The organism is Pseudomonas tensinigenes (assembly GCF_014268445.2).
Lineage (GTDB): Bacteria > Pseudomonadota > Gammaproteobacteria > Pseudomonadales > Pseudomonadaceae > Aquipseudomonas > Aquipseudomonas tensinigenes.
Genome location: NZ_CP077089.1, coordinates 5,443,826 through 5,500,747 on the forward strand (window position 1 = coordinate 5,443,826; position 56,922 = coordinate 5,500,747).

A 56,922-nucleotide genomic window follows, 5' to 3' on the forward strand; every position below is an offset into this window, starting at 1 on the left:
CCTGACCCGCATGAAAAATTCCTTACACACGCCGCAACGCGATTAATCGCTAATTAATGCTGGCGAAGCATTCTGCCCCTACCTGATCGATGACCTGCGCGGCGTTCGCTTCGACGACGCAAGCGATTTAAATCCGCCGCCCTTAACATCAAGTTAATCGATTGTTTTTAGCATTATTTTGCGCTTTTCAATCAACTTAATTGGCGTAGCATTAAACGCATGCAAGACACACCCGCCAACAAATCTGGAGTAAAGAACATGAAAACCAAACTGATCCTTGCCTTCGCCCTGTCCGTACTGGCTGCCAACACCTTCGCCGCCGACGGTTATGACCGCACTGGTTCCGCCGTTGCTGCTGATGGTTATGACCGCACCGGTTCTGCTGCTGTCGCTGAAGATGGCTATGACCGTACCGGCTCCGCGACCTTCGCTGAAGACGGCTACGACCGCACTGGCTCCGCGACTTTCGCTGAAGATGGCTACGACCGCACTGGCTCCGCGACTTTCGCTGAAGATGGCTATGACCGCACTGGCTCCGCGACTTTCGCTGCCGACGGTTACGACCGCACTCAATCGGCTGCCATCAGCTAACCCCTGCTGTAAAGCGCACAGCCCGGCTTCGGCCGGGCTTAGTCATTTCTGGGGGATGACAATTTCCTGAGTTCACATCAAACCCTGTGGGAGCGAGCCTGCTCGCGAAGACGTCGTGTCAGGCGATATCAATGCAACTGACCCGACGCTTTCGCGAGCAGGCTCGCTCCCACAGGGGAATTTCATAGCTTGGAATATCGGTGTCTGGCTGGAAATATGCGGGACGTCCTTGCACTATGGCTGCATCTAAAAAGCAGCCTCAGGAATTCACCCGCCATGCCCGATGACATCCATTTCTACGAACCCGCCAACGGCCACGGCCTGCCCCACGATCCGTTCAACGCCATCGTCGGCCCACGCCCGATCGGCTGGATTTCCTCACAGGATGCCAACGGCCAGTTGAACCTGGCGCCGTACAGTTTCTTCAACGCCTTCAACTACATCCCGCCGATCATTGGTTTTTCCAGCGTCGGGCGCAAAGACAGCCTGAACAACATCGAGCAGACCGGCGAATTCGTCTGGAACCTCGCCACCCGACCACTGGCCGAGCAGATGAATCAGAGCTGCGCGATGGTCGCGCCTGAGGTCAATGAATTCGAATTGGCGGGATTGACGACGGTCGCGTCAAAGGTGATTTCGGTGCCACGGGTCGCCGAAAGTCCGGTGTCCTTCGAGTGCAAGGTCACGCAGATCATTCAGTTGCAGCGCGCCGATGGCGAAACCGTGCCGAGCTGGCTGATCCTCGGCGAAGTGGTCGCCGTGCACATCGCCAAATGGCTGTTGAAGGACGGCATCTACGACACCGCCGCGGCAGAACCGATTCTGCGCGGCGGCGGGCCGGCGGATTACTTCCAGCTGGGGCCTGAGGCCCTGTTCAAGATGTGGCGTCCGGGCGCCACCAAGTAACGCGTTACCAGATCAACTCGGCGTCGTCAGTGACGCCCTTGAGGTTATCCAGCTCGTTGATGGCAGCCTCATCGGCGGCGATGGCGCCGGGGAAGACCTGATCATTCAGCAGTTTGTGAAAGCGTGGTGCACCGCCATCGACCAGGGCCTTGACCGCGATTGCCGCGTGATAGCCCTTGTTGCCACCCAACTCGACGGGGACGACTGCGGAAACTGCTTCGAAGTGTTCGAACTCTTTACGTGCCATGTCACATATCCCGGCTCAGACAAACAAGCCGGACATTAAACCCTCAACCGACGAGTTTGTGTACCGGCGCCGGGCATTGACCGAGGGCTTGCGCCGCCGACACGTCCTTGAAAGTGTGGAAGTCGAGGCTGTTGACCACCAGTTCCTGCACCAGCTCGGCGAAGATTTCCATCGACGGACTGTTGAAATAGTTAGTCATCATTTGCTGGCTGCTCCAGAACCCGGAGACCAGCCACAACTCGGGATCACACTGCGAATGCTGCAAGGCAAAGCTCAGGCAACCGGGGGCGGCGCGGGACGGCTCGATCAATGCGCTCAGGCGTACGCCGAGTTCCGCCGAACGCCCGGCGCGCGCTCGAACGAAGGCCATATGACTGACGGGAATCTGCTTGGACATGTTCAACCCTCCCAGGGAGTCGCGTGGCAGCCGGGGGACGGGCTGCGACAGGATCAAAGGTTAAGGGCAGCACGCCGGCCGCCGTTAGTCGATTCCTGCCGCCGCGTTGCACAATCCTGCGAGACTGCACGCAGAACCTGTAACAACCTGTAAAACTGCGTCACACGGTTGTCATACGCGTTTTGTGTAGGAGCTGCCGAAGGCTGCGATCTTTTGATTTTGCCTTGAAGATCAACAGATCGCAGCCTTCGGCAGCTCCTACAGGGTTGGATCGCGACAAGCGCGGGAACACCCCGGGGCAGAATCAGGCAAGCATTTCGCAGGATGTGTCTACCGCTGGCGCTTGCACAAACATATGCTCTGCTCCATTCCACCTCCCCTGCCGAGGATGCCGTGCATGACGTCATTCGATCGTTTTCAAGCCGAACCCAGCGCTGACATGGAAAAACAGCGCGCAGAACTGGCGGCGATCATCCGCCGCAACACCACCGACGATGGCAGCTACGAGACCGCCATCGGCTCGCTGTTCATGTCGCGCCACACCCAGTCCCATGACTTCGCGCCGGTGCTCGCGCAACCGGCGCTGTGCATCATGGCGCAGGGACGCAAAGAGGTGCGGCTGGCTGACGAGTACTTCAATTACGACCCGCTGAATTATCTGGTGGTGTCGGTTTCGATGCCGCTGAGCGGGCGCGTGGTCAATGTCTCGCCGGAAGAACCGATCCTCGCCGTGCGCCTGGACATCGATCCGACAGAAATCACCGCACTGATTGCCGATGCCGGCCCGATGGGCGTGCCGACCCGGCCGACCGGGCGCGGTTTGTATGTCGAGAAGATCGACAGTTCGATGCTTGATGCCGTGCTGCGTCTGGCGCGTTTGCTCGATGCGCCGAAAGACATCGCCATGCTTGCGCCACTGATTCGCCGGGAGATTCTCTATCGCCTGCTGCGCAGTCCACAGGGGCATCGCTTGTATGAAATCGCGATTGCCAACAGTCAGAGCCATCGCATCAGTCAGGCGATCAAATGGCTCAACGGCAACTTCGAGCAGCCGCTGCGCATTGATGATCTGGCCAAAGAAGTGAATTTGAGTGTGTCGACGTTGCATCACCGGTTTAAGGCGATGACGGCGATGAGTCCGTTGCAGTATCAGAAGCAGTTGCGCTTGCAAGAGGCGCGGCGGTTGATGCTGGCGGAGGGGCTGGAGGCTTCGGCGGCGGGGTATCGGGTGGGGTATGAAAGTCCGTCGCAATTCAGCCGTGAGTACAGCCGGCTGTTTGGTGCGCCGCCGTTAAGGGATTTGGCGCGGTTGCGACTTTCGGTGTGACCGTTAGAAGCCCCTCACCCTAACCCTCTCCCGGAGGGAGAGGGGACTGATTGGGGAATATTCAAGAGGCTCACCGACTTGAACGATTGGCTTTGAATCCATAATCGACCGGATTTTTCAGGTCGATGGACAGCGCCAGACACCTCGGTCGGCCCCCTCTCCCTCCGGGAGAGGGCTGGGGTGAGGGTCGGCTTTTACACCGCCCGGATCACATGCTTGATCTCCTGAAACGCCGCCAACCCCCAAGGCCCCAGCTCGCGGCCAATACTGCTCTGCTTGTACCCGCCCCACGCCGCCTGCGGGAAAATCACTTGCGGCGCATTGATCCACACCATCCCCGCCTGCAAGGCATTGGCCACGCGATCCGCCGCAGCAGCATCGCTCGTCACCACACTGGCTACCAAACCAAACGGCGTGTCATTGGCCAAGGCAATCGCCTGCGCTTCAGTGGTGAAACTGCGCACACACAGCACCGGTCCGAAAATCTCTTCACACCAGAGCGCGCTGTCCAGCGGCACGTCGGTGAACACGGTCGGCTGCAAGAAATAGCCGCGCGGCAGATCCGCCGGGCGATTGCCGCCGCAAAGCAAACGCGCCCCCGCGCTGAGCCCACGGTCGATGTGCCCAAGCACTCGCTGGTACTGCGCCTGATTGACCAGCGCACCCATTTCCACCTCCGCATCGAACGGATCGGCAACCCGAATCGCTTGCGCACGCTTGTGCAAACGGCGGAGGAATTCCTCTTCCAGCTCATCAGCCACCAGCACACGACTGGTCGCCGAACACATCTGCCCGGCGTTGAAAAATGCGCCGCCACAGGCCAGCTCAACCGCCAGATCGAGATCTGCATCCGCCAACACCAGCAGCGAAGATTTGCCGCCCAACTCCAGGCTGACGCCCTTCACCGTTTCCGCCGCACGCTGCATCACTTGCACGCCGACCGCATTGCTGCCGGTGAAGGAAATTTTGCCGATACGCGGATCCGCCGCCAATGGTGCACCGACCGCCAGCCCAGTGCCGCAGACGAGGTTGAACACGCCGTTCGGCAGACCCGATTCAGCAATGATCGCCGCCAGCTCCAGCTCCGGCAGCGGTGTCACTTCCGACGGTTTCAGCACCACGCAGCAACCCGCCGCCAACGCCGGTGCAAGCTTCCATGCCGTGGTGACCATGGGGAAATTCCACGGCACGATCAGCCCGACCACACCGCACGGTTCGCGGCGCAGGCGTGCACTGAAATCATCGCTGGGCAGCGGCACGTTGCTGTCCTGTTTCGCGTCGAGGCCTTCGGCGAGTTCGGCGTAATACTCGAAGGTTGCGATGACGTCATCGACGTCGATAGCCGCTTCGAACTGCGGTTTGCCGTTGTTGCTCGACTGCAGTTTCATCAAGTGCTCGCGACCGTTGCGCACACCATTGGCGATGTTGCGCAGGATTGCGCCGCGCTCGGCACCACTGGTTAGCGACCAGCTCTTGAAGGCTTCGCTGGCAGCAGCGACGGCTTGGTCGACGGCGTGCTCGTCTCCGCCATTGACCGTGGTCAGCAGCGCTTCGGTGGACGGGTTGATCACTCGCAGATGTTCGCGGCCGGCCGACCATTGGCCGTTGATGTAGAGACCGTCGAGTGTGGTCGGGAAACTGATCATTGCGCCACCGCCTGCATCCATTGGGTCTGATCGATCTCAATCAGGGTCGGACCCTGACGATCGCTTGCACTACGCAACGCAGTGCGCAGTTGTTCGATGCTGCTGATGGCTTCAGCCGCGCAGCCAAGGCCCTTGGCCACAGCGACAAAATCCGGGGTGTAGATGTCCACGCCGACCGGCTCGATGGCGCGGTTGACCATGTATTTCTTGATCTCTTCGTAGCCCTGGTTATTCCACAACAGGACGATCACCGTCACCCGCGCTTCAACCGCGCTGGCCAGTTCCGGCAGGGTGAATTGCAGACCGCCGTCGCCGATCAGGCACACCACCGCAGGGCGCGCACCTTGGTCGAGTTGGCCACCGAGCCAGGCACCAATCGCTGCCGGCAAGGCGTAACCGAGGGTGCCGTAACCGGTCGAGGCGTTGAACCAGCGGCGCGGATGATCCGGGTTGAACGTCAGATTTCCGGTGTACACCGGTTGCGTCGAGTCGCCGACGAATACGGCGTTGGGCAACTCATCGAGTACGGTGTCGAGGAAACGGGTTTGCGCGAGGGTCGGTGCATCCCAGCTTGCGGCCAGTTCGGCGCGCAGTTTGTCGGCGCGGGCCTGGCCCCAATCGCTGCTGCGTTCGCCGAGTTTTTCCTGCGACAGAGAGTTAAGCAACGCTTGCGCGGCGTTGCGCGCGTCGGCGACCAATGCCAGGTGCGGCGGGTAGTTGCGCACGGTCTGATCGGCGTCGATATCGATGCGCAACAGTTTGCCGGGAATCTCGAAACCGCCGGCGAACGTGACGTCGTAATCGGTCTCGGCCAGCTCGGTACCGATGGCCAACACCACATCGGCATCGGCGACCAGCGCGCGGGTGGCAACCAGCGTCTGGGTCGAGCCGATCAGCAGCGGATGGTTGCCCGGCAGCATGCCTTTGGCATTGATCGTCAGCGCCACCGGTGCGTCGAGCAGTTCGGCGAGTCTGGTCAACTCGGGCGCTGCGTCGATGGCACCGCCACCGGCCAGAATCAGCGGACGTCTGGCTTCAGCCAGCAGCTCGCTCATGCGTTTGACGGCCGCTGGCGCAGCGCCGGCGCGGTCGATATTGACCGGCACACTGGCGAGCAATTCGTCGGCGTTTTCGACCAGCACGTCCAACGGGATTTCGATGTGTACCGGACGTGGACGACCGGCCTGAAACAAGGCAAAAGCACGCGCCAGCACCACCGGCAATTCAGCGGCGGACATCAAAGTGTGCGAGAACGCCGCAACGCCTGCGACCAGTGCGCTCTGATTCGGCAATTCATGCAGCTTGCCGCGCCCACCGCCCAACTGACTGCGCGATTGCACACTGGAGATCACCAGCATCGGGATCGAATCGGCGTACGCCTGGCCCATGGCGGTGGTGATGTTGGTCATGCCCGGGCCGGTAATAATGAAGCACACGCCCGGTTTGCCAGCGGTGCGCGCGTAGCCGTCAGCCATGAAACCGGCGCCCTGCTCATGCCGAGGCGTGACGTGGCGAATGCTCGAACGCGCCAGCCCGCGATACAGCTCCACGGTGTGCACCCCGGGAATGCCGAACACCTGCTCGACCCCATAACCTTCGAGTAACTTGACCAGTACTTCGCCACACGTCGCCATGTCGATTGCCCTTCTTGTTCGCTGAAGACACCGAACCAATGTGGGAGCGAGCCTGCTCGCGAAAGCGGTGTGTCAGGCAACGGAGATGTTGAATGTCAGACCGCATTCGCGAGCAGGCTCGCTCCCACAGGGTCCGTGGAATGGCTTCATTGGAACGGTCGGCAGGTAGCGGCAACAATCGATTAAAAGTCATACTAGCCATGTCCTCACGTCATACCTTGGATCCCCATGAAACGCCTGCCTCCCCTGCCCGCTCTGCACACGTTTCTGATCACCGCGCAGTGCTGCAACTTCACCCGCGCCGCCGAGCAGTTGCACATCACCCAAGGCGCAGTGAGCCGGCAGATCGCCGGGCTGGAAGCGCATCTCGGTTATCCGCTGTTTATCCGTCTGGCCCGTGGCCTGGCGCTGACCGCCGAAGGACGTGAATGGCTACCGCGGGTGGAAAAAGTCTTCGGCCTGATCAGCGAGGCGACCGAGCAAATCGGCCTGCAGCGCGAAACCCTGCAACTCAAAGCGCCGAGCTGCGTGATGCGCTGGCTGCTGCCGCGCTTGCTGCAATGGCAGAAAGAACGCCCGGACCTGCCGGTAAAACTCACCGCCTCGCTACAACACGGCGTGGACTTCCAGCGGGAGCAATTCGATGCCGCGGTGATCTACGGCCCGCCCCCGGACAACTCGCCGGGCGCACTGCACTTGTTCGACGAGCAACTGACACCGGTCTGTTCAGCGGTTTTGCTTAAGGGCTCGCCAGCGCTGAATTCACCGGCAGATCTGCAACAGCATCTGCTGCTGCACCCCACTCACGATATTCAGGATTGGTCGGTGTGGTTGAACGCGGCTGAGCTGCGACTGAACAACCTCGGCAGCGGTCAGCATTTCGAAACGCTGGATCAGGCGATGTCGATGGCGTCGCATGGGACGGGAGTGGCGATCGGGGATTGGTCGTTGATTGGTGATGACTTGCGCGCCGGGCGGCTGGTGATGCCGTTTGAGTTGAAGGTGAAGACGGGGCTGGCGTATTACGTCGTCGTGCCTGCGGGAACCGAGCCTTCGCCGCAGTTGGAAGAACTGATGATCTGGCTGGTGGAGCAGGCGCATTTGCGGTGAGGCTTTTTTCCCTCACCCTAACCCTCTCCCAGAGGGAGAGGGGACTGACCGAGTTGTTTTGTCGAGCTACACCGACTTGAAATACCGAGTCGAACTCAGGACCTGAAAAGCTTGAAGATCGGCTCCCTTTCCCCCTCGCCCCCTTGGGGGAGAGGGCTGGGGTGAGGGGGAAAAGATCCAGAGCCAGACCAATCCCTCAGAAACGCCTCAATCAGTAACCAACAGTAAACCGCTGACGCGAATGCTTCGGCGCCTCCACTTCGTCGATCAACGCAATCGCGTAATCGGCAAAGGTAATCCAGCTACGCCCTTCAGCGCTCACCAGCAAGTGATCCTGGCCGACACGAAACTTGCCACTGCGCTCACCTTCAACAAACTCTGCCGACGGCGACAGAAAGGTCCAGTCCAGATCCTGCTCCTGACGCAACGCCTCAAGAAACGCCGCACCGGCACTGGCTTCAGCTTTGTACTCCGCCGGGAAACCCGCGCTGTCGATCACTCGCGTATCGTCCGGCAGCAACAGCGAACCGGCACCGCCCACCACCAACAGACGCTTCACCCCAGCCTGCTTCACCGGCCCGACAATCGCCGCCGCAGGCACGGTGGCGAAATGCGCAGCGGTGATCACCACATCGTGACCGGCTACCGCGTCTTGCAGCGCTGCGCCATCCAGCACATCGACATTCTTGCTGACCACACCGTTACGCGCGCCGATCTTCGAAGTGTCGCGGGCGATAGCGGTTACGCTATGGCCACGACGCAGGGCTTCTTCCAGCAGTTGGCTACCGGCACGGCCGGTGGCACCAATGATTGCGATCTTGCTCATGACATTCTCCAGTTGGCTTGAGAGTGCTGCGTTTTCAGATTCGGCTTACCACTGCATTTCGCCTTTGGCGACTTTCGCACTCAACTCCAGCGAGCTTTCCTCACCCAGTTTCGGGTAGCGTTTTTTCATCGCGGCGATCAGTGCGGCGGAGTCTTTGGCCTTGGCGGTTTCAGCGTCGAACGCCTTAATGTAGTCGGCGGTGAATTTCACGCTGGCCAGCGAACGGCTGCTGTTGCCGAGGTAATGCCCCGGCACCACGGTGTTCGGTTTGAGGGTTTCGATCGAGTGCAGGGTTTCCAGCCAGTCGGCGTGGGATTGCGCGGTCTGGGTGTCAGCCATCCACACATGGATGTTCTCGGCGACAACCACGCCACCGACCACGGCTTTGAGCGACGGAATCCACACAAAACTGCGATCCGGTTGTTTGCCGTCGAGGCCGACCACCTGCAATTTCTGCCCTTCGAGCATCAAGCTGTCGCCTTTGAGTACGCCCGGCACGATGGTTTTCGCTGGCACATCGGCGCCCATTTTCGGGCCCCAGAAAGCCAGTTTGCCGGCGACGGTTTTGTTGATGTGATCGACGGTCGGTTGCGAGGCGAGCACCTTGGCATCGGGGAACGCTTGGGTCAGGGTGTCGAGGCCGAAGTAGTAATCCGGGTCACCGTGGCTGATGTAGATGGTGGTCAGGTGCTTGCCGCTGGCGCGGATCTTTTCCACGACCTGTTCAGCCTGGGACTTGCCGAACTGCGCATCGACGAGGATCGCGTCTTTCTCACCGCTGACCAGCACCGAGGTCACCGGAAAAATCGCGTTGGTCCCCGGGTTGTAGACATCGAGGGTCAGGTTGGCAGCCGCTGCATGCGCGGCGAAACCCAGGGAAGCGGTGGCGAGCAGAACGCGTTTGAGTGTGGTGAAGCCGATCATCTGTTGCTCCGGTGTCCGAATGCCGTGCTTGGCGATGGGACAGAGCTTAGTTGCCTGACTCAGTACAAAAAATGCGATGCTTGAACATAGTTTGTTTCTGAAAGCGGGCAAATCATGGATCGTCTCCAAGCAATGCGGGTGTTTGTGACAGTGGTGGATCTGGGCAGCCAGTCGGCGGCGGCCGATCATCTGGACCTGTCGCGGCCGGTGGTTTCACGTTATCTGGCGGAGCTGGAAGACTGGGTCGGCGCACGTCTGATGCACCGCACCACACGCAAGTTGAGCCTGACCGCCGCCGGCAGTGAAATCCTGCCGCGTTGCCGGCAGATGATCGAACTGTCGACGGACATGCAGGCCGCCGTCAGCGAACCCCACGACGCCCCGCGCGGGCTACTGCGGATCAGCGTCAGTACCTCGTTTGGCCAGGCGCAATTGGCCGATGCGATGGCCGCTTACGTCAAACGCTACCCCGGAGTCAGCATCGACCTGCAAATGCTCGATCGCACGGTGAATCTGGTGGATGAGCGTATCGATCTGGCGATTCGCACCAGTAACGATCTCGACCCCAACCTGATTGCCCGACGCCTGACCGTTTGTCGTTCGGTGGTCTGCGCCGCGCCGGCTTATCTAAAGGAGCAAGCGGCGCCGTTGCGGGTCGAGGAATTGAGTCGGCATAACTGCCTGACGCACTCGTATTTCGGCAAGAGCCTGTGGCATTTCGAGGAGGATGGCGAACCGGTCTCTGTGCCGGTACAGGGCAATATCAGCGCCAACGAGGCCAGCACGTTATTGCGCGCGACATTGGCGGGCGCCGGGGTGGCGATGCTGCCGACCTATCAGGCCGGGGTGCATATTCACAGCGGTGAACTGGTGCGACTGCTGCCGCATGCGGAGCCGCGGCAGATGAGCATCTACGCGGTGTACGCCTCGCGCAAACACATGCCGGCGGCGTTGCGCAGCATGCTGGATTTTCTGGTGCTCAGATTCCCGGAAAACCCCGAATGGGATATCGGCCTGTAAACCCATTTAACTGTGGGAGCGAGCCTGCTCGCGAAAGCGGTGGGTCAGTCAACACTTGAGTCGAATGACAGGACGCTTTCGCGAGCAGGCTCGCTCCCACAGTGGCTATCGATATGCTGAATGGCCAGTTACAAGCTCAAGCGCACTCGCTGGCAACTCCCCGCCGCTGACCTATGCTGAAAGTAATACCGCAGGGTATGTCGTTCAGAGGTCAACGCCATGAACATCAAAACAAGAAGGTACGTCGCGATTTTCATCACCTGCGCCGCCACGCTGGCGCTGTACGGCACCGCTGCCTGGCGGGTCGAGCAGTTGCGACAGTTGCCGCGCGAGTATGCGAGCTGCAATTTCGAGCGCTGCATTCCGCACAATGCCACGCTGAATGCATTGCGCTGAATCATCTGGGCTGGAATGCGATTCTGTGTGGGAGCGAGCCGGCTCCGGGCGGCGATCCGACGAAAGCGGTGGGTCAGTCAACATTTGAGTCGAATGACAGGACGCCTTCGCGAGCAGGCTCGCTCCCACAAGGGTTTTGTGGTGTGAGTGGTTATTGCTCGGCCTTGAGGCTGTCGCGGAAAGCCTTTGGCGAGATTCCCACCCGGCGCCGGAACAGCCGCGTGAAGTTGGTCGGATCGGAAAACCCCAACAACTCCGACATCTCGTAAATCGTCATGCTGGTGTACGTCAGCAAGCGCTTGGCCTCCAGTAACTGACGTTCATGCATGATCTGCAACGCCGGTTGCCCGGCCAGCTCACGGCACGTGCCGTTGAGGTGCGACACCGAAATCCCCAGGCGATGTGCCAGGTCTTCGACCTTGACGTGCTGGCGGTAAGTCTCCTCGACCAACTGAATAAAGCCATTGAGATATTCGCGCTGACGTTGCGGCCGCTGACTGGCTTTATGGCGCACGATCGCCTGACGGCTGACCCAGACCATGATCACGCTGACCAGCGAATGCATGAGCATTTCTCGCGCCGGTTGATGACCGTTGTATTCGGCCTGCAACGCCGAGAACAGGCTGTTGAGGTAATCGCCGTCGTTGCCTGCCGGGTAGTTTTCTGCGCTGGCCAGCGCGTGTACTGAATCGCCCAGTTGCGCCTGCAAGTGGTTGATCAGCGGTGTGGCGAGGGTAACGATGAACCCTTCGACGTCTTCGGAAAAACGAAAGCCGTGCACCGACAACGGTGGCAGCACTTGAATGGCCGGGGTGTCGAGTTGCGTGCGCTGCCCTTCGATCTCAAGCTCTGCCTGACCTTTGAAGACGAAGAGTAACTGGCACAAATCAGCATGGCGGTGGGGTTTGATTTCCCACTCGTGTTCGCGACTGCGGGAGGAAATGGTTTCACAGTGCAGCAAGTCAGGGGTCGGCCAGTCCAGGCTTTCACCGTAGAGCTTGAACACTGGAATCGAAGGCAGCTCAGGCTTGTTCATCACTTCAATCCAGGCCTCGGGGTTGTGGGCGATAATCGCACCGATTGGCAGAATGTACAGGTATCGGCTCAGTTTTCACCTTCAATTGACAGACCCGCAAGGGAAAAATGCAAGCACTCGATCCATAAAAATCATTCACCGGTCTTGGCCGCGTGAAGCTTGCGAGTCATAAAAACAATGAAAACGCTGAAAACCCAAGTCGCCATTATCGGCGCCGGTCCGTCCGGATTGCTCCTCGGCCAGTTATTGCACAACGCTGGCATCGATACCCTCATCCTCGAACGCCAGACGCCGGATTATGTCCTCGGCCGCATCCGCGCCGGTGTGCTTGAACAAGGCATGGTAGAGCTGTTGCGTCAGGCTGGCGTGAGTCAGCGCATGGACGCCGAAGGGCTGGTGCATGGGGGTTTCGATCTGGCTCTGGACGGGCGTCAGGTGCACATCGATCTGCACGCATTGACCGGCGGCAAGAGCGTGATGATCTACGGCCAGACCGAAGTCACCCGCGACCTGATGGCCGCTCGTCGGGAGGCTGGCGCGCCGACGATTTACCAGGCACGCGATGTCGTTCCTCATGGCATGAAAAGCGACGAAGCTTTTGTCACCTTTGAAAAGGACGGCGAAACCTTTCGCGTCGATTGCGATTACATTGCCGGTTGCGACGGCTTCCACGGCGTCGCGCGGCAGTCGATTCCCACCGATTGCCTGAAAGTATTCGAGCGGGTTTATCCGTTTGGCTGGCTGGGCATTCTGGCGGACACGCCGCCGGTGCATGACGAGTTGGTCTACGCCCGCCATGAACGCGGCTTTGCCTTGTGCAGCATGCGTTCGGCCACCCGCACCCGCTATTACCTGCAAGTGCCGGCGGATGAAAACGTCGATGACTGGAGCGATCAACGCTTTTGGGATGAGTTGAAAAATCGTCTGCCAGTAGAGCTTGCCGAGAAACTGGTCACCGGCCCTTCGATCGAAAAAAGCATCGCGCCGCTGCGTAGTTTTGTCGTTGAACCGATGCAGTTCGGGCGGATGTTTCTGGTCGGAGACGCCGCGCATATCGTCCCGCCCACCGGCGCCAAGGGCTTGAATCTGGCGGCGAGTGACGTCAGCACGCTGTTCAATATTCTGCTGAAGGTTTACCGCGACGGCCGCACCGATCTGCTCGAGAAGTACTCGGAAATCTGCCTGCGCCGCGTGTGGAAAGCCGAGCGCTTTTCCTGGTGGATGACCTCGATGCTGCACCGCTTCGATGATCACGACGCTTTCAGCCAGCGCATCAGCGCCTCGGAACTGGACTACTTTGTCAGTTCAGAAGCGGGGCGAAAAACCATTGCAGAAAATTACGTTGGACTTCCGTACGAGGCTATCGAATAGCCTGCTACCGACTTACACTGGCGAGCATCCCCGCTCGCCTGACGATCTGCGGGACTCTCACTGCCCGCAGGTTTTGCCCGTGACCAATCTCAATCACCCCGAAACGCCCAAACCGGCCATTCGCAACGTGCTGGTGGCGCTGATGATGGCGATCTTTCTCGGCGCGCTGGATCAAACCATCGTCGCCGTGTCGATGCCGGCCATCTCTGCGCAGTTCAAGGACGTCAGCCTGTTGGCCTGGGTGATTTCCGGGTACATGGTCGCGATGACGGTGGCCGTGCCGATCTACGGCAAGCTCGGCGACTTGTACGGGCGGCGCAAACTGATGCTGTTCGGCATGGGCCTGTTCACCCTCGCCTCACTGTTTTGCGGCATGGCGCAAAGCATGGAGCAACTGGTGCTGGCGCGGATCCTTCAGGGCATCGGCGCTGGCGGGATGATCTCGGTAAGCCAGGCGATCATCGGCGACATCGTGCCGCCGCGTGAACGCGGGCGCTATCAGGGTTACTTCAGCAGCATGTACGCGGTGGCGAGTGTCGCCGGCCCGGTACTCGGCGGTTACATGACCGAATACCTGTCGTGGCGCTGGGTATTTCTGATCAACCTGCCGCTGGGCCTCGGTGCCTGGTGGGTGGCGCGGCGCAACTTGCGCGGGCTGCCGATTCCGCAGCGCAAACCAGTCATCGACTACCTCGGTACGTTGTTGATGATCATCGGCCTCACTGCCCTGTTGCTGGGCATTACTCAGGTTGGTCAGGGTCATTCGTGGCGCAGCGGTGAAGTGCTTGGCCTGTTCGCCTGTGCGGTGGTGGTACTGGCGGTGTTTGTCTGGCACGAGCGCCGGGCGCGGGAGCCGTTGCTGCCGATGCACCTGTTTGCCAACCGCAACGCGTTGCTGTGCTGGTGCACGATTTTCTTTACCAGTTTCCAGGCGATTTCGCTGATTGTGCTGATGCCGCTGCGCTTTCAGACCGTGACCGGTGCCGGAGCTGACAGCGCCGCTTTGCACTTGTTGCCATTGGCGATGGGGCTGCCGATTGGTGCATTTTTCGCCGGCCGGCGCACGTCGATCACCGGGCGTTACAAACCACAGATTCTGACCGGCGCTCTGCTGATGCCGATCGCGATTCTCGGTATGGCGTCCAGCCCGCCCGAGGCGACACTGGTCAGTGGTCTGTTCATGTTGCTCTGCGGTATTTCCAGCGGCATGCAGTTCCCGACTTCGCTGGTCGGCACACAGAATTCGGTGGAACAACGCGACATCGGCGTAGCGACCAGCACCACTAACCTGTTTCGCTCCCTCGGCGGTGCGGTGGGCGTGGCGTTGATGTCGGCGCTGTTGCTGGCGTTGTTGCAGGATTCGAGTTTCGCCCATCTGGCGAGCAGTTCGCTGATGAGCGAGGGCCATTCGGGCAACGTCCTGCTGGATGGTTTGAACGCCGCGCCGGGGGATGCGCAGAACGCCTTGCGGGCGGAATTGCTGGTGACATTCCGGCATTTGTTGTGGGTGAGTGCGGCGGTTTCGTTGCTCGGGTTGGCAGCGGCGATTGCGATGCCGAACAACCTGCTGCGCGGTCGCGAGCACGGCGCCAAATAACCGCAACACCACAAAACCCTGTGGGAGCGAGCCTGCTCGCGAAAGCGGTGTGTCATTCAAACAGGATGTTGGCTGAGACGACGCCTTCGCGAGCAGGCTCGCTCCCACAGGGGGACGGTATTTCATTCAAGGGCTGTAGTAACCGACGGCGACAAGGAAATGCCCGGCCTTCTTCAGGTAAGCATGTTTGTCCTCGACCTTGCCGGTCACCGGGTTTTTCCAGCGGTATTCATACTCGCCTTCATCCTGCTTGCCGATCAGCGCCAGAATCGGCTCGCCCACCGGTTTGCCATCCGGATCCTTGATCTTGCCAAAGTCGGTGTTGATCAAGCGCAGATTGGTGCCGTGGGCGACGTAGCGCTGGGTGTCCAGATCGACCACAAACACATACAAGTCGTCCTGCAAGTAGCCACCCTTGAGCGAGTTGATCGCCGTCAGCGTGCCCTTCTCGTCTTTGCCCAAATCAGTCGCCGCTTTCTCGAGCAATGCCTTGGCCTGCTCCGCCGAGGCTCGCGGCAAGTAATACCCAACCGCAAGAATTCGCTGGCCGATGCGTTGATAAAACACATGCTTACGCTCGACCTTGCCATCGGCCCAGTTCTGCCAACGGTACTCGGCCTGCTGGATGCCATTGCCTTCCGGCACTTTCAACGCGTCCTTGAAGGTTTTCTGCAAATCCGGGCCAAGCACTTCACTGACGTCACGACCGATCAACGCTGATGAAGGCCCGCCGCTGGCGAGCATCACGCCCTTGGTATCGACCACGAACACGTAACGATCCTTGTCGACGAACTCGCCCTGACGACTGAACGCGGCGAACGCCTTGTCGCCGTTGTCGTGGTAGTAGGCCAGGGCTTTTTCCAGCAAGGCGATGGCGGCCTGACTGTCATCCTTGGCGGTAGTGGCGGCGCTGGCCTGGCTGAAACCGGCCAGTAACATCACGCCGAGCCAGGCCACTTTATGCAAAAAACCCATAGCGCATCCCTCGTTCTTGTTGGTGTTTCAAGAGCGTAGACGGCTTGGGGTGATGTACGAGTATTCAGAATGATGCAGGGGATTACAGAACCCCCTGCACTGATCAACAAAGCTTATGGGCGGGAATTGATCTGCTGCTGCAAATTCTGAATCTGCGCCTGAAGGGTGTTGATGTTGCGGGTCATCTGCGCACGGAAGGCGTCGAACTCGGCGGTATTGCCGCCGCCCTGCGGTGTTGCCGGGCGGTTGTCCTGTTCGCTTTTGAGCACGACGATTTCCTGCTCAAGACGATCGATCGCCGCGCTCGGGTTGCCCTGTTTCTTCAGTGCCGCGATATCGGCGCCGAGGCTTTTGAGCTGGGCGTCAAAGGCCTTCAACTGCGTGTCGACCTTGCTGGTGTCGGCCGGTGTGCTTTTCACGGTCGCCAGCTCAGCGCTCAAGGCTTTGACCTGTGCCTGCAACTGAGTGTTGGCGTTCTGCTGTTCGGTGGTCTGCGCGGTCATCTGTGCCAAGCGTTTGTCCAGATCGCTGGCCTGCCCCGCTACGCCTTGCTGCTGTTTGCTCTGATCGAGCAGCTTGCCTTCAAGCTGTTTGATTTGCAGCTTCAGAGCCTCGCTGTCACTGGTGACGTTGGACTGGCTGGCGACAACCTTGCCGGAAATGTCCTGCAAGCGCCCGGCGGCTTCTTCGCTGATCCGCGCAAAGCTTTCCTGGGTCGCGACCAGTTGTTGTTCCATCAGCGAGATCTGCTGGAAGCTCCACCAGGCGAGGCCGATGAAGGCGAAAAACAATGCGCCGACCAAGGCCCACAACGGCCCGGTGCTGGCTGCCTTGACCTTGACTACCGGCGGCGTGCGCGAGTGTACGGAGGTGCGGGCGGTGGTCGGAATGTCATCGTCGTCGAAGGCGTCGGCACGCAGGCTCGGGACATCATCGAAATCGTCGTGGGCATCATTACGCATGGACATTGAGGCAACCTTTGTGAAACGCGGTGATGGCTAAATGCTGCGAAGTATAACCGCCGCAGCCGCAGGGATTGACCCCCAAGCGGCTACACGGTTCATTGCCGCCCGGCCGAATCGTTTCAACGGATGTCCTGAGCTTTCCACCACGCACAGAACTCATCCAGCGCCGACCACAGGCAGACTTTCGGATCGTAGTCGAGATAATGCCGGGCGCGGCTGATGTCGAGGGTGAAATTTTTGTTCATTACCTGCATGCCCAGACGCGACAGGGTTGGCTCCGGACGCCCCGGCCAGAGCTTGCACGCACCCTCATTGAGCGCCGCGACGCTGTAGGCCAGCCCATACGAACGGTACTTGGTGACTTGCGGCACTTCCATTTTGCGCATCACGTAATTGACCACATCCCACAGCGGCACCGGCGCGCCATTGCTGATGTTGTAGGCCTTGCCCAGCGCGGAGCCGGCGGCCAGCAAGCTGCTGAGCATCGCTTCGTTGAGATTCTGCACACTGGTGAAGTCGACTTTGTTCAGGCCATTGCCGATGATCGCCAGCCGGCCCTTGCGCTGCATGTTGAGCAGACGCGGGAAGATGCTCATGTCGCCGGCGCCGGTGACGAAACGCGGGCGCAGGGCGATGGTCTCCAGGCCGAATTCCTGCGCACCGAAGACCTTTTGCTCGGCCAGATACTTGGTCGCGGCATAGTGATGCTTGAAGCGCTTGGGCACTTGCTCTTCGGTCAGGTTGAAATGATCGCGACCATCGAAATAGATCGATGGCGACGACAGATGCACCAAACGCCGGACGCGCTGTTTGAGACAGGCTTCGACAACGTTTTCGGTGACCTGCACGTTGCCCTGGTGGAAGTCCTGATAGCGTCCCCACAGTCCGACGGCGCCAGCGCAATGCACCACCGCTTCGACGCCGGAACACAACTCGCGGACCAGATCGGGATCGGTCAGATCGCCGGGGACAAACTCGGCACCACGGCGCACCAGATGCTCGACGCTCTCGGCCCGGCGACCGTTGACCCGCACGTCCAGGCCCTGCTCCAGTGCGAAACGCGCAAAGCGTCCGCCAATGAAGCCGCTTGCGCCGGTGACCAGAATTTTCATGCAAAGCTCCAATGAAACCAGCTGCGAGCTTCAAGCTTCGAGCTGCAAGATTAAAACAGTGTGCAAGCGCTTTAACTTGCCGCTTGCAGCTTGACGCTCATGGCTGCTTCCAGGGCACCAGCCATTGCGCCGATGAACGCAGCAATTGCTCGGTCAGCAAGCCCAGCAGCTGACCGCCATTGCGCCAATGATGCCAGTACAACGGCACGTCGATCGGTTTATCTGGCAACAGTTCGCGCAAAAACCCGCGTTGCAGTTGGTCGCGCACTTGCAGTTCCGGCACCAGCCCCCAGCCCAATCCGGCTTCGGTCAGGCGGATAAAGCCTTCCGAGGACGGGCACAAATGGTGTTCGAATCCACCGTCGACGCCCAACGAGGCGAGATAGCGATGCTGGAGAAAGTCGTCCGGGCCGAACACCAGCGCCGGGGTGCGCGGCAATTGTTCGGCACGCACGCCGTCGGGGAAATGCCGCTCGATAAACGCCGGGCTGGCCAGCGCGCGATACCGCATCGCCCCGAGCAACACACTGCGCGCGCCGGCCACCGGCCGTTCGCTGGCGCAAAGGCACGCGGCGACTTCACCGGCGCGCATGCGTTTGAGGCCGACGGTCTGGTCTTCGACAATCAGATCGAGCAGCAAATGTTGTTCGGCACAGAAGTCGCCAACCGCTTCGGCCCACCATGTGGCGAGGCTGTCGGCATTAAGGGCGATGCGCAAACGTTCCGGCAAACCCTCCTCGTCCAGCGCGGGCACAAGGGTTTGCAGGTCACGCTCAAGCAGACGCACCTGCTGCACATGGTTGAGCAGACGCCGGCCGATTTCGGTCGGCGACGGTGGCGTGCCGCGAATCAACACCGGCTGACCGACCCGAGCTTCAAGCAATTTGATCCGTTGCGAGATCGCCGATTGCGACAAGCCCAGTACCTGCGCGGCCCGTTCGAATCCGGCCTGCTCGACCACGGCGGCCAGAGCAGAAAGCAATTTGTAGTCGAACATCAGTTTTCCTAATGAGCGATCAGCACTATTGGTTTTTCTTATACAGGTTTCGCCCGGAGAATAGCCAGCAAGCACTCTTTATCAAGGAACACTTCCATGGCTGGCGAAACTTCTCTCTCGACTTTATTGCGCAGCATGAGCCCGCAACTCAACGCCGGCGAATACGTGTTCTGCACCCTGCGCGACGGAATGCTTCCAAGCGGTCTGGAGATTGTCGGCAGCTTCCGCGAACAGGAAGGTTTGACGGTGATTCTTGAACGTTCCCACGCCGAACAGGCTGGTTTGAGCTTCGACTATGTCGCCGCGTGGATCACCCTCAACGTGCATTCGGCACTGGAAGCCGTTGGCCTCACCGCCGCCTTCGCCACGGCATTGGGCCAGGCCGGGATCAGTTGCAACGTAATCGCCGGTTATTACCACGACCATTTGTTTGTCGGCCAGACCGACGCCGAACGCGCCATGCAAGTGCTGCGCGATCTCGCAGCCAACGCGGAGTAAATCTTATGTGGCAAAGCTATGTGAACGGCCTGCTGGTGGCGTTCGGACTGATCATGGCGATTGGTACGCAGAACGCTTTTGTATTGGCGCAAAGCCTGCGGCGTGAACATCATCTGCCGGTGGCGGCATTGTGCGTGGTCTGCGATGCGCTGCTGGTCGCCGCCGGGGTATTCGGGCTGGCGACGATTCTGGCGCAGAACCCAACATTGCTGGCCATTGCCCGTTGGGGCGGCGCGACGTTTCTGATCTGGTACGGCAGCCAGGCGCTGCGCCGGGCCTGTTCGAAACAGAGCATGGGTCAAGGCGAAAACCAGACGGTGCGCTCGTTGCGGGCGGTGATGCTCAGTGCGTTGGCGGTGACGCTGCTCAACCCGCATGTTTATCTGGATACGGTGTTGTTGATCGGCTCGCTCGGTGCGCAGCAATCGGTACCGGGGGCTTATGTGGTTGGTGCTGCGAGTGCTTCGCTGTTGTGGTTTTTCACGCTTGCGCTGGGTGCGGCATGGCTGGCGCCGTGGCTGGCACGTCCGAGTACCTGGCGGATTCTCGATCTGGTGGTGGCGCTGATGATGTTTACCGTGGCTGGGCAATTAATTTTCGCCAGCTGATTTATTCCAAACGGCTCTGGAACCTCTATCCCACACAGTTGTTGCGTGGTTATGGCGCAACCCCGGTGCTATGATCGAAACCCTGCGCCGCAAAGAGTAAAAACTCGCCGGTGCATTTCTGGCCGCCCGTGATCGGCCTTGCGCTCACCGCAACAGACCTGATTAGGAGAATCATCATGGCTTTCGAATTGCCGCCGCTGCCTTACGCACACGATGCCCTGCAGCCGCACATTTCCAAGGAAACCCTGGAATACCACCACGACAAGCACCACAATACCTATGTCGTGAACCTGAACAACCTGGTGCCAGGCACCGAGTTCGAAGGCAAGACCCTGGAAGAAATCGTCAAGACTTCCTCGGGCGGTATCTTCAACAACGCCGCTCAGGTCTGGAACCACACCTTCTACTGGAACTGCCTGGCGCCAAACGCCGGCGGTCAACCAACCGGCGCGCTGGCTGAAGCCATCAACGCAGCCTTCGGTTCGTTCGACAAGTTCAAGGAAGAGTTCAGCAAAACCTCGATCGGCACCTTCGGTTCCGGCTGGGGCTGGCTGGTGAAAAAGGCTGACGGTTCCCTGGCCCTGGCCAGCACCATCGGCGCCGGCAACCCGCTGACCAGCGGCGACACCCCGCTGCTGACCTGCGACGTCTGGGAACACGCTTACTACATCGACTACCGCAACGTTCGTCCGAAGTATGTCGAAGCGTTCTGGAACCTGGTCAACTGGAAGTTCGTTGCTGAGCAGTTCGAAGGCAAAACCTTCACCGCTTAAGCTGCGCGCCAGTCAAAAAACCCGGCTTCGGCCGGGTTTTTTTTGCCCGGACAAAACCCCGGACGATGATCGTTCCCACGCTCCGCGTGGGCATGAAGCCCGTGACGCTCCGCGTCACTGGACGCAGAGCGTCCCTAGAGGCATTCCCACGCGGAGCGTGGGAACGATCAAAGACAGTAAGCTCAGGCTGCTTGCCGCAATGCCACAGCGGGCTACCATCAAAAAGACGAAAAAATGCTGCGAACCGCTCAAGTTGAGAGCCGAAACTACCGACACAGTACAAATAGGGCTAATACTCCAAAACGCAGCATTTCGGGCGAGACCACGGGCAAATCAACCCCGGTCTGATTGTCCCTTTGACTGCCAACACGGGATTGCCAATACTCATGGCAACTTGACGCTACCCGCACGGAACAAGGAATAACCCTTTGAAGCTGGAACTCAAGAACAGCTTGTCGGTGAAGTTGCTCCGGGTCGTGCTCCTGTCGGCATTGATCGTCGGCGTAGTCTTGAGCTGCGCGCAGATTGTTTTCGATGCCTACAAAACCCGTCAGGCGGTTGCTGGCGACGCCGAACGCATCCTCGACATGTTCCGCGACCCGTCGACCCAGGCCGTTTACAGCCTGGACCGGGAGATGGGCATGCAGGTGATCGAAGGCCTGTTCCAGGACGATGCCGTGCGTCAGGCCTCCATCGGCCATCCCAACGAAGCCATGCTCGCGCAGAAATCCCGCGACCTGCAGCAGTCCAACAGCCGCTGGCTGACCGACCTGATCCTCGGCCAGGAGCGCACCTTCACCACGCAACTGGTGGGGCGTGGGCCGTACAGCGAGTATTACGGCGATTTGAGTATCACCCTCGACACCGCCACTTATGGCGAAGGGTTTATCGTCAGCTCGGTGATCATCTTCATTTCCGGGGTTCTGCGCGCACTGGCCATGGGGCTGGTGCTGTATCTGGTCTATCACTGGCTGCTGACCAAGCCGCTGTCGCGGATCATCGAGCACCTCACCGAGATCAATCCGGATCGCCCCAGCGAGCACAAGATTCCGCAGCTCAAGGGCCACGAAAAAAACGAACTGGGCATCTGGATCAGCACCGCCAACCAGTTACTCGAGTCAATCGAACGCAACACTCACCTGCGCCACGAAGCGGAAAACAGCCTGCTGCGCATGGCCCAATACGACTTCCTCACCGGCCTGCCGAATCGCCAGCAATTGCAGCAGCAACTGGACAAGATTCTGGTCGACGCCGGCAAGCTGCAACGGCGGGTCGCGGTGTTGTGCGTGGGGCTGGATGATTTCAAAGGCATCAACGAGCAGTTCAGCTACCAGACCGGCGATCAATTGTTGCTGGCCCTGGCCGACCGCCTGCGTGCCCACAGCGGCCGCTTAGGCGCCCTCGCCCGCCTGGGTGGCGATCAGTTCGCCCTGGTACAGGCCGACATCGAACAGCCTTATGAAGCAGCGGAACTTGCGCAAAGCATCCTCGATGACCTGGAAGCGGCGTTTGCCCTCGACCATCAGGAAATCCGCCTGCGCGCGACCATCGGCATCACTCTGTTCCCGGAGGACGGCGACAGCACCGAGAAGCTGTTGCAGAAGGCCGAGCAGACCATGACACTGGCCAAGACCCGCTCGCGCAACCGCTATCAGTTCTACATCGCCAGCGTCGACAGCGAGATGCGTCGCCGCCGCGAACTGGAAAAAGACCTGCGCGATGCCTTGCTGCGCGATCAGTTCTATCTCGTCTATCAACCGCAGATCAGCTACCGCGATCACCGCGTGGTCGGCGTCGAGGCGTTGATTCGCTGGCAGCATCCGGAACACGGTCTGGTGCCGCCGGACCTGTTCATTCCGCTGGCCGAGCAGAACGGCACGATCATCGCCATCGGCGAATGGGTACTCGATCAGGCCTGCAAGCAATTGCGCGAATGGCACGATCAGGGTTTCGCCGACCTGCGCATGGCGGTCAATCTGTCCACCGTGCAACTGCACCACGCCGAGCTACCGCGCGTGGTCAATAACCTGCTGCAGATGTACCGCCTGCCACCGCGCAGCCTGGAACTGGAAGTCACCGAAACCGGCCTGATGGAAGACATCAGCACCGCCGCCCAGCACTTGCTGAGTCTGCGTCGTTCCGGCGCACTGATCGCCATCGACGACTTCGGCACTGGCTATTCATCGCTGAGTTATCTGAAAAGCCTGCCGCTGGACAAGATCAAGATCGACAAGAGCTTCGTGCAGGATCTGCTCGATGACGACGACGATGCGACCATCGTTCGCGCGATCATTCAACTGGGCAAGAGCCTCGGCATGCAGGTGATCGCCGAGGGCGTGGAAACCGCCGAACAGGAAAGCTACATCATTTCCGAAGGCTGCCACGAAGGTCAGGGCTATCACTACAGCAAGCCGTTGCCGGCGCGCGAGCTGGGCGCTTATCTCAAGCAGGCGCAACGCACTAATGCGGCCATTCTCTAAAAGATCAAAAGATCGCAGCCTGCGGCAGCTCCTACATTTGGAATGCGTTCCCCCTGTAGGAGCTGCCGCAGGCTGCGATCTTTTGATCTGCGTAAATAAGAAATATTTCCAGCCACAACCCTTTACACATAATGCGAAAGATTTGCATTATGTCGCAGTTTTGCGCACCCCCAGCGCGAGTCCACTCAACTATCGAAGCAGGATGTTCGCCATGATTCGTATGCCTCTGGCTACCGCCAGTCTGCTGGCCATCGCTATTTCCCTCGCCGGTTGCGGCGAAGGCAAAGACAAGGCTGCCGCTCCGGCCGCACCGACGCCAGCCGCCAGCACCACCGCTCCAGCGGCTGCGCCTGCCGCTGCCGGTAAAGTCGACGAAGCCGCCGCCAAGGCTGTGGTCGCGCACTATGCCGACATGGTCTTCGCCGTCTACAGCGATGCCGAATCCACCGCGAAAACCCTGCAGACCGCCGTCGACGCCTTCCTCGCCAAGCCGAACGCCGACACCCTGAAAGCCGCCAAGGCTGCTTGGGTCGCCGCGCGCGTTCCGTACCTGCAGAGTGAAGTGTTCCGCTTCGGCAACACCATCATCGACGATTGGGAAGGTCAGGTTAACGCCTGGCCGCTGGACGAAGGTCTGATCGACTACGTCGACAAATCCTACGAGCACGCACTGGGTAACCCGGGTGCCACCGCCAACATCATCGCCAACACCGAAGTTCAGGTCGGCGAAGACAAGGTCGACGTCAAAGACATCACCCCGGAAAAACTCGCCAGCCTCAACGAGCTGGGCGGTTCCGAAGCCAACGTCGCCACCGGCTACCACGCCATCGAATTCCTGCTCTGGGGCCAGGATCTGAACGGCACCGGCCCTGGCGCTGGCAACCGTCCTGCCTCCGACTACCTGGAAGGCGCCGGCGCTACCGGCGGTCACAATGATCGTCGTCGTGCCTACCTGAAGTCCGTGACCCAACTGCTGGTCAGCGACCTCGAAGAAATGGTCGGCAACTGGAAGCCGAACGTGGCTGACAACTATCGCGCCACCCTGGAAGCCGAGCCGGGCGAAACCGGTCTGCGCAAAATGCTCTTCGGCATGGGCAGCCTGTCCTTGGGCGAACTGGCGGGCGAGCGCATGAAGGTTTCCCTCGAAGCCAACTCCCCTGAAGACGAGCAGGATTGCTTCAGCGACAACACGCACAACTCGCACTTCTACGATGCCAAAGGCATTCGTAACGTTTACCTGGGCGAGTACACCCGTGTTGACGGCACCAAAATGACCGGCGCCAGCCTGTCGTCGCTGGTGGCCAAGGCTGATCCGGCTGCCGACACCGCACTGAAAGCCGATCTGGCCGCTACCGAAGCGAAGATCCAGGTCATGGTTGATCACGCCAACAAGGGTGAGCACTACGACCAGCTGATCGCTGCCGGCAACACCGCTGGCAACCAGATCGTTCGCGACGCCATCGCCTCGCTGGTCAAGCAGACCGGTTCGATTGAAGCCGCTGCCGGCAAACTGGGCATCAGCGACCTGAACCCGGACAACGCTGATCACGAGTTCTGATCAACCGCGTCTGCGTCAAAAAAGGCGACCTTCGGGTCGCCTTTTTCATGCCTGCCAAACACAACCCCCTGCTTCAGGGTGTATCCAATATCAAGTGCGCCACCCATCCCTGTGGGAGCGAGCCTGCTCGCGAAGGCTATATCGGCCGCCACATTTTCAGCGCGTCGGACACCGCTTTCGCGAGCAGGCTCGCTCCCACAGGGTTTCCATGGGGTTCAAGGCTTGCGCCATATCAAGCAAACGATAATTCCTCTTATTCAAACCCCCTCGCCCTGTTAGACTTTGCGCCTTTGTTTTCGCCCGTCCGCAGGATGTCTGATGCCCTCGCTGCCTCTTCGCTTGTCCGCACTGTTGCTGGCCCTGGGCCTGAGTGCCTGCGATGACGCCCCGCGCTTCACCAAGGCCGAGCCTGGTGAAGCACGTTCGGGCGGTGCGGCGACCGTGCGCAAGACCGATCAGAATGCATTCTCCCTGCCCTCGGCCAACCTGCCGCCGTCGCGGCGGGTGGATTTCAGCGTCGGCAACAGCTTCTTCCGCAGCCCTTGGGTGATTGCGCCGTCGACCACCACCGCCCGCGATGGTCTCGGCCCGTTGTTCAACACCAACGCCTGTCAGGGCTGCCACATCAAGGACGGTCGCGGTCATCCGCCGCCACCGGATGCGCCTAACGCGGTGTCAATGCTCGTGCGCCTGTCGATTCCCAACACGCCGGAATTCGCCAAAGTCATCGAGCAAGTCGGCGTGGTGCCGGAGCCGGTCTATGGCGGCCAGTTCCAGGACATGGCGGTGCCCGGTGTCGTACCGGAAGGCAAAGTCCGCGTTGACTACACGCCAGTGCCGATTCGTTTCAAGGACGGCACCGAAGTCGAATTGCGCAAACCTGTCTTGCAGATCACGCAACTGGGCTACGGCCCGATGCACCCGGACACGCGTTTTTCCGCACGCGTCGCGCCGCCGATGATTGGTCTGGGCCTGCTCGAAGCGATCCCCGAAGAGGCGATCCTCGCCAACGCCGCCGCGCAAGCCAAAGACAACAAAGGCATCAATGGCCGCCCCAATCAGGTCTGGGATGACGCGTTGCAAAAAACCGTCATGGGCAGATTTGGCTGGAAAGCCGGACAACCGAACCTCAATCAACAAAATGTTCATGCGTTTTCTGGTGATATGGGCCTCACGACCAGCCTGCGTCCCTTCGATGACTGCACCGACGCGCAAACCGCCTGCAAACAAGCGCCAATCGGTAATGGCCCGGACGGCGAGCCGGAAGTCAGCGACAACATCCTGCGTCTGGTGTTGTTCTACAGCCGCAACCTCGCTGTGCCGGCACGTCGTGGCGTTAACGATGCCGACGTCATCGCCGGCAAGAACCTGTTTTTCCAGGCCGGCTGCGATTCCTGCCACACGCCGAAATACACCACCGCCGCCAACGCCGCCGAACCTGAACTGGCCAATCAAGTGATTCGCCCGTACAGCGATCTGCTGCTGCACGATATGGGCGACGGCCTGGCCGACAACCGCACGGAATTCCAGGCCTCCGGCCGCGACTGGCGCACGCCGCCGTTGTGGGGAATCGGCCTGACGCAAGCGGTCAGTGGCCACACCCAGTTTTTGCATGATGGCCGTGCGCGCAATCTGCTCGAAGCGGTGCTCTGGCACGGCGGCGAAGCGCAAGCCGCACAGCAACAGGTTTTGTCTTTCAATGCCGAGCAGCGCGCTGCGTTGCTGGCGTTTCTGAACTCACTTTAAACACTGATAAAGAATCGGGAGCCCGACATGTTCCGTCCCAAGCTACTGTTCACCAGCCTTGCTGCGCTCGCCCTCGGCGCCTGCTCGCCGCAGGATCCGCAAGCGGTCACCTCGGCGGCCATCGCCAAATCGGTGATCCTGCCGACCTACACCCGTTGGGTCGAAGCCGACAAGCAACTGGCGGTCAGTGCCCTCGCCTACTGCCAGGGCAAAGAAACCCTGGAGACCGCCCGCGCCGACTTCCTCCACGCGCAGAAAGCCTGGGCCGAGCTGCAACCGCTGCTGATCGGCCCGCTGGCCGAGGGCAACCGCTCGTGGCAGGTGCAGTTCTGGCCGGACAAGAAGAACCTCGTCGGCCGTCAGGTCGAGCAGTTGGTAGTCGCGCAGCCGCAGATCGATGCAGCCGCGCTGGCCAAATCGAGCGTGGTCGTGCAAGGCCTGTCGGCTTACGAATACATCCTGTTCGATGCCAAGCCTGACGTCGCCAACGCCGAGCAGAAAGCCAAGTATTGCCCACTGTTGATCGCCATCGGCGAGCGTCAGAAGCAACTGGCGGAAGAGATTCTGCAGGGCTGGAACAACACCGACGGCATGCTCGCGCAGATGAGCAAGTTCCCTAACCAGCGTTACGCCGACTCCCACGAAGCGATCGCCGATCTGCTGCGTGTGCAAGTCACCGCACTGGACACCCTGAAGAAAAAACTCGGCACGCCAATGGGCCGCCAGAGCAAAGGCGTGCCACAGCCGTTCCAGGCCGACGCATGGCGCAGCCAGTCGTCCCTGACCGCGCTGGAAGCCAGCCTCGCCGCTGCCAAAACCGTGTGGGAAGGCGTCGACAACAAAGGCCTGCGCGGTCTGTTGCCCGCTGAGCAAAAGCCACTGGCCGACAAGATCGATGCCGCTTATGCCGCGTCGCTGAAACTGTTCGACAGCACCCAGCGCTCGCTCGGCGAAATGCTCGAAGACGACGCCGGTCGTCAGCAACTCAACGACATCTACGACAGCCTCAACGTCGTCCATCGCCTGCACGAAGGCGAACTGGCCAAGGCGCTGGGCATTCAACTGGGCTTCAACGCCAACGACGGTGACTGATGAGGGCAAGTGCCATGCTGCGACGTCAGGTTCTGACTTTAGGTAGTGCACTGCTGGGAGCAGTGACGCTGGGCGGCTGGACGCTGTTCAAACGCAAGGATCAGAGCCCGCTGTTGCTGTCGGCGCGCGACGACACCGACGGCAAGCACTACGCCGTCGGCTATCGTCTGGATGGCACGCGGGTGTTCGCCACCGAAGTCGGCCAGCGTTGCCACGACATCATCAATCACCCGACGCAGCCGATTGCGCTGTTTGTCGCACGTCGCCCGGGCACCGAAAGCTACCTGATCGACCTGCGCGACGGTAAGTTGCTGCAGACGGTGACGTCGCAGCCGAACCGGCACTTCTACGGCCACGCCGTGGTGCACAAGGACGGCGAGTACCTGTACGCCACCGAGAACGACACCACCGATCCCGGCCGTGGTTTGCTCGGCGTGTACAAGTTCGAAGGCGCGCGGCTGCTGCACACCGGCGAGATTTCTACCCACGGCCTCGGCCCGCATCAAGTGTCGTGGATGCCCGACGGCGAGACGCTGGTGGTGGCCAATGGCGGGATTCGTACCGAGGCGGAAAGCCGCGTCGACATGAACCTCAACGCCATGGAGCCAAGTCTGGTGCTGATGCAGCGCGACGGTACGTTGTTGAGCAAGGAAACCCTCGCCCAGCAGATGAACAGCGTGCGCCATCTGGGCATCGCCAGCGATGGCACCATCGTTGCCGGTCAGCAATTCATGGGCGCCTCGCATGAGCGTTCGGAACTGTTGGCGATCAAGCGTCCGGGTCAGCCGTTCGTGGCCTTCCCGGTGCCGGAGCATCAGTTGCAGTCGATGGGGCATTACACCGCCAGCGTTGCCGTGCACAGCGACTTGCGTCTGGTCGCCCTGACGGCGCCGCGTGGCAACCGCTTCTTTATCTGGGATCTGGACAGCGGCGAAGTGCGCCTCGATGCACCATTGCCTGATTGCGCTGGTGTCGGTGCGGTGAAGGACGGTTTTGTCGTGACCTCCGGGCAAGGACGTTGCCGGTACTACGATTGCCGTCAGGATGAACTGCTGGCCAAGCCGCTGGAATTGCCGGCGGGGCTCTGGGACAACCATCTTCAGTTGATGGCGTAAAACAGCCTTAAAAGATCGCAGCCTGCGGCAGCTCCTACATTGGAATGCACTCCCCTGTAGGAGCTGCCGCAGGCTGCGATCTTTTTGCGCCCCCCTGTAAGAACTGCCAGTTGGAATCCCCCCTCCACTCGGAGTAATGTGCCCGCCTGTCTCACCTGATTTATCCAAGGAACTGGAAATATGCTGCGTCGCCGCATGCTGATCATGTTGGGTGTTGTTTTGCTGATCGTCCTGGTGCTGGGCGGGTACAAAGCCTTTTCGATCTACACGATGATCCAGGGCTTTTCCAAGCCGAAACCGCCGATCAGCGTCGCCGTGGCCAACGCCACCGAGCAACCGTGGCAGCTGCGCCTGCCCACCGTCGGCACGCTCAAGGCGCTGCAAGGCGTCGAGCTGAGCCTGGAAGTCGCCGGCACCGTCACCGAACTCAAGTTCGAATCCGGACAGAAGGTCAAGGCCGGGCAACCGCTACTGCAACTCGACAGCGCCGTCGAAACCGCATTGCTGGAAACCGCCAAAGCCGATCTGGGTCTGGCGCAACTGGACTTCGGCCGTGGCGCGCAACTGGTCGACAGCCGCGCGATCTCCAAAGGCGAGTACGACCGCCTCTCCGCCGTTCTGCAAAAGAACAAGGCCACGGTCAATCAGCTCAACGCCTCGCTGGCAAAAAAACGCATCCTCGCGCCGTTCAGCGGCACCATCGGCATCCGTCAGGTCGACGTCGGCGACTACCTCGCCAGCGGCAGTAAAATCGCCACGCTGCAGGACCTGAGCAGTCTCTACGCCGACTTCTATCTGCCCGAGCAATCGGTGCCGAAACTGGCCATCGGTCAACCGGTGCAAATCTCGGTCTCCGCTTACCCCGGGCAAAACTTCGCCGGCAAGATCAGCGCGATCAACCCGATCGTCGAAAGCACCACGCGCAACATTCTGATTCGAGCCACCCTGGCCAACCCCGACGGCAAACTGCTGCCGGGCATGTTCACCAGCCTTGAAGTGCTGCTGCCCGACCCGCAGAAACATATCGTCGTGCCGGAAAGCGCGATCACCTACACCCTCTACGGCAACTCGATCTACGTGGTCGGGCAGAAGAAAGCCGAGGACGGCAGCGTCGAAAAGGATGACAAGGGCCAACCGGTGCTGATCGCCGAACGCCGCTTCATCGAAACCGGTGAACGCCGCGGTGGCCTGGTGATGATCAACAAGGGCGTGCAGAGCGGCGAACAAGTGGTGACGGCCGGCCAGATCAAACTGGACAACGGCGCCCACATTGCCATCAGCGACGACAAGACCCTCGGCGAGCAGAACAGTCCGCCCCGCGCCGACTGATCAAGGAATCCCCATGGCTTTTACTGATCCGTTCATCCGCCGCCCGGTGCTCGCCACCGTGGTCAGCCTGTTGATTGTGTTGCTCGGCTTTCAGGCCTGGAGCAAGTTGCCGCTGCGCCAATACCCGCAAATGGAAAACGCCCTGATCACGGTGACCACCGCCTACCCCGGGGCCAACGCCGAAACCATTCAGGGTTACATCACCCAGCCGATGCAGCAGAGTCTGGCCAGCGCCGAGGGCATCGACTACATGACCTCGGTCAGTCGGCAGAACTTCTCGGTGATCTCGATCTACGCACGCATCGGCTCCAACACCGACCGTTTGTTCACCGAGTTGCTGGCCAAGGCCAACGAGGTGAAAAACAAATTGCCGCAGGACGCCGAAGACCCGGTGCTGAGCAAGGAATCGGCCGACGCCTCGGCGCTGATGTACATCAGCTTCTTCAGCAAGGACTTGAGCAACCCGCAGATCACCGATTACCTGTCCCGGGTGATCCAGCCAAAACTGGCAACCCTGCCGGGCATGGCCGAGGCGGAGATTCTCGGCAATCAGGTGTTCGCCATGCGCCTGTGGCTCGACCCGGTGAAACTCGCCGGTTTCGGCCTCAGCGCCGCCGACGTGACCAATGCGGTGCGCCAGTACAACTTCCTCTCCGCCGCCGGCGAAGTGAAAGGCGAGTACGTGGTCACCAGCATCAACGCCAACACCGAACTGAAATCCGCTGAAGCCTTTGCGGCGATTCCGCTCAAGGTCAGTGGTGACAGCCGCGTGCTGCTCAGCGATGTCGCGCGGGTGGAAATGGGTGCGGAAAACTACGACTCGATCAGCTCGTTCGGCGGCACGCCGTCGGTGTACATCGGCATCAAAGCCACACCCGGCGCCAACCCGCTGGATGTGATCAAGGAAGTGCGCAAGCTGATGCCCGAGCTGGAAGCACAGCTACCGCCGAACCTGAAAAGCGAAATCGCCTACGACGCCACATTGTTCATTCAGGCTTCGATCGATGAAGTGGTGAAAACCCTGTTCGAAGCGGTGCTGATCGTGATTGTCGTGGTGTTTCTGTTCCTCGGCGCCCTGCGTTCGGTGGTGATCCCGGTGGTGACCATTCCGCTGTCGATGATCGGCGTGATGTTCTTCATGCAGATGATGGGCTACTCGATGAATCTGCTGACGCTGCTGGCGATGGTGCTGGCCATCGGTCTGGTGGTGGACGATGCGATTGTCGTGGTGGAGAACATCCACCGGCACATCGAGGAAGGCAAAACGCCGTTTGATGCGGCGCTGGAAGGCGCACGGGAAATCGCCATGCCGGTGGTCTCGATGACCATCACCCTGGCGGCGGTGTACGCGCCGATCGGTTTCCTCACCGGGCTGACCGGGGCGCTGTTCAAGGAGTTTGCGCTGACCCTCGCTGGCGCCGTGGTAATTTCCGGGATCGTCGCCCTGACCCTGTCGCCGATGATGTGCGCATTTTTGCTGCGCCATGAGGAAAACCCCAGCGGCCTGGCACATCGGCTCGACCGTATCTTCGAAGGTCTCAAGCGCCGCTATCAGAGCATGCTGCACGGCACGCTGAACACGCGGCCGGTGGTGCTGGTGTTCGCGGTGATCGTGTTGTGCCTGATCCCGGTGTTCCTCAAGTTCACCAAATCGGAACTGGCCCCGGATGAAGACCAAGGCATCATTTTCATGATGGCCACTGCGCCGCAGCCGACCAACCTTGATTACCTGAGCACCTACACCGACGAATTCATCAAGATCTTCAAGGAATTCCCGGAGTACTACTTCTCGTTCCAGATCAACGGCTACAACGGTGTGCAGGCGGGGATCGGCGGCTTCCTGCTCAAGCCGTGGAACGAGCGCAGCCGCACGCAAATGCAGATCCTCCCGGAGGTGCAAGGCAAACTGGAAGGCATACCGGGCCTGCAGATTTTCGGCTTCAACCTGCCCTCCCTGCCCGGCACCGGTGAAGGCTTGCCGTTCGAGTTCGTGGTCAACACCGCCAACGACTATGAACTGCTGCTGCAAGTGGCTGAGCGGATCAAGAAACGTGCGATGGAGTCGGGCAAGTTCGCCTTCGTCGATCTTGATCTGGCGTTCGACAAACCCGAGGTGGTGGTCGATATCGACCGCGCCAAAGCGGCGCAGATGGGCGTGTCGATGCTCGATCTGGGCAGCACGCTGGCAACGCTGCTGGGCGAGGCGGAAATCAACCGCTTCACCATTGATGGGCGCAGCTACAAAGTGATTGCTCAGGTCGAACGGCCGTATCGCGATAACCCGGACTGGCTGAACAACTACTACGTGAAAAACACTCAGGGCGAGTTATTGCCGCTGTCGACGCTGATCAAGGTCAGCGACCGCGCACGACCGCGCCAGCTCAATCAGTTCCAGCAACTTAACGCCGCGAAGATTTCCGGTTTCCCGTTGGTGAGCATGGGCGAAGCCATCGACACCGTATTGCAGATTGCCCGCGAAGAAGCACCGGCCGGGTTTGCTTTCGACTATGGCGGCGCCTCACGCCAGTTTGTGCAGGAAGGCAGCGCGTTGTGGGTAACCTTCGCACTGGCGCTGGCGATTATCTTTCTGGTGCTGGCGGCGCAGTTCGAGAGCTTCCGCGATCCGCTGGTGATTCTGGTGACGGTGCCGTTGTCGATCTGCGGGGCGCTGATTCCGTTGTTCCTTGGCTGGTCGAGCATGAACATCTACACCCAGGTCGGGCTGGTGACGCTGATCGGTCTGATCAGCAAGCACGGGATCCTGATCGTCGAGTTCGCTAACCAGTTGCGCAAGGACAAAGGCCTGACGGCGCGTGAAGCCGTTGAGGAAGCGGCGGCGATTCGCTTGCGGCCGGTGCTGATGACCACGGCGGCGATGGTGTTTGGCATGGTGCCGCTGATTCTCGCCACGGGTGCCGGTGCGGTCAGCCGCTTTGATATCGGCATGGTGATTGCCACGGGGATGTCGATCGGCACGTTGTTTACCCTGTTTGTGCTGCCGTGTGTTTACACCCTGCTGGCGAAACCCGATCCCAAGCCAACCGCATAACCCTGTGGGAGCGAGCCTGCTCGCGAAGGCGGTGTGTCAGACACCATAAGTATTAACTGACAGACCGCTTTCGCGAGCAGGCTCGCTCCCACAGGGGGCCAGACCCGAATTCCTGGCATAAAAAAAGGCCTCGCATCTGCGAGGCCTTTTATGTGGGCTTCAATCGTTTCAACTTTGCGGCCTCATCCCTTGAGAGAGTCCGAACATGAACAACAACAGATCATGATCGGGTTGGGTCGCCACGGAGGCTTTCGCCACCCGTGGGACTGCGCAGTGGGCGTCGTCTACGGACGCGCCAACCACCTGCATGCGGGGCTGCTCCCAGGCAGCCACCGCCAATGACGCAACTGCCAAGGCTCCAACCAAAAACAAACCTCGTGCAATTTCTAGTTTCATCGCTATAAACCTTTGATAGCGCTGCCAAACGCCGTCTCATAAAAGTAGACGAGTTTCTTCCAGTCCGCGTCGCGGAACGACGAGTGGCGGCGCAATTGCTTCATGTCATGGGAGGCAGCGCGATAGGCGGTCAGACGCTGGCGGCATTTCTCCAGATCGATCAAAGCGACCTCGACCTTGGCCGACTCGCCTTCACCGGTCACCCGCACAAACACGTGTTTGATGTAGATGCAGCTGTGCTGCCAACGGCCCTTGTGCATGCGCGCCAGGTTCTCGGCGAGGTCCTTGAGCACACGCTCATACACCCCGTCGCCACACTGATCGCGACCGCCGGCCGCCGCCAGCCAATGTTCCAGTTCCTGGAAACCGTCCAGCGATTTGGTGACCAGCAGTGCACGCCATTTGTGCTGCGGATCAGGCTGGGCGCCGCAGAAAACGATTTCCGGCACGCGCACACCGAGCTTGCTCACGCCGGTCAGTGCGTCGAGTTCGCGCAATACGGTCGGACGGCCGAACGGATGCAACCAGCTGCGGTAGATATGTCCGGTCTGACGCTTGGCGTACAGCAGTTGTCCATCGCGCCCCACGACCCTTTGCACACCGCTTTCGCCACCGCGTCGAACATTGGGTTCTTCTACCCACTCGCCGCGCTGGTTCCAGTAATAGTCAAAGCGATCTTGCGAAGCGACTTCCGTTTCTGCTGCCAATTGCACTGCCATCCTGTTACCTCTTGCGTAATACGTAAACTCGCCACATGGCATAGAGCGGAATAAAGTCCAGTTGTTCCTGAATTCGAAAACCTGCCTCCTCGAACTCCTTTTCGACCGTAGCGGCCGGTAACACAAAGCGATTCTGATACTCGCGTTTGTCACGGTTGCGCTCGGCACGCTGGCGTTTCCAGGCCTTGAAATTGCCGTCGACCCACAGCGAAACAATCACACTGTCCCGGGTGACACGCTCGAACTCGCGCAGAATCGCCCGGCGGTGCTCGGCTTCACCGATGTGATGAAGCAGACGCATGCAGAAGATGCTGTCGACGGCGTTATCCGGCAAGGCAATGTCGAACGCAGATGTGTGCAAGGGTTGTACCCGTTTCACCACATCGGCCGGTTGCGCTTGCATGGCCGTCGTGATCATCGACTCGGAATTGTCCGCGCCGATGATCACCCGGTTGGCCTTTTCGCCCAGCAATGGCCAGAACCGCCCTGCACCGCAAGGCAGATCCAGCACCAGCCCCGGTTCGCCGACCAGCGCCAGCGCCTTGCGAGCCAGTTGTTCATCACGCCAGTGAGAGAGCCGACGTCCAAGGCTTTCCTTGTGCTTGCGCAGATATTTCTGCGCGTGCTGATCGTCGTACTTCTCGGAAAAATCGAGTTTGATCGGGCCGGCCATCACCAGGACTCCTGAATTGCTGATGGCACCACCTTAGGGAGCGGCGTGTCAGCGTCAGGTCATCCATTTGTGAAAAAAATGTCAGGTAAACAGACAAATTATTACAGCGTTATACAGGATTCAGACAGGTTAGAGGGAGTAGCCTTGCGCCACCCCCTGCGTCAGATTTTGCCAAGATCCACTTCGAAGCGGCAGCCATTCGGTTCCATCGTGCTCAGACTGACGGTCCAGCCCTGGTTCTCGCAGATCCGCTGCACCAGCGACAACCCCAGCCCCAGCCCTTCGCCGCGCTTTTCGCTGCCACGCACGAAAGGCTCGAACATGGCTTCGCGCTTTTCTTCCGGGATGCCGACGCCGGAGTCTTCGACCGCGAAGCCGTTGGCAGTTAGTGTCAGGCGAATGAAGCCTTTTTCGGTGTAATGCAGCGCGTTGCGCAACAGGTTGCCCATCACGGCACTCAACAGGGTCGCGTTGTAGCGAATGTCTGATGGACTGCCCGGTTCGAAGACCAGTTTCAAGCCCTTGCTCTCGATCGGCCCGCGCCACAGACACAACAGATTTTCGGCGACTTGTGAGAGGTTTTGCTGAAGTGCCATGCCGGCATCTTCATGCTGGGCGCGCGCCAGCATCAGGAAGGTTTGCACCAACTCGCGCATTTCCTCACTGGCGCGAGCAATACGCTCGACCTGGGAGCGACCACGCTGGTCGATCCCCGGGTTTTCCAGCAGCAGCTCGCAGGAACTGGCCAGCACCATCAGCGGCGTGCGCAATTCATGGCTGACGTCGCTGGTGAACAAACGCTCGCGTGTCAGCGCCTGACGCAGGCGCCCCAATGTGGCATCGAAGGCCACCGCCAGCTCACCCACTTCGTCAGCCGCATAATCCGGTGCCAGCGGTGGTGCCAGCCCAAGTAACTGGTCGCGGTGGCGCACCTGCCGGGCCAAGCGCACCACCGGCGCCATCACCTTGCGCGCGAGCACCCAGCCAAGGAACACCGCCAGAGCCAGGCTGAGCACGAACCCCACCAGCACCACGGCAAACAGGACACGCTCACGCTCTTCGAAATCGCTTTGATCCTGCAGCAATACGTAACGTCGACCGTCGACGATTTCGACCATCGCGTGATACGACAGCTGCTCGCGAAACACTTCATGGAAACCTGAATCGAGGTGGCGCAGATCCTTGGGCAACTCGAAATCGCCCGGTCCGCCGCTGAAATAGAACAACTGATCCGGCTCCGGACGGTGGCTCCAGTCCGAGACGTTGTCCATCAGTAGCAGACGCTGCAAATCACCGCCCAGCCCCGCCGAAATCAGCTTTTCTTCGACAAGGTGCACGGTCGCGACGATGCCCATGGCAAAGGCACCGGCGACCAGGGCGCTCATCAAGGCGAAGGCGATGATGATCCGCTGGGAAAGGCTTTGCTTAAACTCCATTACACATCGGCCAGCCGGTAACCCACGCCGTGCACGGTGTGCAGCAATGGTTTGGTGAACGGTTTGTCGATCACCTGACGCAATTGGTGAACGTGACTGCGCAGGCTGTCGCTGTCCGGGCAATCATCGCCCCACAGCGCTTCTTCGAGAATTTCCCGACGCAGGACGTGCGGGCTCTTCTGCATCAACACCGCCAGCAACTTGAGGCCGACCGGGTTGAGCTTGAGCAATTTACCGTCGCGGGTCACTTCCAGCGTGTCGAGGTCGTAGCTCAGATCGGCGACCTGCAGCGCCCGACGGCCACCACCCTGCGCACGGCGCATCACCGCTTCGACCCGCGCAGCCAGCTCGGACAAGGCAAATGGCTTGATCAGATAATCATCAGCCCCGGACTTGAAACCCTGCAGACGATCGTCGAGCTGATCACGAGCAGTGAGCATGATCACCGGCGTGTCGCGGCGGGCATCTTCACGCAGGCGCTTGCACAGGGTGTAGCCGTCGATGCCCGGCAACATGATGTCGAGCACGATCAGGTCGTAATGCTCGGTGGCGGCCAGATGCAGGCCCGACAAACCGTCCTGGGCGCAATCGACGGTATAGCCTTTGAGGCCCAGATAATCGGCCAGATTGGCCAGGATGTCGCGGTTGTCTTCGACCAACAGAATTCGCATGGGCACCTCCTCCGTACGGGGTAACGGCCTACTTGGCCCGCGCAGCTTACGGCCAAGTGTGGCTCAGGGCTAGGCGTGTGTCGGGTTGTTTAGCGATAAAAATGCTCATTGCGCACGCCAACGTTTTTTTCACTTTCGGTTAACAAATCGGCGACGCCCGCACGCGCAGACTCCGCGCGGTTGCGCTCCTCAGAACATACTTACCGACCAAGGAATTGCCCATGGCGTCGACTTCTGCCCGTCCCGTTTCCAGGCCACTGAATTTCTGGTTGTGTCTGGGAATACCCGCCGTCGCGGCGGTCATTCTGGTACTGCTCGAATTGACCGAGCTGGACATGTATCTGGCCCGCCTGTTCTACGACCCGGTTGCCGGCGACTTTATCGGGCGGCACAGTTTTTTTCTTGAAGACATCCTTCACGATCGCGCCAAGCAGGTAGTGATCGCGTTCTCGGTGTTTGCCATCCTGGGCTTCATCGGCGCGTTTTTCCTCGACAGACTAAAACCGTTCAAGCGTGAGCTGGGCTGTCTGGTGCTGTCGCTGGGCCTGGCGACCTCGTTTGTCACTCCGGTCAAAGCCGTGACTGCGGTGCAATGCCCGTGGAGCCTGGAGCAATTCGGTGGCCATGAAACCTATAGCAAGTTGATGGAGCATCGCCCACAGACCGACAAGCCCGGGCGTTGCTGGCCGGGTGGTCATGCGGCGACGGGGTTTACTTTGTTTGCGTTGTTCTTTGTCCTGCGTGATCGCCGTCCGCGTCTGGCCAGACAGGCGTTTATCTTTGCCTTTGCATTGGGTTCGGTGTTCTCGATCAGCCGGATGATGCAGGGCGCACACTTCTTCTCGCACAACGTGTGGACGGCGATTTTCTGCTGGCTGATTTGTCTGGGGTCGTATTACTGGGTGCTGTATCGCCCGGCGGTGAAGGCCGAGGCCGTGGTCAAGGCACACCCCATCAGCGCCTGAATATAGATCCCATTGTGGGAGCGAGCCTGCTCGCGAATGCGCTGTGTCATTCAACATTAATGCTGGCTGATCCGCCCCCTTCGCGAGCAGGCTCGCTCCCACAGGGGTTTGGGGGTGACGCTGATATTTGGGCAATAAAAAACCCCGCTGACTTTCGCCAGCGGGGTTTTGCGTTACAGGGGTAAGGCTGGCTTACATCATGCCGCCCATGCCACCCATGCCGCCCATGTCTGGCATACCGCCGCCAGCAGCGCCGTCTTTCTTCGGCGCGTCAGCTACAGCGGCTTCGGTGGTCAGGATCAGACCGCCGATCGACGATGCAGCTTGCAGAGCGGAACGAGTCACCTTGGTTGGGTCCAGGATGCCCATTTCGATCATGTCGCCGTACTCGCCAGTCGCAGCGTTGTAACCGAAGTTACCCTTGCCGTTCTTGACTTCGTTGACTACAACGCTTGGCTCGTCGCCGCTGTTGGCAGCGATCTGACGCAGCGGAGCTTCAACAGCGCGGCGCAGAACAGCGATACCGACGTCCTGATCAGCGTTGTCGCCTTTCAGGTCAACCAGGGTTTGCAGAGCACGGATCAGCGCAACGCCACCGCCAGGTACCACGCCTTCTTCAACGGCTGCGCGGGTTGCGTGCAGGGCGTCTTCAACGCGGGCTTTCTTCTCTTTCATTTCAACTTCGGAACCAGCGCCAACCTTGATCACTGCAACGCCGCCGGACAGCTTGGCCAGACGCTCTTGCAGTTTTTCACGATCGTAGTCCGAGGAAGTTTCAGCTGCCTGGGCACGGATCTGAGTGATACGCGCCTGGATATCAGCTTCTACGCCAGCACCGTCAACGATGATGGTGTTTTCCTTGGAGATGGTCACGCGCTTGGCGCTACCGAGGTTTTCCAGGGTAGCGGCTTCCAGGCTCAGGCCGATCTCTTCGGAGATAACGGTACCGCCGGTCAGAACAGCGATGTCCTGCAGCATGGCCTTGCGACGGTCGCCGAAGCCTGGCGCCTTGACGGCTGCGACTTTAACGATGCCACGCATGTTGTTCACAACCAGAGTCGCCAGGGCTTCGCCTTCAACGTCTTCGGAAACGATCAGCAGTGGGCGGCCGGCTTTGGCAACGGCTTCCAGCACTGGCAGCATTTCGCGGATGTTCGAGATCTTTTTGTCGACCAGCAGGATCAGCGGGCTGTCCAGCTCGGCAACCATGGTCTCTGGCTTGTTGACGAAGTACGGGGACAGGTAGCCACGGTCGAACTGCATGCCTTCAACAACCGACAGTTCGTTTTCCAGGCCAGTGCCTTCTTCAACGGTGATCACGCCTTCTTTACCGACTTTTTCCATGGCTTCGGCAATGATGTCGCCGATGGAGCTGTCGGAGTTGGCCGAGATGGTGCCGACCTGAGCGATGGCCTTGGTGTCAGCGCAAGGCTTGGACAGGTTCTTCAGCTCTTTGACGATAGCGATGGTCGCTTTGTCGATACCGCGCTTCAGGTCCATCGGGTTCATGCCGGCAGCGACGGCTTTCAGGCCTTCGTTGACGATCGACTGAGCCAGAACGGTAGCGGTGGTAGTACCGTCACCAGCGTCATCGTTGGCACGGGAGGCAACGTCTTTGACCAGCTGCGCGCCCATGTTTTCGAAACGGTCTTCGAGTTCGATTTCTTTGGCGACGGAAACGCCGTCCTTGGTGATGGTCGGAGCGCCGAAGCTCTTCTCGATGATCACGTTACGGCCTTTCGGGCCCAGGGTCGCTTTTACTGCGTCAGCCAGGACGTTGACGCCCTTGAGCATTTTTTTACGGGCGGAATCGCCAAACAGAACTTCTTTAGCAGCCATGATCGATATTCCTTGAATACTTTGTAGTAGCGGGAAAATGAACGGGGGTATCAGCCTTCGATAACAGCGAGGATTTCGTTCTCGCTCATTACCAGCAGGTCTTCGCCGTCGACTTTCACAGTGTTGCTGCCGGAGTAAGGACCGAACACAACCTTGTCGCCTTCTTTAACGGACAGTGCGCGCACTTCGCCGTTTTCCAGAGCTTTGCCCGGGCCTACAGCGAGAATCACACCGTGGTTGGCTTTTTCAGCAGCCGAACCTGGCAGGACGATACCGCCAGCGGTTTTCTTTTCTTCTTCGCTGCGACGGATTACGACGCGGTCATGCAGAGGACGAAGCTTCATTGTCGATCTCTCCTAATTGTGGTTTTCATCGGCCGGTGTATTCCCGGCGGGTTTAACAAATCCGGCCTGCGCCGGTTGCGGATCGTCAAGCGAGCCGCGGAAGTCTGACTGGCTCAAATGCCAGAAACCTTTCGGTGACCGATACATAAGGGCGCATAAGCTTATTACAAGGGCGAGGCGAAAAATTTTTCACCGATATGTTGCACAAAAGCAGCCCATAAACGAACACGGCACCCGAAGGTGCCGTGTCGATGCAGATGTTACTTGGAGTCGCGGTGTTCGAACTCGCCTTCGATCACATCACCCTCACGGCCGAGCGGCTGGCGCGGTGCAGGACCGCCACGGGGTTGCAGGTCGTCGGCGAACGCACGCTGACGCATGGCCTGCTCTTCGGCGCGCTGGCGCATTTTATTCGCCAGCAGACGACGCGTGAACGGCAGCAGCATGACCAGACCGACTACATCGCTGATGAAGCCAGGCAGGATCAACAGGCCACCGGCCAATGCCAGCATCAGCCCTTCAAGCATGGTTTGCGCAGGCAGTTCGCCACGGTTCAGGCTTTCACGGGCACGCAGGGCCGTAGCCAGACCGGCGACGCGCAGCACGAACACGCCGAACATCGAGCCGAGAATGATCAGCAGCAGGGCCGGGAAAAACCCGATGGAACCTGCCACTTTGACGAATACGAACAGCTCCAGCACTGGAAACAGCAGAAAGAGCAACAGAAAAGGGCGCATCAAAGTTTCCTCAACGCAAGAAATGCCTTGCAGTAAGCCTTAGATGACGTCGCCCTTTCGTGAATTCAAGCGTCGACCACTGCATTTTTTGGCCAGACCTGTGCGTGAGCCAATGAAACCAAGGCTTCGCGCACTTGTGTCGGCGTATGACAAGGGGCTTGAAACGGCAACCAGTACAGCGCCTGACCGATGCGCAGGTGCATGCCTTCGCTGTCGATCCCGGCCAGTTGCGCCGGCACGCTTTTCGGCAGACCGGCGAGGTCGACGTAGTGCGCGATGGCTTTGCCGTGGTCGGCGTTCATGTGCTCGACCATGCTGATTTCAGCCTTGCCAGCGAACGGATTGGCCAAGGTCAGTTGATCGACCCAGTGAATCGCGCCAAAACCGCCGATGTAGCGATGACGCACCGGGCTCAGTACCCAGAAATCGAAGTCGTGGGCCTTGTGATAGTTCTGCGAGTCAGGGAAATAGCGGTAATAACGCTCGGCCGCCGCTTCAATGCGGGCCGTGTCTTCGAGCTTTTGCGCCTCGGCCAGATAGGTCAGGCGACCAACGGCTTGCACGTCATCGGCCTCACGTTCGCCCACCAACATCGAGCATTTCGGGTCTTTTTGCAGGTTGTGGGTGTGCTGGGCAATACGGCTGATCAGGATCAGCGGCCGGCCCTGCTCGTCCAGGCAGTAAGGCACCACGGAGCCAAAGGGAAAACCGGGCATCGATTTGGAGTGGGTCGACAGCACTCCACGGTATTCCTTGAGAAGCAATTCTCGGGCATTCTTCGCCACTTCAACGCTCAATTTATGACTCCTTAAATAGAATCCGTCGAAAAAACGGACAGGCGCCGGGTATCAAGTCCCGGTCAGCCGGCGGGCAATTCTCATGTGCAACCCAGCCACGGCCGGTGCAGATCGGGAGTCGCTGAAAACAAAAACCACTCAGACCTGCTATCGGGGCATGCGAATGCAACTCAACGACAAAGTAATCATTATCACTGGCGGTTGCCAGGGTTTGGGCCGCTCGATGGCCGAGTATTTCGCCGGCAAAGGCGCGAAGCTGGCGCTGGTCGACCTCAATCAGGAAAAACTCGACGACGCGGTCGCGGCTTGCAAGGCCAAGGGCGTCGAGGCGCGCAGCTATCTGTGCAACGTCGCCAATGAAGAGCAGGTCGAGCACATGGTCGCTCAGGTTGCCGCCGACTTCGGTGCCATTCATGGCCTGATCAACAACGCCGGGATCCTCCGTGATGGCTTGCTGCTCAAGGTCAAGGACGGCGAGATGACCAAGATGAGCCTGGCACAGTGGCAGGCAGTGATCGACGTCAACCTGACCGGCGTGTTCCTCTGCACCCGTGAGGTGGCGGCAAAAATGGTCGAGCTGAAGAACAGCGGCGCGATCATCAACATCTCGTCGATCTCGCGTGCGGGCAACGTTGGCCAGACCAACTATTCGGCGGCCAAGGCCGGTGTTGCTGCGGCGACCGTGACTTGGGCCAAGGAACTGGCGCGTTATGGCATTCGTGTAGCGGGGATTGCACCGGGCTTCATCGAAACCGAGATGACCCTGGGCATGAAACCGGAAGCGCTGGAGAAGATGACCTCGGGGATTCCGCTCAAGCGCATGGGCAAGCCGGAAGAGATTGCGCACTCGGCGGCGTATATCTTCGAGAACGACTATTACACCGGGCGGATTCTGGAGATGGATGGCGGGTTGCGCATCTAAGCCACACCGCAAAACCAAATGTGGGAGCGAGCCTGCTCGCGAATGCGGTGGATCAGCCAACTAATGAGTTGAATGACACTCCGCTTTCGCGAGCAGGCTCGCTCCCACAGTTTTGCCCGGCGTTTACAGATAGATTTAATCGTCGCTGATGGTGATATTCGGCATCGCCGGCGTCGCCGCTTCCTGCAACACGATCCGCGCGCCGACGTGGCGGGCCAGTTCCTGATAGACCATGGCAATCTGGCTGTCCGGCTCGGCGATCACCGTTGGCTTGCCGCCATCGGCCTGCTCGCGGATCAGCATTGACAGGGGCAGCGACGCCAGCAGCTCTACGCCGTATTGGGTCGCGAGTTTCTCACCACCGCCCTCGCCGAACAGATGCTCGGCATGCCCGCAGTTCGAGCAGATGTGCACGGCCATGTTTTCCACCACGCCCAACACCGGAATGTTGACCTTGCGGAACATTTCCACGCCTTTGCGCGCATCCAGCAATGCCAGATCCTGCGGAGTGGTGACAATCACCGCGCCGGCCACCGGGACTTTTTGCGCCAACGTCAGCTGAATGTCACCGGTGCCTGGCGGCATGTCGATGACCAGATAGTCCAGATCGCCCCATGCGGTTTGCGTGACCAGTTGCAGCAACGCGCCCGAGACCATCGGCCCGCGCCAGACCATCGGCGTGTTGTCGTCGGTCAGGAATGCCATCGACATGACTTCCACGCCGTGCGCCTTGAGCGGCACAAACCACTTCTGATCCTTGACCTCTGGGCGGGTGCGCTCGGGGATGCCGAACATGATGCCTTGGCTCGGGCCATAGATATCGGCGTCGAGAATGCCGACCTTGGCGCCTTCACGGGCCAGGGCCAGCGCGAGGTTGGCGGCGGTGGTCGACTTGCCCACACCGCCCTTGCCCGACGCCACGGCGACCACGTTCTTGACGTTGGCCAGCCCCGGGATCTGCGCCTGGGCTTTGTGCGCGGCGATGACTGTATTGATCTCTACTTTCGCGGCCGCGACACCGTCAAGGTTCTCGATGGCCAATTGCAGCATTTGCGCCCATCCGCTTTTGAACAGGCCGGCGGCATAACCGATTTCCAGCTGCACGGTGACGCGATCACCGACGATCTCGATGTGCTTCACGCAACCGGCGCTGACCGGATCCTGGTTCAGGTAAGGGTCGGTGTATTGGCTGAGGACGGCTTCCACCGCTGCGCGAGTGATGGCGCTCATGGGCAACTCCGATAACAAGACTGGGAAAAGATGGCGGGTATCCTACCTGAAAAAGATCGCAGCCTTCGGCAGCTCCTACAGGGGATTATGTGTAGGAGCTGCCGAAGGCTGCGATCTTTTGATCTTTGCTGTTTCTCATCCAATGAAACAGGTGCACAGGGTGAAAAATATGCGCCAGCGCTTTATAGTGGCCGACCTCCGTTTCATCAAGTAGCGAAGCCCCACATGTCCGAACCACGCAAGATCCTCGTCACCAGCGCCCTGCCCTACGCCAACGGTTCGATTCACCTTGGCCATATGCTGGAATATATCCAGACCGATATGTGGGTGCGCTTCCAGAAGCATCGCGGCAATCAATGCATTTACGTCTGCGCCGACGACGCCCACGGTTCGGCGATCATGCTGCGCGCGGAAAAGGAAGGCATCACCCCGGAACAACTGATCGCCAATGTGCAGGCTGAACACAGCGCCGACTTTGCCGAGTTCCTGGTTGATTTCGACAACTTCCACTCCACTCACGCCGAAGAAAACCGTGAGCTGTCGAGCCAGATCTACATCAAGCTGCGTGACGCAGGGCACATCGCCCAACGCTCGATCACCCAGTATTTCGACCCGGAAAAGAAAATGTTCCTGGCCGACCGCTTCATCAAGGGCACCTGCCCGAAATGCGGCACTGAAGACCAGTACGGCGACAACTGCGAAAAATGCGGCGCGACCTACGCCCCGACCGACCTGAAGGATCCGAAGTCGGCTATCTCTGGTGCCACCCCGGTGCTCAAGGATTCCCAGCACTTCTTCTTCAAACTGCCAGACTTCCAGCAAATGCTGCAGACCTGGACCCGCAGCGGCACCCTGCAAGACGCCGTCGCCAACAAGATCGCCGAATGGCTGGACGCCGGCCTGCAACAGTGGGACATCTCCCGCGATGCGCCGTACTTCGGTTTCGAGATTCCGGGCGAGCCGGGCAAGTATTTCTACGTGTGGCTGGACGCGCCAATCGGCTACATGGCCAGCTTCAAGAACCTCTGCGAGCGCACGCCGGAACTGGATTTCGACGCGTTCTGGGGCAAGGACTCCACGGCCGAGCTGTACCACTTCATCGGCAAGGACATCGTCAATTTCCACGCGCTGTTCTGGCCAGCGATGCTCGAAGGCGCAGGCTACCGCAAGCCGACCGGCATCAATGTGCACGGCTACCTGACCGTCAACGGCCAGAAGATGTCCAAATCGCGCGGCACCTTCATCAAGGCCCGAACGTATCTGGATCACCTGTCGCCGGAATACCTGCGCTACTACTACGCAGCCAAACTCGGTCGTGGCGTCGATGACCTCGACCTGAACCTCGAAGACTTCGTGCAGAAGGTCAACTCCGACCTGGTCGGCAAAGTGGTCAACATCGCCAGCCGTTGCGCCGGTTTCATCCAGAAAGGTAACGCTGGCCTGCTGGTCGGCACCAATGCCGCGCCAGAACTGACCGAAGCGTTCCTCGCTGCCGCGCCAAGCATTGCCGATGCTTATGAAGCCCGCGACTTCGCCCGTGCCATGCGTGAAACCATGGCCCTCGCCGACCGCGCCAATGCCTGGATCGCCGACAAGGCGCCGTGGTCGTTGAACAAGCAGGAAGGCAAGCAGGATGAAGTCCAGGCGATCTGCGCCACCGCCATCAACCTGTTCCGCCAACTGGTGATCTTCCTCAAACCGGTGCTGCCGTTGCTGGCCGCCGATGCCGAGGCGTTCCTCAACGTCGCCCCGCTGACCTGGAACGACCACACCACCCTGCTGGCCAACCACCAGTTGAACGAATTCAAACCGTTGATGACCCGCATCGACCCGGTAAAAGTGCAAGCCATGAGCGACGCCTCGAAAGAAGACCTGACCGCCAGCCAGACCGACACCGGTGCTGCTGCGCCTGCCGGCAACGGCGAACTGGCCAAGGATCCGCTGTCGCCGGAAATCGACTTCGACGCTTTCGCCGCGATCGACCTGCGCGTCGCGCTGATCGTCAAGGCCGAACACGTTGAGGGCGCAGACAAGCTGCTGCGCCTGACTCTCGATATCGGTGACGAGCAACGCAACGTGTTCTCGGGCATCAAGAGCGCTTACCCGGATCCGTCCAAACTCGACGGTCGCCTGACCATGATGATCGCCAACCTCAAGCCACGGAAAATGAAGTTCGGTATCTCCGAAGGCATGGTGATGGCGGCCGGCCCTGGCGGTGAAGAAATCTACCTGCTGAGCCCGGACAGCGGCGCCAAGCCGGGTCAGCGCATCAAGTAAGCGACTGTTGCAGATCGATCCCACCGGCGTGCCTCGCATGTCGGTGGGATTTTTCATATCTGGCCCACACACCGCGGCTGCCGGATAATGCCTAACCTTATGAGACACCCGCCCGTTTCACCGGCAGAACCATGACCGAACTCGTGCTAACGCTTGTCAGTGCCGCGCTGCTCAACAACTTCGTGTTGCACTGGCCGCTGGGCGTCGATCCGCTGTTGGCGGGCAGTCGTCGCCAGGTGCATGCGCTGGGACTGGCGACGTTGTGCCTGATGCTGGTCGTCGGTGTACTCGGTTACGCGCTCTGGCATTGGCTGTTGGTGCCATTGCAACTGGAAGCCCTGCACCTGTTCGTCTTCCTGCCGCTGAACGTGCTATTGATCGCACCGATCCTGAAACTGTTGGCGCACGGGCTGCCCGCTTGGCCATTCGACGGGTTGTGGGCGCTGTTGCTGGGCAATGCCGGCGTACTCGGGCTGGCACTGATCAATGTGCAAGACGATCAAGGCCTGTTGCACGCGACGGCTTTGAGCCTCGGTGCCGGGCTGGGCTTCTGGCTGGTACTGAGCCTGTTCCAGGATTTGCGTGAACGCACGGTCGATAACGATATTCCCCTGCCCTTCCGTGGCCTGCCGATCGATCTGATCGGCGCCGGACTGATCGCAGTGATTTTTCTCGGATTCAGTGGACTGATCAAAACATGAGTCTGATTCAACGCATCGATGCCCTTCTGCCGCAGACCCAATGCGGCAAGTGCGGCCATCCCGGATGCAAGCCGTACGCACAAGGCATCGCCGAGGGCGAGCCGATCAACAAGTGTCCGCCGGGCGGTGAAGAAACCATTGCGGCGCTGGCCGAGCTGTTGAAAGTGCCGGTGCTGGAACTCGATATCAGTCGCGGTTCGGCGCCGCCGCAGGTTGCCTATATCCGCGAAGCCGAATGCATCGGCTGCACCAAATGCATTCAGGCCTGTCCGATCGATGCCATCGTCGGCGCGGCAAAATTGATGCACACCGTGATCATCGATGAATGCACCGGCTGCGACCTGTGCGTCGCCCCATGCCCGGTGGATTGCATTGAAATGCACCCGCTGCCGCTCGGCACGCTGCCGGTGGTGGGAGGTCTGGCCTTCAATCTCGACGAGCAACGCGCTCGCGCAGTTAAACGTGATCACGCACGTCAACGCTTTGAGCGACGTAATGACCGTCTTCAACGCGAAGAACAACAGAAACAGGCTGAGCGTGAAGCCCGAGCGAAACGGGCGGCGCAACCTGAAGTGTCCGCAACCGACCCGGTGCAGGCGGCGCTGGAACGGGTGCGTGCGCAAAAAGCGGCGACCGCAGATGCGGCGTTGAAGAAAGCCAAGATCGATGTGGCCATGAGCCGTGCACAATTGCACAAGTCGTTGAAAGCTTTTGGCCATCCGCCGACGTTCGAGCAACAGTCGCAACTGATCGTGCTGCAGCAGCAGTTCGAGGTCGCGGAACACGCTTTGGCAAAACTCGAAACCAGCGCCCCGCCGGCCCCGATCGTCACGGCGCCGGCGAAAGATGCTGATTTGAAACGGGCGAAGATCCAACTGGCCATGCGCCGCGCCGAACTGAAAAAAGCGCAGACCGCCGAAGCCGCGCCGGAGCAGATCGCTACCCTGGAACAGGCTTTGCGCGATGCCGAGCAGGCTTTGCATGATGCTGAAGCGGCCAGCGAGCAGCCTTTGCCTGACCTGGTGCGAGTAGAAAAACGCCCTATCGACAGCCACCTTCGCCAGTTGAAAACCGAATTGGCCTACGCTCGCGCTAATCTGAACAAACTCGAACGCCGCGCCGACACCCCGGCCGAAACTCTCGACAAGGCCCGCGCCCGCCTGCAAGACGCCGAGCGCCAGGTGCAAGACCATGCCGCCCCTTGAGGCCCCGGACGATCGCCTGCAACAGGCGATGAAGCTGGTACTGCTGGCGACGTTGCCGGGGCTGCTGGCGCTGTTCTGGTTTTACGGTTGGGGCTTGTTGATCAATCTGATCCTGTCCGCCAGCACTGCGTTGGTGGTCGAGGCCGGTATTACCCGCCTGCGCCGGCAACCGTTGCGGCCCACCCTGAGCGACGGCAGCGCGCTGGTCAGTGCAACGCTGCTTGCCGCAGCCTTGCCGCCATATTGCCCTTGGTGGCTGACAGTGGTCGCGATCGCTTCGGGCCTGCTGTTTGGCAAACACCTGTACGGCGGCGTAGGCAAAAACCCGTTCAATCCGGCCATGCTCGGTTTTGCCCTGGCGATCGTGATGTTCTCGCAGCCGATGACGCAGTGGCCTGTCCACGGTATGAGTCTGCTCGACGCCGTCCAGCAGGTATTCAACCCACGGCAGGCGCCGGATGCCTGGGTTCAGGCCACGGCGCTGGACACCTTGCGCATCAACAAAAGCCTGACCATCGATGAACTCTTCGCCGCCAACCCGGCCTTCGGGCAATTCGGCGGACATGGCGTGGAATGGGTGAATCTGGCGTTTCTGGTTGGCGGGCTGTTTTTGCTGCAACGGCGAGTGTTCGGCTGGCACGCGCCGGTCGGTATGCTCGCCAGCCTGTTTCTGGTCAGTCTGCTGTGCTGGAATGGCTCAGGCTCCGACTCTCACGGCTCGCCAGTGTTCCACCTGCTGAGCGGCGCAACCATGCTCGGCGCATTTTTCATCATTACTGAACCGGTGTCCGGCGCCAAAAGCGCGCTCGCCCGCCTGCTTTTCGGTGTTGGCGTCGGGTTGCTGACTTATCTGATTCGTACGTGGGGTGGTTACCCGGACGGTGTTGCGTTTGCCGTATTGCTGATGAATCTCTGCGTACCGGCACTGGAACGCTTTGCCGTAAGCCGACAGGCACGGACGACGCCATGAACCGATTGACGAGTGCACTCACCCTGCTGCTGTTGACCATTGTCGGCGCCGGTACGACGTATCTGGTGCAACGCAGCAATGCCCCGCAGATTGCCGCCGAGCAACGCCTGATCGACAGCCACAAACTGCTCGATGTGCTCGCAATCAATAGTTACGACAATCAACCGCTGGAGCAGCCGCTGGCATTGGCGGATATTGTCTTGCCCCATAGCACGCTGACCGGCGGCTATCGCGCGACCCAGGCTGGGCGACCGGTAGCTGTGTTGTTGCGTAGCCAGTCCCAAGGTTATGCGGGCACTATCGAGTTACTGATCGCCATTGATGCCCAGGGAAAACTGCTGGGTGTGAAGTCCCTCAAGCAAAATGAAACTCCAGCGCTCGGCGGGCATTTGGGTGACTGGCCGAATGCCTGGCTTGGGACATTCACCGGCAAATCCAGTGATGAGCCGACGGATACCGGTTGGGCTTTGAAAAAGGATCAAGGCCAATTTGATCAGATAGCCGGGGCGACGATTACGTCCCGCGCGGCGATCAACGCGATCCATGACGCGTTGCGCTACTTCGATGCCCATCGAACGGTGCTGCTGGGGAGCGAACCATGAAGCGGATGGCAAAGCTGTCGAACTCATTGACGCTGGTAATCCTGCTGGGCACAACCAGCTCACTGGCGGGCGCGCTGGTAGCCGCTTTGATGTTCATCACTGTGGCCGGTGCATACGGCTTTTGTATGGCACCTTTGCGATGGCGTACGTCGGGGGCAAGGACATTGCTGGCGAGTTTGTTGCTCGCGGCTACGTTGACCAGTTGTGCGGAGATCTTCGCGCGACGCTGGTTCCTGCCATGGCACCATGCGTTTGGTCTTTACGCTGGCCTGATCGGGCTGCAGTGCGTGGTGCTGGAGCACCATGGATTTTTCCGCCAGACACTGACCGAGCGCCTCAGACTCAGCGCCGGATTTGGCGTTTTGATGCTGATACTTGCCGGGTTACGAGAGCTCGCGGGCCGCGGAACCCTCGGTCAGGGCCTGTTCGAACACTGGCAAGGTCTGGTCTTATTCAGTGCCGGGTTGCATTTGGCAACCGTGGTTCCCGGCGCTTTGATTTCGTTGGGGCTGCTGCTCGCAGCTCGTCAGGCGTGGACCGGCTCGAACTCTATTTTCAAGGAAACGCATCGCCCATGAATGCCGCAAAACGTCTTGAGATTTTTCGTCGACTGCATGAGGACAACCCCGAGCCGAAAACCGAACTGGCCTATACCTCGCCGTTCGAATTGCTGATTGCGGTAATTCTTTCAGCGCAATCGACCGACGTCGGTGTCAACAAAGCGACAGCGAAGCTGTTTCCGGTTGCCAACACGCCTTCAGCGATCCATGCACTGGGCGTCGAAGGGCTGTCCGAATACATCAAGACCATCGGCCTCTACAACAGCAAGGCCAAGAACGTCATCGAGACCTGCCGCTTGCTGGTCGAACGCCACGGCGGTGCAGTACCACAAACGCGTGAAGAGCTCGAAGCCTTGCCCGGCGTCGGTCGAAAAACTGCCAATGTGGTACTCAATACAGCTTTTCGCCAGTTGACCATGGCCGTCGATACGCACATCTTCCGCGTCAGCAACCGGACCGGCATCGCTCCCGGCAAGAACGTTGTCGAAGTGGAAAACAAGCTGATGAAGTTTGTACCCAGGCAATTCTTGCTCGACTCCCATCACTGGCTGATTCTCCACGGGCGCTATGTGTGTCTGGCCCGCAAGCCGCGGTGCGGTAGCTGCCGAATTGAAGACTTGTGCGAGTACAAACACAAAACATCGGACGATTGACCGGCTATTGGAATTATTGAATGGTCGATTGAAAAAATCTTTTTTACCCGACGCGGGAATGTCGATATAAGGAGCGCCAAAGGCAGTCTTAGTGTGGGAGTGATTTATGAGTACTGACAAAGAGGAACTGGAACTGGATGACGACACCACGGAGGCAGGTGACACTGAACCGGCGGTTGAAGTTGCCAAGACCAATCTGAGCAAGCGCCGCACTATCGACAACCTGCTTGAGGAGCGCCGACTGCGAAAGCAATTGGCCGAGTACGATTTTGATCTGTGAAACTTGAAAGCCTCCCGAACCGGAGGCTTTTTACTTTCTGCGACTCACTGAATTCGATCGGCCCATGACCCCGTCAGCGACTGAAAGATTCAGACGAGCCCATTGCGCTGCGCCAACTCGATCAGATCTACCAGCGAGCGCGCATTGAGTTTCAGCAACAAGCGGGTCTTGTAAGTGCTCACGGTCTTGTTGCTCAGGAACATGCCATCGGCGATTTCCTTGTTCGTCTTGCCCCGCGCCAACTGCTGCAACACCATCATTTCGCGACCGGAAAGGCGATCCACCATATCGGCTTCACTGGCATTACCCAAACTGGTCCGCACTGTGTGGAGTGCCTGATTGGGAAAGTAACTGTATCCGGACAAAACCGCCTTGATCGCACTCAACAACTCGGTGAGATCCTGCTGTTTACAGACATAACCCGCCGCCCCTGATTGCATGCAGCGCATCGAAAAGTGCCCAGGGGCTTGCGAAGTCAACACCAGCACTTTAATAGGCATGGTTGTCGAAGTCAGGCGAGCAATAACCTCAAGCCCATCAAGTTTCGGTATTCCAATATCCAGAATGACTATATCCGGCATTTGCTCGCGAGCAAGTTGTAATGCATCTACACCATTATCAGTTTCTGCAATGACTTCGTAGCCATGACGTTCCATCAGCATACGTACCGCGAGACGAATGACGGGGTGGTCATCCACGATCAGCACTTTATTCATGGGCAAGTCCAGTTTCGCTGTTCGAGTTTTTAGAACACGCACAATAGCCCAGTCACTTGCCCCTTAGTATGCCAAGCCTTTCACGGACTCGCATCGCAAGACATCCCCTACAGTGATTGAGGATTATTCCTACAAAAAATCATTGCCCTCCTAAATATCCGACGACATACCGCTCTAGATACTGCGCAACCCGTCCGTTGCTGATTTGTAACCGCGTGCGCCTGCAAAGGCCGAAAAGCCTGCCAGAGCCTACGGTCACTGCATTACAAGCGTACGAACCGGATCAATACCCGTCCCGCTAGTTAATAAACACTGAAACAAGATATTTACGGCCTTACAAAAACTTTTTGCTATAAATACAAACTCCAATCAACCACCTTACTAACAACCAAACAAAACGACGCCATCAAATGAGAAAACCAAAACAAAAGAACAAGACCATGTTAAGGATAAAAAACAAGATCAACAACCCAATGACAGTCATCGCAATATTCGCTGGACTCTCCGAGGCCTCGGCCGCTATTTCTCTACCCTTCCTCAATAATGAGGACCGGGCCGTATACGTGTGGTTCTTGATCAGTTTTCCGTTTTACTTGTTATTTCTTTTTTTTATAACGCTTAATTTCAACTACCGCTCCCTCTATTCGCCTTCCGACTTCGGCAAAGACGAGAGCTTTTTAAAAGCAATGGACAGTAATGATCATGACAACAAACGAAATACGTTAACGCAGGAACCAGGCACACTCGATACGTTTGAAATATCAAGCCACATCGTGCCCTGCGAGAGCGCGGCTGCACTGTGCAAGGATTCGTGCAAAATCCATAACGTCCCCGACCCTCCGCCACGCGTCGATACGAATCAAAACCTTACCGTTCAACACAATATTCGCTTACCCGCATCCATCAGCAACCTTCATATTGTTGATGCACGCAATATTGAGGCGTCGAGAGAGTTCGCCACGATTCTGGAAAAAATCCGAAATTCCGATAAAAATACCGACCGGGTCATCGTGTTTCTTTCCAATCATGTGTCAGATGCTTCACTGACTAAAAATGCACTCCTGCAGATCAAGCACGCAAAGAAAGGTTCGAGCACAACACTTTGCATTGTTTACAACCTGTGCTCACAAGCGGTGACGCTGCTGGGTCGCAATTGAACAGTCTGTCCTCGCCGCACATGCAGCCAGGCACTGGCATCACTCGACAACAAACTGACAACGAACTTAAAAAAAGGGCGGCCTTGTCTCGAAGACAAGGCCGCCCTTTCATTGCGCCTCAGCCTGAAAAATCTCAGAACAGCTTGCGGCCCTTGTTGGCAGCAATGCGCATGCGCAGCGCGTTGAGCTTGATGAAGCCCGCCGCGTCGGCCTGGTTGTAAGCACCGCCGTCTTCTTCGAAGGTCGCGATGTTGGAATCGAACAGCGAATCGTCGGACTTGCGGCCAGTGACGATCACGTTGCCTTTGTACAACTTCAGGCGCACAACGCCGTTCACGTTGACCTGCGAAGCGTCGATCATCTGCTGCAGCATCAGACGCTCTGGGCTCCACCAGTAACCGGTGTAGATCAGGCTGGCGTATTTCGGCATCAACTCGTCTTTGAGGTGAGCGACTTCGCGGTCCAGGGTGATCGATTCGATGGCGCGGTGAGCGCGCAGCATGATGGTGCCGCCCGGGGTTTCATAGCAACCACGGGACTTCATGCCGACGTAACGGTTCTCGACGATGTCGAGACGGCCGATACCGTGAGCACCACCGATCTTGTTCAGCGTCGCCAGCACGGTGGCCGGAGTCATCTCGACGCCGTCCAGTGCAACGATGTCGCCGTTGCGGTAGGTCAGTTCCAGGTATTGCGCTTTATCAGGAGCGTTCTCCGGGGAGACGGTCCATTTCCACATGTCTTCTTCGTGCTCGGTCCAGGTATCTTCCAGCACGCCGCCTTCATAGGAGATGTGCAGCAGGTTGGCGTCCATCGAGTACGGGGACTTCTTCTTGCCGTGACGCTCGATCGGGATCGCGTGCTTCTCGGCGTAGTCCATCAGCTTCTCGCGGGACAGCAGGTCCCACTCACGCCATGGCGCAATGACTTTCACGCCAGGCTTGAGTGCGTAGGCACCCAGTTCGAAGCGCACCTGGTCGTTGCCCTTGCCGGTGGCGCCATGGGAAATGGCGTCAGCGCCGGTTTCGTTGGCGATTTCGATCAGACGTTTGGCGATCAGCGGACGTGCGATGGAAGTACCCAGCAGGTACTCGCCTTCGTAAACGGTGTTGGCGCGGAACATCGGGAACACGAAATCACGCACGAACTCTTCGCGCAGATCGTCGATGTAGATTTCTTTGACGCCCATGGCCTGAGCCTTGGCGCGGGCCGGCTCGACCTCTTCGCCTTGACCGAGATCAGCGGTGAAGGTCACCACTTCACAGTTATAAGTATCCTGCAGCCACTTGAGGATCACCGAAGTGTCCAGGCCGCCGGAATACGCCAGAACGACCTTGTTTACGTCCGCCATGCCATCACTCCACGGGGTTCTACGGAAAGCCGAGGAGTCTACCGCTCAAACGCGATAATTTACAGAGGCGCGACAGCTTAAGACGACAAAGCGACAGAATCTGTCGACAGCGCGACGATGACCGGCAGGTCAGGAAGTCGCTGCGGTGCTGGCTGGGGTGCTCGCCTGAGGCGCTGGAGCGGTGGTTGGCGCCACGCGTGCAAGCTTCACCGCAACCCGACGGTTCTTCGCCCGGTTGGCCGCATTGGTGTTCGGAACCAATGGGTATTGTTCACCGTGGAAACGTACTGTGATCTGCGATTCGGCGATGCCATTGGCCTTGAAGAAGTCGACCACTGCCAGCGCTCGGCGGCGCGACAGTTCGCGGTTGGTCAGACGATTACCGCTGTTGTCGGAATGGCCATCGAGTTCGATGTGATTGACCGTCGGATCGGCTTTCATGAATTCGAGCATCACTTGCAGCTTGGCCTTGGCGGCGACGTCGAGATCAACACCCTCGCCGGGGAAGCCGATCTGCGATTGCTTGATCTGGTCGAAATTCTGCGGCAGCAACTTCGCTACACAGGTCTGATAGTCGTTAAACGCCTTGCTGAATTTCACCGGCAATAAACGCACTTCCGAGACACGCCCATCGCCAGACGCGCGACGTACAACCGGGCTGCGACCGTCCAGCAGACCGCTGATCAGACCACCGGCCTGGGATTGCGAACTGCTGAACAGCACGTTGCCACTGCCGAGCCGGACGTTGCCCAGATTGATGTCACCACGACCCGGCTGCCACGGTGCCGCCGCCGCCAGCAACGTCGCCGAACCACCGCCAAGCATGGCGTTGTAGGCATTCAGACGGAAGATCGCCTGTTCGCCGGCCTTGCGCACGAACTCACCCGAGCCGAAATCGGTGATCGGTTGGGTCAGACGACATTCGAACTTGTCGCCGGCGACCGTCCACTCAATGTTCTCCAGACGGGTCTGGTACGTGAGCGCCATGGCCGGAAGGCTGGCAAACACACTGAGCAAGGCTAAATAACGCTGGCGCACGGGAGGCTCCATTGGCTTCTGAAACACAAAGACCGATTCACACTATGTTTACGGCATACCTACGGGATATCGGAAGGTTCCCGCAAAACTTGATAGCGAGTGCCTGCAAGAGTCTTTTCCGGTAGCATTCGCCTCAGTTTGACCCGCCTGGAAGCCCCTCATGTCCGACCGCCTGACCCTGCTGCGTCCCGACGACTGGCACATTCATCTTCGCGATGGTGCCGTGTTGACCAATACCGTTGCCGATGTTGCGCGCACTTTTGGTCGCGCCATCATCATGCCCAACCTGGTACCCCCGGTGCGCAACGCCGCTGAAGCCGACGGCTATCGCCAGCGGATTCTCGCTGCCCGCCCGGCCGGCAGTCGCTTTGAGCCGCTGATGGTGCTGTACCTCACCGACCGCACCCAGCCCGAAGAAATTCGTGAAGCCAAGGCCAGTGGTTTTGTCTACGCCGCCAAGCTGTACCCGGCCGGCGCGACCACCAACTCCGATTCCGGCGTGACCAGCATCGACAAGATTCTGCCGGCAATCGAAGCCATGGCCGAAGTCGGCATGCCGCTGTTGATCCACGGTGAAGTCACCCGTGGCGACGTCGACGTGTTCGACCGCGAAAAGATTTTCATCGATGAGCACATGCGTCGTGTCGTCGAGCGCTTCCCGACGCTGAAAGTGGTGTTCGAACACATCACCACCGGCGACGCCGTGCAGTTCGTCAACGAAGCTTCGGCCAACGTTGCCGCGACCATCACCGCGCATCACCTGCTCTACAACCGCAATCACATGCTGGTTGGCGGGATTCGGCCGCACTTCTATTGCCTGCCGATCCTCAAGCGCAATACGCACCAGGAAGCCCTGCTCGACGCCGCTACCAGTGGCAGCGCGAAGTTCTTCCTCGGCACCGATTCGGCGCCGCACGCCCAGCACGCCAAGGAAGCCGCTTGCGGTTGCGCCGGCTGCTACACCGCGTACGCCGCCATCGAGATGTACGCCGAAGCCTTCGAACAGCGTAACGCGCTGGACAAACTCGAAGCCTTCGCCAGCCTCAACGGCCCGCGTTTCTACGGCCTGCCGGCGAACACCGATCGCATCACCCTGGTTCGTGAAGAATGGACTGCCCCGACCAGCCTGCCGTTTGGCGAGCTGACCGTTATCCCGCTGCGCGCCGGTGAAAAACTGCGCTGGCGCCTGCTGGAGGAACACGCGTGAGTGAAGACCATTTCGACGACGAACTGGACGGTCAAAGTGGTGGTGGCGGTTCCCGTCACCCGATGGCAGCACGCTTTCGCGGCTATCTGCCGGTAGTCGTCGACGTAGAAACCGGTGGTTTCAACTCGGCCACCGATGCGTTGCTGGAGAT

General features: G+C 59.5%; 55 protein-coding genes (1 of these 55 running past the window's edge). 31 read left to right on the forward strand and 24 right to left on the reverse strand.

Going from position 1 to position 56,922, the window contains the following annotated elements; all coding sequences use genetic code 11:
* Positions 1-258 precede the first annotated feature (258 nt).
* Entirely contained in the window at positions 259-591 is a 333-nt protein-coding gene (locus HU718_RS24130) for a hypothetical protein (RefSeq protein WP_110718838.1), read from the forward strand.
* A gap of 276 nt (positions 592-867) precedes the next feature.
* Complete coding sequence (locus HU718_RS24135) at positions 868-1,497, forward strand: flavin reductase family protein (RefSeq protein WP_095121359.1); 630 nt, start codon at positions 868-870, stop codon at positions 1,495-1,497.
* A 4-nt stretch (positions 1,498-1,501) separates the two neighbouring features.
* On the opposite strand, the gene HU718_RS24140 is transcribed toward HU718_RS24135, so the two are convergent.
* On the reverse strand, positions 1,502-1,744 hold the full coding sequence (locus HU718_RS24140) for a hypothetical protein (RefSeq protein ID WP_016985292.1): 243 nt from the start codon (positions 1,742-1,744) through the stop codon (positions 1,502-1,504).
* Positions 1,745-1,787: 43 nt separating this feature from the next.
* Positions 1,788-2,141, reverse strand: coding sequence for a putative quinol monooxygenase (locus tag HU718_RS24145; RefSeq protein WP_093430529.1), 354 nt, complete (start codon positions 2,139-2,141; stop codon positions 1,788-1,790).
* A gap of 397 nt (positions 2,142-2,538) precedes the next feature.
* On the opposite strand from HU718_RS24145, the gene HU718_RS24150 reads away from it, so the two are divergent.
* Positions 2,539-3,468 (forward strand): AraC family transcriptional regulator, encoded by a 930-nt coding sequence (locus HU718_RS24150; protein WP_122598826.1) that lies wholly within the window; start codon positions 2,539-2,541, stop codon positions 3,466-3,468.
* Positions 3,469-3,662: 194 nt separating this feature from the next.
* On the opposite strand, the gene HU718_RS24155 is transcribed toward HU718_RS24150, so the two are convergent.
* Complete coding sequence (locus HU718_RS24155; protein WP_186615433.1) at positions 3,663-5,111, reverse strand: aldehyde dehydrogenase family protein; 1,449 nt, start codon at positions 5,109-5,111, stop codon at positions 3,663-3,665.
* Positions 5,111-6,748: a 5-guanidino-2-oxopentanoate decarboxylase gene (locus HU718_RS24160; RefSeq protein ID WP_186615415.1), complete on the reverse strand. Its 1,638-nt coding sequence runs from the start codon at positions 6,746-6,748 to the stop codon at positions 5,111-5,113. Before HU718_RS24160 ends, HU718_RS24155 begins: the two co-directional genes overlap by 1 nt.
* Positions 6,749-6,976: 228 nt before the next feature.
* On the opposite strand from HU718_RS24160, the gene HU718_RS24165 reads away from it, so the two are divergent.
* The gene (locus HU718_RS24165; RefSeq protein ID WP_186615413.1) at positions 6,977-7,858 is read left to right on the forward strand and encodes a LysR substrate-binding domain-containing protein; all 882 of its coding nucleotides are present in this window, start codon (positions 6,977-6,979) and stop codon (positions 7,856-7,858) included.
* A gap of 211 nt (positions 7,859-8,069) precedes the next feature.
* On the opposite strand, the gene HU718_RS24170 is transcribed toward HU718_RS24165, so the two are convergent.
* Both HU718_RS24170 and HU718_RS24175 read right to left on the reverse strand, forming a co-directional pair.
* A complete protein-coding gene (locus tag HU718_RS24170; protein WP_186615411.1) occupies positions 8,070-8,684 on the reverse strand; it encodes an NAD(P)-dependent oxidoreductase in 615 nt (204 codons plus the stop codon).
* A 45-nt stretch (positions 8,685-8,729) separates the two neighbouring features.
* Entirely contained in the window at positions 8,730-9,608 is an 879-nt protein-coding gene (locus HU718_RS24175; protein WP_186615409.1) for an MBL fold metallo-hydrolase, read from the reverse strand.
* A gap of 114 nt (positions 9,609-9,722) precedes the next feature.
* On the opposite strand from HU718_RS24175, the gene HU718_RS24180 reads away from it, so the two are divergent.
* Positions 9,723-10,628 (forward strand): LysR family transcriptional regulator, encoded by a 906-nt coding sequence (locus tag HU718_RS24180; protein WP_202883838.1) that lies wholly within the window; start codon positions 9,723-9,725, stop codon positions 10,626-10,628.
* Between the two features lie 219 nt (positions 10,629-10,847).
* Positions 10,848-11,024 (forward strand): hypothetical protein, encoded by a 177-nt coding sequence (locus tag HU718_RS24185; RefSeq protein ID WP_007912636.1) that lies wholly within the window; start codon positions 10,848-10,850, stop codon positions 11,022-11,024.
* A gap of 151 nt (positions 11,025-11,175) precedes the next feature.
* Here HU718_RS24185 and HU718_RS24190 read toward each other — a convergent pair whose 3' ends face one another.
* Positions 11,176-12,060: a helix-turn-helix domain-containing protein gene (locus tag HU718_RS24190; protein ID WP_116030017.1), complete on the reverse strand. Its 885-nt coding sequence runs from the start codon at positions 12,058-12,060 to the stop codon at positions 11,176-11,178.
* Between the two features lie 186 nt (positions 12,061-12,246).
* Between HU718_RS24190 and pobA the strand changes: the two genes are divergently transcribed.
* Positions 12,247-13,431: a 4-hydroxybenzoate 3-monooxygenase gene (pobA, locus tag HU718_RS24195; RefSeq protein WP_437180884.1), complete on the forward strand. Its 1,185-nt coding sequence runs from the start codon at positions 12,247-12,249 to the stop codon at positions 13,429-13,431.
* A gap of 79 nt (positions 13,432-13,510) precedes the next feature.
* Positions 13,511-15,028: an MDR family MFS transporter gene (locus HU718_RS24200; RefSeq protein WP_186615405.1), complete on the forward strand. Its 1,518-nt coding sequence runs from the start codon at positions 13,511-13,513 to the stop codon at positions 15,026-15,028.
* Between the two features lie 126 nt (positions 15,029-15,154).
* Here HU718_RS24200 and HU718_RS24205 read toward each other — a convergent pair whose 3' ends face one another.
* The 4 genes from HU718_RS24205 to HU718_RS24220 all read right to left on the reverse strand — a co-directional run bounded on the left by HU718_RS24205 (position 15,155) and on the right by HU718_RS24220 (position 19,077).
* Positions 15,155-16,003, reverse strand: a complete 849-nt coding sequence (locus HU718_RS24205) for a cache domain-containing protein (RefSeq protein WP_186615403.1) — start codon at positions 16,001-16,003, stop codon at positions 15,155-15,157.
* A 113-nt stretch (positions 16,004-16,116) separates the two neighbouring features.
* Positions 16,117-16,971 (reverse strand): ATPase, encoded by an 855-nt coding sequence (locus HU718_RS24210; protein WP_186615401.1) that lies wholly within the window; start codon positions 16,969-16,971, stop codon positions 16,117-16,119.
* Between the two features lie 116 nt (positions 16,972-17,087).
* Positions 17,088-18,080, reverse strand: a complete 993-nt coding sequence (locus HU718_RS24215; protein ID WP_186615399.1) for an NAD-dependent epimerase/dehydratase family protein — start codon at positions 18,078-18,080, stop codon at positions 17,088-17,090.
* Positions 18,081-18,177: 97 nt separating this feature from the next.
* The gene (locus HU718_RS24220) at positions 18,178-19,077 is read right to left on the reverse strand and encodes a LysR family transcriptional regulator ArgP (RefSeq protein ID WP_186615397.1); all 900 of its coding nucleotides are present in this window, start codon (positions 19,075-19,077) and stop codon (positions 18,178-18,180) included.
* 96 nt (positions 19,078-19,173) lie between these two features.
* Between HU718_RS24220 and HU718_RS24225 the strand changes: the two genes are divergently transcribed.
* From HU718_RS24225 to HU718_RS24270, 10 genes are all read left to right on the forward strand, one after another.
* A complete protein-coding gene (locus HU718_RS24225) occupies positions 19,174-19,575 on the forward strand; it encodes an ACT domain-containing protein (RefSeq protein WP_186615395.1) in 402 nt (133 codons plus the stop codon).
* 5 nt (positions 19,576-19,580) lie between these two features.
* The gene (locus HU718_RS24230; RefSeq protein WP_150794580.1) at positions 19,581-20,183 is read left to right on the forward strand and encodes a LysE/ArgO family amino acid transporter; all 603 of its coding nucleotides are present in this window, start codon (positions 19,581-19,583) and stop codon (positions 20,181-20,183) included.
* A gap of 176 nt (positions 20,184-20,359) precedes the next feature.
* Positions 20,360-20,956 carry a superoxide dismutase gene (locus tag HU718_RS24235; RefSeq protein WP_007918933.1) on the forward strand — a complete coding sequence of 199 codons (597 nt, stop codon included), beginning with the start codon at positions 20,360-20,362 and terminating at the stop codon, positions 20,954-20,956.
* A 428-nt stretch (positions 20,957-21,384) separates the two neighbouring features.
* On the forward strand, positions 21,385-23,436 hold the full coding sequence (locus HU718_RS24240; RefSeq protein ID WP_102901059.1) for a putative bifunctional diguanylate cyclase/phosphodiesterase: 2,052 nt from the start codon (positions 21,385-21,387) through the stop codon (positions 23,434-23,436).
* Between the two features lie 211 nt (positions 23,437-23,647).
* Complete coding sequence (locus HU718_RS24245) at positions 23,648-24,994, forward strand: imelysin family protein (RefSeq protein WP_007918935.1); 1,347 nt, start codon at positions 23,648-23,650, stop codon at positions 24,992-24,994.
* 318 nt (positions 24,995-25,312) lie between these two features.
* A complete protein-coding gene (locus HU718_RS24250; protein WP_186615393.1) occupies positions 25,313-26,740 on the forward strand; it encodes a di-heme oxidoreductase family protein in 1,428 nt (475 codons plus the stop codon).
* Positions 26,741-26,767: 27 nt separating this feature from the next.
* Positions 26,768-27,832 carry an imelysin family protein gene (locus HU718_RS24255; RefSeq protein ID WP_175553337.1) on the forward strand — a complete coding sequence of 355 codons (1,065 nt, stop codon included), beginning with the start codon at positions 26,768-26,770 and terminating at the stop codon, positions 27,830-27,832.
* Positions 27,833-27,846: 14 nt separating this feature from the next.
* On the forward strand, positions 27,847-28,947 hold the full coding sequence (locus tag HU718_RS24260; protein WP_186615391.1) for a DUF1513 domain-containing protein: 1,101 nt from the start codon (positions 27,847-27,849) through the stop codon (positions 28,945-28,947).
* Between the two features lie 180 nt (positions 28,948-29,127).
* A complete protein-coding gene (locus HU718_RS24265) occupies positions 29,128-30,276 on the forward strand; it encodes an efflux RND transporter periplasmic adaptor subunit (protein WP_186615389.1) in 1,149 nt (382 codons plus the stop codon).
* 13 nt (positions 30,277-30,289) lie between these two features.
* A complete protein-coding gene (locus HU718_RS24270) occupies positions 30,290-33,325 on the forward strand; it encodes a multidrug efflux RND transporter permease subunit (protein WP_186615387.1) in 3,036 nt (1,011 codons plus the stop codon).
* A gap of 168 nt (positions 33,326-33,493) precedes the next feature.
* Here HU718_RS24270 and HU718_RS24275 read toward each other — a convergent pair whose 3' ends face one another.
* From HU718_RS24275 to colR, 5 genes are all read right to left on the reverse strand, one after another.
* Positions 33,494-33,721, reverse strand: coding sequence for a hypothetical protein (locus HU718_RS24275; protein WP_038369054.1), 228 nt, complete (start codon positions 33,719-33,721; stop codon positions 33,494-33,496).
* 2 nt (positions 33,722-33,723) lie between these two features.
* Positions 33,724-34,440, reverse strand: coding sequence for a lipopolysaccharide kinase InaA family protein (locus HU718_RS24280; protein ID WP_150729713.1), 717 nt, complete (start codon positions 34,438-34,440; stop codon positions 33,724-33,726).
* Between the two features lie 4 nt (positions 34,441-34,444).
* Entirely contained in the window at positions 34,445-35,113 is a 669-nt protein-coding gene (locus HU718_RS24285; protein WP_150729712.1) for a class I SAM-dependent methyltransferase, read from the reverse strand.
* A gap of 161 nt (positions 35,114-35,274) precedes the next feature.
* The gene (locus HU718_RS24290; RefSeq protein ID WP_150729711.1) at positions 35,275-36,549 is read right to left on the reverse strand and encodes a sensor histidine kinase; all 1,275 of its coding nucleotides are present in this window, start codon (positions 36,547-36,549) and stop codon (positions 35,275-35,277) included.
* Positions 36,549-37,220 carry a two-component system response regulator ColR gene (colR, locus tag HU718_RS24295; RefSeq protein ID WP_095123294.1) on the reverse strand — a complete coding sequence of 224 codons (672 nt, stop codon included), beginning with the start codon at positions 37,218-37,220 and terminating at the stop codon, positions 36,549-36,551. The genes HU718_RS24290 and colR overlap by 1 nt, the downstream gene beginning before the upstream one ends.
* A gap of 221 nt (positions 37,221-37,441) precedes the next feature.
* Between colR and HU718_RS24300 the strand changes: the two genes are divergently transcribed.
* On the forward strand, positions 37,442-38,185 hold the full coding sequence (locus HU718_RS24300; protein WP_150706935.1) for a phosphatase PAP2 family protein: 744 nt from the start codon (positions 37,442-37,444) through the stop codon (positions 38,183-38,185).
* Positions 38,186-38,377: 192 nt separating this feature from the next.
* On the opposite strand, the gene groL is transcribed toward HU718_RS24300, so the two are convergent.
* The 4 genes from groL to HU718_RS24320 form a co-directional block, all read right to left on the reverse strand.
* Positions 38,378-40,024 carry a chaperonin GroEL gene (gene groL, locus HU718_RS24305; RefSeq protein WP_007916609.1) on the reverse strand — a complete coding sequence of 549 codons (1,647 nt, stop codon included), beginning with the start codon at positions 40,022-40,024 and terminating at the stop codon, positions 38,378-38,380.
* Between the two features lie 50 nt (positions 40,025-40,074).
* Positions 40,075-40,368: a co-chaperone GroES gene (locus HU718_RS24310; protein ID WP_007916610.1), complete on the reverse strand. Its 294-nt coding sequence runs from the start codon at positions 40,366-40,368 to the stop codon at positions 40,075-40,077.
* A 260-nt stretch (positions 40,369-40,628) separates the two neighbouring features.
* On the reverse strand, positions 40,629-41,105 hold the full coding sequence (locus tag HU718_RS24315) for an FxsA family protein (protein ID WP_102901046.1): 477 nt from the start codon (positions 41,103-41,105) through the stop codon (positions 40,629-40,631).
* A gap of 65 nt (positions 41,106-41,170) precedes the next feature.
* Positions 41,171-41,902, reverse strand: a complete 732-nt coding sequence (locus HU718_RS24320) for a HugZ family pyridoxamine 5'-phosphate oxidase (protein ID WP_186615385.1) — start codon at positions 41,900-41,902, stop codon at positions 41,171-41,173.
* Positions 41,903-42,065: 163 nt separating this feature from the next.
* Between HU718_RS24320 and HU718_RS24325 the strand changes: the two genes are divergently transcribed.
* Positions 42,066-42,824 carry an SDR family oxidoreductase gene (locus HU718_RS24325; protein ID WP_053123391.1) on the forward strand — a complete coding sequence of 253 codons (759 nt, stop codon included), beginning with the start codon at positions 42,066-42,068 and terminating at the stop codon, positions 42,822-42,824.
* 135 nt (positions 42,825-42,959) lie between these two features.
* Here the strand turns inward: HU718_RS24325 and apbC are convergent, their stop codons facing one another.
* The gene (gene apbC / locus HU718_RS24330; RefSeq protein WP_110718854.1) at positions 42,960-44,054 is read right to left on the reverse strand and encodes an iron-sulfur cluster carrier protein ApbC; all 1,095 of its coding nucleotides are present in this window, start codon (positions 44,052-44,054) and stop codon (positions 42,960-42,962) included.
* Between the two features lie 225 nt (positions 44,055-44,279).
* On the opposite strand from apbC, the gene metG reads away from it, so the two are divergent.
* The 8 genes from metG (at position 44,280) to HU718_RS24370 (ending at position 51,302) form a co-directional block, all read left to right on the forward strand.
* Complete coding sequence (gene metG, locus HU718_RS24335; RefSeq protein ID WP_110718855.1) at positions 44,280-46,331, forward strand: methionine--tRNA ligase; 2,052 nt, start codon at positions 44,280-44,282, stop codon at positions 46,329-46,331.
* Positions 46,332-46,462: 131 nt separating this feature from the next.
* Positions 46,463-47,032 carry an Rnf-Nqr domain containing protein gene (locus HU718_RS24340; RefSeq protein WP_102901039.1) on the forward strand — a complete coding sequence of 190 codons (570 nt, stop codon included), beginning with the start codon at positions 46,463-46,465 and terminating at the stop codon, positions 47,030-47,032.
* On the forward strand, positions 47,029-48,237 hold the full coding sequence (gene rsxB, locus HU718_RS24345) for an electron transport complex subunit RsxB (protein WP_150706939.1): 1,209 nt from the start codon (positions 47,029-47,031) through the stop codon (positions 48,235-48,237). The genes HU718_RS24340 and rsxB overlap by 4 nt, the downstream gene beginning before the upstream one ends.
* Positions 48,224-49,207: an RnfABCDGE type electron transport complex subunit D gene (locus HU718_RS24350; protein WP_186615383.1), complete on the forward strand. Its 984-nt coding sequence runs from the start codon at positions 48,224-48,226 to the stop codon at positions 49,205-49,207. Before rsxB ends, HU718_RS24350 begins: the two co-directional genes overlap by 14 nt.
* On the forward strand, positions 49,204-49,809 hold the full coding sequence (locus tag HU718_RS24355; RefSeq protein WP_186615381.1) for an RnfABCDGE type electron transport complex subunit G: 606 nt from the start codon (positions 49,204-49,206) through the stop codon (positions 49,807-49,809). The genes HU718_RS24350 and HU718_RS24355 overlap by 4 nt, the downstream gene beginning before the upstream one ends.
* Entirely contained in the window at positions 49,806-50,387 is a 582-nt protein-coding gene (locus tag HU718_RS24360; RefSeq protein ID WP_186615379.1) for an Rnf-Nqr domain containing protein, read from the forward strand. Before HU718_RS24355 ends, HU718_RS24360 begins: the two co-directional genes overlap by 4 nt.
* A complete protein-coding gene (gene nth / locus HU718_RS24365; RefSeq protein WP_016986660.1) occupies positions 50,384-51,022 on the forward strand; it encodes an endonuclease III in 639 nt (212 codons plus the stop codon). Before HU718_RS24360 ends, nth begins: the two co-directional genes overlap by 4 nt.
* A gap of 106 nt (positions 51,023-51,128) precedes the next feature.
* Positions 51,129-51,302 carry a PA3496 family putative envelope integrity protein gene (locus HU718_RS24370; RefSeq protein WP_186615377.1) on the forward strand — a complete coding sequence of 58 codons (174 nt, stop codon included), beginning with the start codon at positions 51,129-51,131 and terminating at the stop codon, positions 51,300-51,302.
* Positions 51,303-51,391: 89 nt separating this feature from the next.
* Here the strand turns inward: HU718_RS24370 and HU718_RS24375 are convergent, their stop codons facing one another.
* Entirely contained in the window at positions 51,392-52,018 is a 627-nt protein-coding gene (locus tag HU718_RS24375) for a response regulator transcription factor (protein WP_095123262.1), read from the reverse strand.
* A gap of 440 nt (positions 52,019-52,458) precedes the next feature.
* Between HU718_RS24375 and HU718_RS24380 the strand changes: the two genes are divergently transcribed.
* Positions 52,459-53,175: a hypothetical protein gene (locus HU718_RS24380; RefSeq protein ID WP_102901094.1), complete on the forward strand. Its 717-nt coding sequence runs from the start codon at positions 52,459-52,461 to the stop codon at positions 53,173-53,175.
* 133 nt (positions 53,176-53,308) lie between these two features.
* Here the strand turns inward: HU718_RS24380 and HU718_RS24385 are convergent, their stop codons facing one another.
* Together HU718_RS24385 and HU718_RS24390 are read right to left on the reverse strand one after the other, a co-directional pair.
* Positions 53,309-54,526, reverse strand: coding sequence for an argininosuccinate synthase (locus HU718_RS24385; RefSeq protein ID WP_007916658.1), 1,218 nt, complete (start codon positions 54,524-54,526; stop codon positions 53,309-53,311).
* A 129-nt stretch (positions 54,527-54,655) separates the two neighbouring features.
* Entirely contained in the window at positions 54,656-55,564 is a 909-nt protein-coding gene (locus tag HU718_RS24390) for a flagellar protein MotY (protein WP_186615375.1), read from the reverse strand.
* A gap of 160 nt (positions 55,565-55,724) precedes the next feature.
* Between HU718_RS24390 and pyrC the strand changes: the two genes are divergently transcribed.
* Both pyrC and rnt read left to right on the forward strand, forming a co-directional pair.
* Positions 55,725-56,771, forward strand: a complete 1,047-nt coding sequence (pyrC, locus tag HU718_RS24395; RefSeq protein ID WP_186615373.1) for a dihydroorotase — start codon at positions 55,725-55,727, stop codon at positions 56,769-56,771.
* A protein-coding gene (gene rnt / locus HU718_RS24400; RefSeq protein WP_186615371.1) for a ribonuclease T crosses the window boundary here: on the forward strand, positions 56,768-56,922 show its 5' end (the start). It continues 523 nt past the right edge of the window; the window shows 155 of its 678 coding nt (coding positions 1-155); its start codon is at positions 56,768-56,770; the stop codon falls past the right edge of the window. The genes pyrC and rnt overlap by 4 nt, the downstream gene beginning before the upstream one ends.

What these genes read in the sequence shown, in the direction of transcription:
- HU718_RS24265 (WP_186615389.1), top strand. Translation starts at nt 29,128, where the DNA reads ATGCTGCGTCGCCGCATGCTGATCATGTTGGGTGTTGTTTTGCTGATC.
- HU718_RS24280 (WP_150729713.1), bottom strand. Translation starts at nt 34,440, where the DNA reads ATGGCAGTGCAATTGGCAGCAGAAACGGAAGTCGCTTCGCAAGATCGC.
- HU718_RS24370 (WP_186615377.1), top strand. Translation starts at nt 51,129, where the DNA reads ATGAGTACTGACAAAGAGGAACTGGAACTGGATGACGACACCACGGAG.
- HU718_RS24215 (WP_186615399.1), bottom strand. Translation starts at nt 18,080, where the DNA reads ATGAAAATTCTGGTCACCGGCGCAAGCGGCTTCATTGGCGGACGCTTT.
- rsxB (WP_150706939.1), top strand. Translation starts at nt 47,029, where the DNA reads ATGAGTCTGATTCAACGCATCGATGCCCTTCTGCCGCAGACCCAATGC.
- HU718_RS24145 (WP_093430529.1), bottom strand. Translation starts at nt 2,141, where the DNA reads ATGTCCAAGCAGATTCCCGTCAGTCATATGGCCTTCGTTCGAGCGCGC.
- HU718_RS24220 (WP_186615397.1), bottom strand. Translation starts at nt 19,077, where the DNA reads ATGTTCGACTACAAATTGCTTTCTGCTCTGGCCGCCGTGGTCGAGCAG.
- HU718_RS24205 (WP_186615403.1), bottom strand. Translation starts at nt 16,003, where the DNA reads ATGGGTTTTTTGCATAAAGTGGCCTGGCTCGGCGTGATGTTACTGGCC.
- HU718_RS24185 (WP_007912636.1), top strand. Translation starts at nt 10,848, where the DNA reads ATGAACATCAAAACAAGAAGGTACGTCGCGATTTTCATCACCTGCGCC.
- nth (WP_016986660.1), top strand. Translation starts at nt 50,384, where the DNA reads ATGAATGCCGCAAAACGTCTTGAGATTTTTCGTCGACTGCATGAGGAC.
- HU718_RS24235 (WP_007918933.1), top strand. Translation starts at nt 20,360, where the DNA reads ATGGCTTTCGAATTGCCGCCGCTGCCTTACGCACACGATGCCCTGCAG.
- HU718_RS24285 (WP_150729712.1), bottom strand. Translation starts at nt 35,113, where the DNA reads ATGGCCGGCCCGATCAAACTCGATTTTTCCGAGAAGTACGACGATCAG.
- HU718_RS24130 (WP_110718838.1), top strand. Translation starts at nt 259, where the DNA reads ATGAAAACCAAACTGATCCTTGCCTTCGCCCTGTCCGTACTGGCTGCC.
- HU718_RS24385 (WP_007916658.1), bottom strand. Translation starts at nt 54,526, where the DNA reads ATGGCGGACGTAAACAAGGTCGTTCTGGCGTATTCCGGCGGCCTGGAC.
- HU718_RS24315 (WP_102901046.1), bottom strand. Translation starts at nt 41,105, where the DNA reads ATGCGCCCTTTTCTGTTGCTCTTTCTGCTGTTTCCAGTGCTGGAGCTG.
- HU718_RS24350 (WP_186615383.1), top strand. Translation starts at nt 48,224, where the DNA reads ATGCCGCCCCTTGAGGCCCCGGACGATCGCCTGCAACAGGCGATGAAG.
- HU718_RS24360 (WP_186615379.1), top strand. Translation starts at nt 49,806, where the DNA reads ATGAAGCGGATGGCAAAGCTGTCGAACTCATTGACGCTGGTAATCCTG.
- HU718_RS24210 (WP_186615401.1), bottom strand. Translation starts at nt 16,971, where the DNA reads ATGTCCATGCGTAATGATGCCCACGACGATTTCGATGATGTCCCGAGC.
- HU718_RS24340 (WP_102901039.1), top strand. Translation starts at nt 46,463, where the DNA reads ATGACCGAACTCGTGCTAACGCTTGTCAGTGCCGCGCTGCTCAACAAC.
- HU718_RS24290 (WP_150729711.1), bottom strand. Translation starts at nt 36,549, where the DNA reads ATGGAGTTTAAGCAAAGCCTTTCCCAGCGGATCATCATCGCCTTCGCC.
- HU718_RS24355 (WP_186615381.1), top strand. Translation starts at nt 49,204, where the DNA reads ATGAACCGATTGACGAGTGCACTCACCCTGCTGCTGTTGACCATTGTC.
- HU718_RS24140 (WP_016985292.1), bottom strand. Translation starts at nt 1,744, where the DNA reads ATGGCACGTAAAGAGTTCGAACACTTCGAAGCAGTTTCCGCAGTCGTC.
- HU718_RS24260 (WP_186615391.1), top strand. Translation starts at nt 27,847, where the DNA reads ATGCTGCGACGTCAGGTTCTGACTTTAGGTAGTGCACTGCTGGGAGCA.
- metG (WP_110718855.1), top strand. Translation starts at nt 44,280, where the DNA reads ATGTCCGAACCACGCAAGATCCTCGTCACCAGCGCCCTGCCCTACGCC.
- colR (WP_095123294.1), bottom strand. Translation starts at nt 37,220, where the DNA reads ATGCGAATTCTGTTGGTCGAAGACAACCGCGACATCCTGGCCAATCTG.
- apbC (WP_110718854.1), bottom strand. Translation starts at nt 44,054, where the DNA reads ATGAGCGCCATCACTCGCGCAGCGGTGGAAGCCGTCCTCAGCCAATAC.
- HU718_RS24170 (WP_186615411.1), bottom strand. Translation starts at nt 8,684, where the DNA reads ATGAGCAAGATCGCAATCATTGGTGCCACCGGCCGTGCCGGTAGCCAA.
- HU718_RS24245 (WP_007918935.1), top strand. Translation starts at nt 23,648, where the DNA reads ATGATTCGTATGCCTCTGGCTACCGCCAGTCTGCTGGCCATCGCTATT.
- HU718_RS24250 (WP_186615393.1), top strand. Translation starts at nt 25,313, where the DNA reads ATGCCCTCGCTGCCTCTTCGCTTGTCCGCACTGTTGCTGGCCCTGGGC.
- HU718_RS24225 (WP_186615395.1), top strand. Translation starts at nt 19,174, where the DNA reads ATGGCTGGCGAAACTTCTCTCTCGACTTTATTGCGCAGCATGAGCCCG.
- HU718_RS24135 (WP_095121359.1), top strand. Translation starts at nt 868, where the DNA reads ATGCCCGATGACATCCATTTCTACGAACCCGCCAACGGCCACGGCCTG.
- HU718_RS24325 (WP_053123391.1), top strand. Translation starts at nt 42,066, where the DNA reads ATGCAACTCAACGACAAAGTAATCATTATCACTGGCGGTTGCCAGGGT.
- HU718_RS24255 (WP_175553337.1), top strand. Translation starts at nt 26,768, where the DNA reads ATGTTCCGTCCCAAGCTACTGTTCACCAGCCTTGCTGCGCTCGCCCTC.
- HU718_RS24310 (WP_007916610.1), bottom strand. Translation starts at nt 40,368, where the DNA reads ATGAAGCTTCGTCCTCTGCATGACCGCGTCGTAATCCGTCGCAGCGAA.
- HU718_RS24300 (WP_150706935.1), top strand. Translation starts at nt 37,442, where the DNA reads ATGGCGTCGACTTCTGCCCGTCCCGTTTCCAGGCCACTGAATTTCTGG.
- HU718_RS24230 (WP_150794580.1), top strand. Translation starts at nt 19,581, where the DNA reads ATGTGGCAAAGCTATGTGAACGGCCTGCTGGTGGCGTTCGGACTGATC.
- pyrC (WP_186615373.1), top strand. Translation starts at nt 55,725, where the DNA reads ATGTCCGACCGCCTGACCCTGCTGCGTCCCGACGACTGGCACATTCAT.
- HU718_RS24190 (WP_116030017.1), bottom strand. Translation starts at nt 12,060, where the DNA reads ATGAACAAGCCTGAGCTGCCTTCGATTCCAGTGTTCAAGCTCTACGGT.
- HU718_RS24150 (WP_122598826.1), top strand. Translation starts at nt 2,539, where the DNA reads ATGACGTCATTCGATCGTTTTCAAGCCGAACCCAGCGCTGACATGGAA.
- HU718_RS24380 (WP_102901094.1), top strand. Translation starts at nt 52,459, where the DNA reads ATGTTAAGGATAAAAAACAAGATCAACAACCCAATGACAGTCATCGCA.
- HU718_RS24165 (WP_186615413.1), top strand. Translation starts at nt 6,977, where the DNA reads ATGAAACGCCTGCCTCCCCTGCCCGCTCTGCACACGTTTCTGATCACC.
- HU718_RS24275 (WP_038369054.1), bottom strand. Translation starts at nt 33,721, where the DNA reads ATGAAACTAGAAATTGCACGAGGTTTGTTTTTGGTTGGAGCCTTGGCA.
- HU718_RS24375 (WP_095123262.1), bottom strand. Translation starts at nt 52,018, where the DNA reads ATGAATAAAGTGCTGATCGTGGATGACCACCCCGTCATTCGTCTCGCG.
- HU718_RS24180 (WP_202883838.1), top strand. Translation starts at nt 9,723, where the DNA reads ATGGATCGTCTCCAAGCAATGCGGGTGTTTGTGACAGTGGTGGATCTG.
- HU718_RS24160 (WP_186615415.1), bottom strand. Translation starts at nt 6,748, where the DNA reads ATGGCGACGTGTGGCGAAGTACTGGTCAAGTTACTCGAAGGTTATGGG.
- HU718_RS24175 (WP_186615409.1), bottom strand. Translation starts at nt 9,608, where the DNA reads ATGATCGGCTTCACCACACTCAAACGCGTTCTGCTCGCCACCGCTTCC.
- HU718_RS24270 (WP_186615387.1), top strand. Translation starts at nt 30,290, where the DNA reads ATGGCTTTTACTGATCCGTTCATCCGCCGCCCGGTGCTCGCCACCGTG.
- groL (WP_007916609.1), bottom strand. Translation starts at nt 40,024, where the DNA reads ATGGCTGCTAAAGAAGTTCTGTTTGGCGATTCCGCCCGTAAAAAAATG.